This window comes from Gimesia sp. (genome assembly GCF_048262075.1).
GTDB lineage: Bacteria > Planctomycetota > Planctomycetia > Planctomycetales > Planctomycetaceae > Gimesia.
In genome coordinates this window covers 403700-461370 of record NZ_JBLXFK010000002.1, presented here as the reverse complement: position 1 = coordinate 461370, position 57671 = coordinate 403700, and the positions used below count along the sequence as shown (strand labels likewise).

Here is a 57671-nt window from a genome sequence, read left to right as displayed (position 1 = left end):
GGGATGAAAAGATGCGTAGCAACATGGTCTGGTTCCGATTTTCTGTTAAGTGAGGAAGAATTGAAATTAACCTGAAGGTTGAGAAGCAGATAGCTGTTTCCAGGTAAAATCAGATATCAGGTTTATAAATCGATTCCGATTATTTAGTGGTGAGCTCTATGATTCCCAGATCCACTGGTTTACCCGGCTCAACGGTGAATGTGATTTCGGATTTTTCAGGTTTGCTATAGCGATTTTTCAGCTTGTCAGGGCCACCATAACTTCGCGACATGATGTCCAGTTTTCCCCATAAGAACGTCAGGGCGTATTTTCCTTCAGGCATTCCATCACCAGAAGTGTAGGTTGAGATTTCGAAAGAACCATCATCGACTGTCTGGCATCCGGAAATCGTCGGGTGCTCGGTATCGATTTCATCCTGTTTGTGGCACATGACTTTAATGGGGGAGCCGGGCTCTTTTCCATCAACGGTGACTTTACCCGTCACAGGAAAAGTCTCTTTGGTATAAGGTTCTTCAGCACTACCACAGCTATAGAATGCGAGGGGAAGCAGAGTGCAGCATAGGAGATTCAGTAGTTTCATGGGGTAATCTCAAGAAAATAGAGGGTGAAAAGCAAGTCGAATTCGATCTTCCACCTGGCGCATTTGTGCCTGCTCCAGGTGGAAGAATCTTTTATAAGCACAGAAAAACGGTACTGATACTTAGAATTCACCAAGTGTTTCGCCACCTGCCCTGGTAGTCAGGCTGGCCAAGGTGTAAGCGCCAATGTTTGCACTAATGAAACGAACTGCTCCATCACCCAGCAGAAAATGAGCGCCACCAACGTGGAAGCTCAGGAATCCAGCACTGCGTCCATTTGTGCAGTTGATAGCACAAGGTCCTCCGCCACCGCCATCAGTTCCGTCGCGGAGTGAGCCTTGATACCAGTGTTCGCCGTTCAAGAGATCTCCCCAGCCTCCACCATTTGTCGGGCCATAGGCTGTTGATAATGCTGAGTTTTTAGTGGTGCCGCTATAAATGTTCGTTCCACCAACTCTTTCACCTAATAGAATTGTGTTGGAAGATCCATCCAGGATATCGCGCATTCTGGTAATCGCATTACCTGGTACATTAGTCAGCATGCCGGACCGACTGCTGGCAGCGGGATGACCGGTGTAAGCGATTGTTGAATAGTTGCCACGTACACCGAGGGCCGGGCAATAATCGGAGCGGGCTGCTGTGTAAGTCAATGGGAAACCCGCGGCTGCAAGGTCATAGTCATGTTTCGTAGCTTCAGGTGTCGAGGGGCACATAAAAACTGGTAGTGGGGTTGCGATCACGGTCAGGTTCTGTGCGACTGCGGGGATGGCTGCCAGTTCATTAAATGCAGGGTAGGATGAATTCCATTGGTTGTAGAGATTTGCCTGATCAAGGTTAGGCAGCAGCATGGTGCCGTAAACACCCGCCTTGGGGTTGCTGGGGTTTGAGGAGTCGACAAACCACGAAAATGGAAAGCAGTTATGTGTGTCGTGGTAATTATGAAATGCCAGCCCAAGCTGTTTCAGGTTGTTTTTGCAGGTAGAGCGGCGGGCTGCTTCCCTGGCCTGTTGCACTGCGGGTAGCAGCAGAGCAATTAAAATAGCAATGATGGCGATGACCACAAGTAGTTCGATAAGAGTGAAGCCCTTTTTGAGGCGCGAGTTCAGTTTCATCTTCTCTCTCCTTTGACACATCGGAATAAGTTGGCTGAGATGGGGATAATTAGCGTAAGAATACTTCTCCGTTTGACAGGTAAAGCGAATTAACTCCTCAATTAGAGTCCCGAATTATTAGCAAGAATTTGCTGTTATGAAATTTATAAACTATCAGCCATTCAGGCTGCAGGTTCTCTTCACTCAGGGCGTTTTTGAGATGAATGGGTAACGACTGAGTTATTATCAAGATACCCAGACAGATTTTCGGAATCCATAGCATTGTGTATTAAATAGGTAAAAATACCAATTTTAAATTTAGAATAAGATGACATGAAAAACGTTGATTTTAACGTGTTTTTTCAGTTGGTGGGCTGCAGGGGCTTATTGGAATGCAGTCAAAGGCCAGCGTATTCCGCCAGGAGAGCGATTCCAGGCTGGCTGGTTCTGGCATGCCGAAGCGGTTCAAATCGCCTGGCTTGTGTAATAATTACAAGTCGGGTGATGTGGATCTGTTTTTTTGAATTTCCTGGGTTGACCTGAATCGAAGAATTACGAGAATGCTCCCCACTTTAAGACATTGCAGAATCTGAATAAATCCATTTCACATACCTTTGCCTGTTCGGGCTTCCCGGATTTATTTACCACGCTATCACGTCACTGAAGTTTCCTGTCGTCATCAATTCTTTAACCTAATGGTTTTCCTGGAATGCATGGTTCTTACCTCACATCCATGTCATCTTCTTCATCAATCAGCTTGTCACCCGGGACAATTGCCGTCAGTATCCGATCACTGATTCCCTCAGCAAGCTTTGTTGATTGCGCTGATATTTTTGTGACTTCGATACACTCAGACAGTCGCTGTTGTCAGCCAGGTGATCTGTTTGCCGTCGTGAACGGTACAAAAGAATGTGCGGAACGATATGTTCCCGATGCGATTCAAAAAGGTGCGAAAGCAATTTTAACAGAACGCCCATTGACCGGGCTGCAGGTACCGCAATGTATTGTTCCGGATGTGCGTAAGGTATATGCCCTGCTCTGTTCTGAGTTAGCGGGGCGTCCTGCACGACAACTGGAAACAGTGGGAGTCACGGGAACCAATGGCAAAACCACTGTCAGCTGGCTGATACGATCTATCCTGCAGAACTCCGGCAGGAGAACGGGACTCTCCGGTACGGTCGAATATCACGACAGTATCACCTCCCGCTCTGCTTCGCTCACTACGCCAGATGCAAATGAGCTCTCTCAATTGCTGGCTGAAATGGTCTGCAGAAAAGCCACACATGCGGTGATGGAAGTTTCCAGTCACGCGCTGGATCAGAGTCGACTGGCTGGAACCGACCTGCAGGTGGGGGTGATCACGAACGTGACGCAAGATCACTTTGACTACCATCAGAATTTTGAAAACTATGCAGCCTGTAAAGCCCGTTTGATTCAGCACGTAAAACAGAATGGTACCGTGATCCTGAACTGGGATGATCCAACATGTCGTGCATTTGCAGACAAGGTGAAGGCATCCCAGACACTTTTAACCTATGCCATTGATGGCCAGGCGGATGTGCTTGCTCAAAATCGACAGGAATCAACGGCAGGTGCGGAGTTCGAACTTCTGTATAACGGAGATTCTGTCCCGGTGCGGACTTCATTGATCGGCACGCATAATATTTCCAACTGTCTGGCGGCTGCCGCTGCCTGTCTCAGCCTGGGAGTCTCATTATCTGAGATTGCTGTGGGAATCGAAAAACTGGCAGCGGTGCCTGGCAGAATGGAACGAGTGGCCTGTGGGCAGTCTTTTACAATTCTGATAGATTATGCTCACACTGATGATGCATTGATCCATGTCATTCGTTCTGCGAAACGGCTCTGTTCTGAGCGTGTGTTTTGTGTGTTTGGTGCCGGCGGAGATCGGGATACAGCAAAACGCAGTCTGCTGGGGCTGGCTGGATGTGAAGCAGATCGGGTCATTATTACCAGTGACAATCCCCGCAGTGAAGATCCGGCACAAATTATCAGAGCGATTGCCGAGGGATGCCGGATCAGAGGCATTTCCCCAGAGCAGATTATTGATCGACGGGAAGCCATTCATCATGCTTTGGCTGAAGCCCGTGCTGGTGATCTGGTACTCATCGCCGGCAAAGGGCATGAAAACGAACAGATTATCGGCGATCAGATCATTCCTTTCAGTGATCGACTGGTTGTGGAGAATTTCTTCCGTAATCGAAATCAACGTATCGACAACTCACAGAAGGTTCCGGCTTAACTGAGTCGTTGTCTTCAGAAATCATTTTCAGTAATAGGAAAAATAGAGCAGTCTAATGGATCGTATCTCAATCAACAAAATCAGCCAGGTGATTCAGAGGGGGGCAACAAACCCGCTTCAGGAACTGGCTGAGGTTGCCGGGATTTCGATTGATTCGCGCACCACTCAAGCGGGTGATCTGTTCTTTGCCATACAGGGGCAACGGTTAGATGGACATCAGTTTGTCAGCCAGGCTTTGTCGCGAGGGGCAGCAGCCTGCGTTGTGAAACGAGGGGCCGTTACTGATTCTAGTTCTCAGGTACTGCTTGAGGTCGAAGATGTTAATCAGGCTCTAATGCAGTTCGCTGGCTGGTATCGGGAGCAGCAGGCGGCGCAGGTAATCGGTGTCACAGGCAGTGTCGGAAAAACAACAACCCGGTCGATGATTTATACCGCATTATCGTCCTGCCTGTCAGGGATTCAAAGCCCTGCAAATTTCAATAACGAATTCGGCGTGCCTTTAAGTATCGCCGGGATGGAATCATCTCATCAGTTTGCGGTTCTGGAACTGGCCGCATCGCATGTGGGAGAAATTCGAGAATTGGCTGAGGTTGTTCGACCTCAGGTCGGGGTGATTACAGGCATTGGTCACTCTCATCTGGAGCATTTTGGGACTCTGCAACAGACTGCGGAAACAAAAGGAGCATTGTTCGAACAGTTGCCGACGTCAGGGCTGGCTGTGATCTGTGGTGATGACCCGTTTGCAGACTTTCTGACATCTCGAACCACCGCCAGAATTGTGCGGGTGGGGCTGGGAGAAAACAATGATTTACAGGCGGTCTCAATAGAGCAGGATCAGCAGGGAATTTCATTTCGGGTGAATGATCAGCAGTATCTGATACCGGTTGTGGGGCAACATTTCGTCAATGCTGCTTTGGCGGCGATCGCTGTGTCCCGGGAGTTGGGGATCTCTGAATACGATGTTTCGGAGAGTCTGCGGAACTATTCCACTGTTCCGGGACGCTGTCATCAAATGCAGATTGGCGAGTGGGCTGTGATTGATGATACCTATAATGCCAGTCCTGATTCCATGCGAGCGGCATGCCAGGTGTTACGCGACTTTGCCGGTACAGGTAAACGGATTATGGTGATGGGGGACATGCTGGAACTGGGGCCGGAAACAAAACGCTATCATCGGGAGATGGGGGCGCTGGTTACGGAATCTGGTGTTAATCATCTATTTATCTGTGGAAAGCTGGCTGAGTCCGTGTCGCAGGGGGCCCGGTCTGCCGGGATGTCTCAAAATCAAATTACTATTGCTGCTGATGTGGAACTGCTGGCTCAAGATGTGATTGATCATCTTGAGCCGGGAGACGTTGTGTTAGTGAAAGGGTCTCGCGGGATGCGGATGGAGCGTCTGCTGCAGCATCTCCAACAGACTGTTTCAGTCAGGGAAACAACAGGAGCGAAGAAAATATCATGTGTCTAAAGTTGTGATTTCACCATATGCTTCGGGTTTGCGGGAATCCAGAGCGCGTCCGTTTCGGCGGACAAACCAGCGTCGGAAATTGTGATTACTTGGGTCGATCACTCCACTGCTGTATTATGGTGAAATCATTTCCGGGCGTCGGGATTGGGGTCTCGGCGCCCGGACCTCTCTATTGTCGTTTTGAAAGAGAGTCCGGAGTTCTCTCAAAGGCTCTAATTCAATGTAGCTTCGCAGGAAAACTGATCTGGTTCAGATTGTTAGTGTCGAGTAAATTACTGCATGATTATCTGGCTGGTGAAGACATTTTCTCCTCTCCTGGAGCAACTTGAAGTACTTTCAACTGGTGACTCCCGCGTGTTTCTGACCGCGCGGATGGCATTGGCCAGTCTGTCCTCCTTCCTGATCGCGATTCTGCTGGGACCGCTGGCAATCCGTTGGCTGGAGAAACGCTTTCGTGAGCGGGTCGACAGTGATTCCGAGAAACTGAATGAAATTCACGCCTCCAAGAATGCGACTCCCACGATGGGAGGCATCTTTATTGTGGGTTCCATTCTGATCTCCGGTCTGCTCTGGGCTGATCTCTCTAATCGTTATGTCCAGTTGGGCTTACTGACTGCTGCCGGCTTTGCGCTACTGGGCGCCTATGACGACTGGATCAAGCTCAGTACCACCCGGAACGGATTAAAGCCCCGGCAGAAACTTGTCATTCAACTGATTCTTTCGGCTGTGATTGGCACCGCTTTGTATTTCAATCATAACAGCGTGCCTGCCGGGCTGGATTTGATCATGCCTGTGACCCGCATGGTCTGTTACCTGGGTGTGTTTTTCATTCCCTGGTCAATGTTTGTGATGACGGGCAGTTCGAATGCGGTAAATTTGACAGATGGTCTGGATGGTCTGGCCAGTGGTTGTATGGTGTTTGCCGGTTCTGCCTTCGCCGGATTGACCTATCTGGCGGGACATAAAGTGATGGCGGAATATCTGCAGGTGCCCTTCATCCCGGGGGCGGGTGAGTTGAGTATTCTGCTGGGAGCCACCGTCGGTGCAGTGCTGGGTTTTTTATGGTTCAACTGTTATCCCGCCCAGGTTTTTATGGGGGATACGGGCTCGTTGCCTCTGGGGGCGCTGCTTGGGTTTTCCGCGCTGGTGATTCGCCAGGAAGCTTTGCTGGTGATTGCCGGTGGTGTCTTCGTGGCAGAAACTTTAAGTGTGATCATTCAGGTGTTCTGGTATCGTCGAACCGGGGTGCGTGTGCTTGCCTGCAGTCCGCTGCATAATCATTTTCTGTTTAAAGGGGAGCATGAGATGAAGATTGTGGTCCGCTTCTGGATCTGCTCTGCATTACTGGCCATCATCGCGATCTCCAGCCTGAAGATTGCGACGTGAGTTTCTGGGTTACAGGCGGTTTGCCGGTCATGCCGTTTCTGTGGATCAACTGAAAGAGTTGAGCTGGGAAAAGGCCTGTTAGCGCGGTTTTGTCAGCTGGTTCGTATCATCACTGATTGTTTCTAAATCGTGATTTCTCAAAGGACTTACCGTTCAGGGCATATTGTTTTTGAAGTCGATTTCATTGATATGTATTCTTCATTATCAATGAGAGATTTCCGATGAAGTCATCACTGCCAATTGATTCTCGGTCGGAGCATGATCGCAGCCTGTTCATTTCGATGGCCTGCGCGCTGCTGGGGATCGGCGTGTTGATGGTGCACAGCGCCAGCATCACCTCCTGGCCGACGGAATTCGAGCAGGTTTATTTATCAAAGCACCTGATCTTTCTGGCGATTGCGGCCTGTGTGGCATCGACTGCTTCGTATCTCCCGGCCCGGTTCTGGTATGACCGTGCACCCCTGCTTTTCTGGGGAACCGTTGTATTACTGATTCTGGTGTTGATTCCGGGAATCGGTACGCGGGTGAATGGCGCCCAGCGCTGGTTGCGGTTTGGTTCCGTTTCCCTGCAGCCCTCTGAACTGGCAAAAATTGCACTCCCTCTGCTGACAGTACGGTTGATGGTACAGCGTCGCAGTTCGGTCAAACACTGGTTCAAGGGAACGGTCCCCCTATTGATTCCGCTGGCGATTATTATTCCCCTGGTGATCAAGCAACCCGATTTGGGGACAACCCTGTTTCTGGCAGGGGCTGTCATGATTGCCCTGTTTCTGGGCGGGTGGCCGATCCGAAACTTTATCGTCGGTCTGCTGTGTGCCTTGCCTGCGGTGGGGATGCTGGTTGCTTTACGTCCTTATCAGTTGAAACGGATCAGCGGGTTTCTGGATACCTGGACCAACTGGGAATCGGCTCCCTATCAATTAAAACAGTCACTGATGGCATTAGGGACTGGTGGTATTTCCGGATCCGGGCTGGGAAAAGGGGCGCAAAAATTAAGCTTTCTCCCGGAAGCGAACACCGATTTTGTGTTTTCCGTCGCCGGCGAAGAGCTGGGGTTGATCGGTACTCTTGCCATTGTCGGGTTATGGCTGGGACTGTTTCTGGCAGGATTGAACATCATTCGTTCCCAGAAACAGAATTCCTATGCCTATGTGGTCAGCCTGACATTACTACTGCAACTGGTATTTCAGGCCATTCTCAATGTGGCTGTTGTGACTGCCATGGTACCGCCCAAAGGGATTTCGCATCCCTTAATCAGTTATGGCGGTACAAATCTGATGGTGAGCCTGCTTTCACTGGGAATTATCATCAGCCTGACACGCTCAGCGGCCGATGAGGATCTCGTGATTGATCCGGAGCTTGATCAGCATGATGAGTCGCTCTTGAATGAAGCGGTCGCTCTGGCTGAGGAAAAGACACCGTTAGAGGTGGATTCTTCCGAAGAGTGCGAAGATGAAGAGTGCGAAGATGAAGAGTGCGAAGATGAAGAGTGCGAAGATGAAGAGTGCGAAGATGAAGAGTGCGAAGACGAAGAGTACGAGGATGAAGAGGATCTCGAATCAGAAAAACAGGCTTAGCTGGGATTTTGGGAACGATGTTCCTATGCTGGTAGGACTTGTATTCGTTTGATTCGTCTACTCCAGGCAGGTAGCTCTCTTTCACAATGTCCCATTCAATTCTCGACGGCAACACGATTGTATTCGCAGGTGGTGGCACTGGTGGCCATTTACTTCCGGGTATGGCAGTCGCGGCAGAACTGGTTTCGCGCGGGGACTGTAAAATCAGTTTTGTGGGGACAAATCGATCTATCGAAAAACAGATCATTGCCCGGTCGGGATACGAGCATATCGATCTGCCTACCTATCCATTGAAAGCGATGTTTCGTAACCCGATCCGATTTTTCCTGAATAATTTTCGGGCATACTGGAAAGGACGGACTCATCTCAGGGAGTCTAAGCCGGCACTGGTGATTGGCCTGGGAGGTATGGCGAGTGTGCCTGTGATTGTGGAAGCTTCGCTCTTAAAGCTGCCCATCGTGTTGCTGGAACAGAATATTGTCTGTGGCAAAGCCAATCACTTTCTACTTGGTCGGGCCGATGTGATCTGCAGTTCCTTTCCTGATACGATCTGGAACAGTTCCCAGGTCGAAAAAAATCAAAAGCCACGTGTCGTGGTGACAGGTAACCCCGTGCGGACGGAGATCAGACAGCTGGCTGAAATGGGGCAGAAGTCGACTTCTTGCAGTGAGGGTGACGAATTTGTGATTCTGGTGCTGGGAGGCAGTCAGGGGGCCGTCTCGGTGAATTCTGCTGTGACAGAAATGCTGGAACGGTCTGTGGATCAGCTACCGAAAACGATTCGGGTCGTACATCAGGCAGGCGAAAAAGACTTCACACGTATGGAAAAAACTTATGAACGGCTCCTGGGTTCTATTCCCGGTCTGAAAGTCACAGTTCAACCCTTTTTCGAGGAGTTATCGGAATGGTACGCACGCGCCCACCTTGTGATTTCCCGGTCGGGGGCGACGACGCTCGCCGAACTGGCCTGTGTGGGGTGCCCTACAATTTTAATTCCCTATCCGGGCTCGGTGAATGATCATCAGCTACTGAATGCCCGGTATTTTGCACAGCATGGTGCTGCTGCGATTGTCGAGCAGAGCCCCGACGCCAGGCAAACGGCAAGCCTGTTGAAGGAAGCGGTTTTCAAGTTGATCTTTGATGAAGCGCAGCGAATTCAAATGGCGACCAGTATGCGACGGCTGGCCTTTCCTCACGCGGCCAGTCTGGTTGCTGATGAAATCGTGGCTTTGATTCAAGGTTGAGTCAGATTGGCATGTGTACGTGTGGTTACTGTTGATTTCCGTCGAAATGCGAATTGCCGGTGCAGATGATGGGGATGTGCCTTTTTTCCGGCTGCTTTTTCTGGTTTTAACGAAACCTCAAAGTCTGATGATTCACGAACAAGGGCCGATTTGTTACCTTTTCTCATTCTCTGATTCACTGACAATGCAGGTTTCGATTTGTCAGCCGTGGTCGAATGATCCGACTGACGGTCAGTGAGATCAGTACCTTGTTCATTCATTTGCAGAGAAACGGAGAGAAGAAGTGTCGCTCATTGTCCAGAAGTTTGGTGGAACGAGTGTAGCAGATACCAGCAAGATCGTCGCAGCTGCCCGTCGGGCAACTGAAACGCAGCAGGCAGGACATCAGGTAGTGATGGTCGTCAGTGCGCGAGGCAAAAAAACAGACGAACTGGTCGGGCTGGCTGCTGAAATTACGGACCATCCTACTCCGCGCGAGATGGACATGCTGCTGTCGACGGGCGAACAGGAATCAGTGGCCTTGATGGCGATGGCATTGCATAAGCTGGGAGTGGAAGCGATCAGTCTGACAGGGTCTCAGATCGGGGTCGTGACCGATTCTTCTCATACCAAAGCCCGGATTATTTCGATTTCCACCGAGCGGATGCGGTCTGCTTTGAATGAAGGCAAAATTGTGATCGCCGCCGGATTTCAGGGGCGGGATAAGGATTGGAATATCACAACGCTGGGACGTGGAGGGAGTGATACGACGGCGACCGCGCTGGCTGCCGTACTGGAGGCAGACATGTGTGAAATTTATACCGATGTGGAAGGTGTATTTACTACCGATCCCCGTATTGTCCCGGAAGCACACAAAATTGACAGTATCTCTTACGATGAAATGCTCGAACTGGCGAGCCTGGGGGCGGGCGTCATGCATTCCCGGTCCATTGAATTTGCGAAAAAGTACAAGGTCCCTTTGAAAGTACGTCCTTCTTTTTCCGATGGAGAGGGAACTCTGATTGCAGTGCAACCTCTGGATGATGCCCCTGTCGTTACCGGTGTCGCTTTTGTACGCGATGAAGTGCGTGTGAGTCTGACTGATATCCCTGACGAACCGGGGATCATGGGGAGTATTTTCGCGCGGATGGCCGAACGAAAAATCTGCCTGGACATGATCGTGCAGGATGTGGGAACAGCGGGCCTGGCACGCGTTTCCTTTACTGTTCCCCAGTCTGATCTGGCAGAAACATTGACGGCTGCTACCGAAGCTATCGACGCAATCGGGGCCGGAAAAATCCAACATGGAACGAATCTATCCAAGGTTTCGATCGTGGGCTGCGGAATGCGGAACCATTACGGAGTGGCCAGTCGTATGTTTGCCATTCTGGCTGAAGCGGATATCAATGTGGGCATGATTACGACGAGTGAGATTAAGCTGACTGTGCTTGTGAACCGCGATCAGTGTGAAAAAGCAGTCCAGGTGATTCATAATGGCTTCGAACTGAATCAGCTCTCCAGTTATTCGTTTGCGACCAATGAGATGCTGGCAGACGGTCAGCAGACAGGCGAGTCTGCTCAGAAACTGACCTCGCTGGAGCAGGATATTATTAATCAGCTGTCTCATATGGAAGACATTGTGGTCAGCGAAGTATTGCTGGATCAGAGCCAGTCCCGCGTTACGGTCAGAAATCTCCCTGACAACCCCGGCATCTGTTCGCGACTGTTCTCGGTTGTTGCCGAAGGTGGGGTCTCGGTCGACATGATTGTTCAGAACATGGGAGAAGACGAGCAGGCGCATCTGTCATTCACGGTGCCGCGGACTTCTCTGGAAAAAAGCCTGGAACTGGTGACACCCCTGTTGAAAGAATGGGGCGAAGCCGAGCTGAGTCACGAAGCGGAAATCGCCAAGCTGTCCGTCGTCGGGATTGGTTTACGCAGCCATACGGGAGTGGGACAGTCCATGTTTAGTACCCTGGCCGATCTGGACATTAACATTCAGATGATCAACACCAGCGAAACCCGTATCAGTGCCGTCGTGGAGCATGAACAGGGAGAAGCGGCTTACCGGGGACTCTTGCAGAAATTCCACCTGGGATAAAGCAACTCATGCTTCCTCAGTGAGTGCAGACTCCAGGATCTGAGGAAGCTGTGCAGAGAATCTGCTGCGCGGCATCACTTCAGTGCAGCCTGCCGCCCGCGCTGCTGCGAGTTTTTCGACATCGACATGCGGACCAAAGGCGATACTGATCAGTCCGGGATGCTCCTGGTGGATGGTTGTCAGCTGTTCCCAGTTTAATGAGGGCTGGTTGAGGTCAACCAACAGAACCTGGCGGAGTGAGTCATCCACTTGCGCCAGTGCCTGTCGCGTGCTGAGAACCGTACAGAAGGAGTACTCCAACTGTCTGGCGGCTCCGGTAATCTGACTCGAAAACATGATGTCCGAGCAGAGGACGAGTACCTGGGGAGCTGGGTTGGTCATATTGGATTACCGGGAATTTTTAGATTATGGAACGATGGAAATGCACGTGCTGCCATTCCCCATCCTGTTTCTGCCAGATGCGGGTTTCTTCACAGGCGGCACTGGAATCATGGCCATGTTCATCGATTGCCTGCACGACGCGGACATAAGTGATGAGGGCAACTTCTCCCATAATGGAGACCATGGGGGAAGTGATTGTTGACTGTCGAGGTCTGCCTGTGGGATTCATGTTAAAGTAAAAGCGATGGAAATCCATCCCCGAAATCAGATGGCCTCTGGCTTCGGGTTCAAAGGCGGTCAGTTCTTCGTCACAGAGACTGGTATAGGTATTCCAGTCTTTATGGTCGATCGAATCAAGCAGTTGCTTACTGAGTTTTAACAACTCTTGTACGTCGTTATCAGACATGATTGAGTCTTTCAGGAATGGATCAAGGTAATTCAGTTCTGATCCATTTTATCCGTTAGTTCAATCTCTGGAAATTGTATGGTCTTTTTATTTTCTGAAGTTTTCTGATCTGGCACATACTCATCGATTGTTGCCGTTTCGCTTGATTTCGTCTGATTCTCCGGCAACGGAATGTCCAGTGATTGAATATCATCGGAGACTGCAGTCAGGGTATTCTCCGGTAAAATCCCCTCCAGGGTTTTGAGGTTGATTGTCGAGCCGACATCGACGAACTGCTGTGGATCGTAGTCGACACGAAAATTAACGTCTGCAATCGACAGCAGGCAGCCTGGGATTAGCTTGGTATCCCGTTTTGGAGTCAGTTTCTGGCCATCAATGAAGGTGCCATTGGAACTACCCAGATCATGAACGAGAGCCACTGACCCCGTCAGGACTATTTTGCAGTGATGGCGGCTGACCAGATCCGATTTCAGCTTGATATCGCAGTCGGAAGCTCTGCCGATCAAAGTCGTTTTTGTGAGAGTCATGATTTTAGTTTTGGATGACGTATTTTGCACACTCAAACGAATTTTCATGTCTCTACCACACACATAAGAAATCCCGCCGAAGTAAGGCTCCGGCGGGAGATTTGTTGATCATTCAAGAAATTATAGGTCACCTGCTGACGCAAGTCTATGCGGCTGCAGAGTCATCCTTCGAGAAAAGTTGTTCAGTACCCTGAATGATTTCCGGAGTGACTACATATTTCTTGCCGGCTTCCTGTTCGGGAAGTTCGTACATGATATCAAACATGGCCTGTTCGATGACACTGCGTAACCCACGCGCTCCCGTATTTTTCTTCTGAGCGATACGGGCGATTTCGTGCAGGGCACCATCTGTGAATTCGAGTTCGGCTTTTTCCATTTCGAAGAACTTCTGAAACTGTCTGACCAGAGAATTCTTAGGTTCGGTCAGAACACGTACCAAGTCTCCCTCGCCGAGCTGGGAGAGGGAAGAGAGTACGGGCAGTCGTCCCAGGAGTTCCGGAATCAGACCAAATTCCAGCACGTCATCGACAGATGCCTGTGCCAGCAGGTCATTTTTAGACCGTTCCTGTACCTTCTGCTGCTGGTTATTCTGTCCGAAACCGATCGTTTTTCGTCCCAGTCGTTTTCCGACAATATCTTCCAGTCCCACAAAGGTACCGCCACAGATAAAGAGGATGTTACTGGTATCGAGTTGAATATACTGCTGTTCGGGATGTTTGCGGCCACCTTGCGGAGGCACATTGGCAACGGTCCCTTCCAGCATTTTCAGCAAGGCCTGCTGAACGCCTTCACCGGAAACATCCCGGGTAATGGATACGTTCTGGCTGGTTTTGCCAATCTTGTCAATTTCGTCGATGAATAAGATGCCGCGTTGGGCTGCTTCGACATCGAAATCGGCTGCATGTAACAGTTTGAGCAACAGGTTTTCCACGTCTTCACCCACATAACCGGCTTCGGTTAACGTGGTGGCATCCCCGATGGCAAAAGGAACCTGCAGGTAGCGGGCCAGGCTTTTTGCCAGTAATGTCTTACCAGATCCGGTAGGACCAATCAGCATGATGTTGGATTTATCGAGTTCAACGTCCGAGCCTTCTTCTTCCGAGTGCATCAGGCGTTTGTAGTGATTGTGCACAGCTACCGCCATGACTTTCTTGGCTCGTTCCTGGCCAATCACATACTCATTCAGATGAGTCACAATTTCCCGCGGGGTGGGAACATTTTTAAACAGTTTTTTGGTGGTTCCTCTGCGTCGATGCTCCTGATCCAGAATGGATTGACAAACTTCAATACATTCTCCACAGATATACGCGTTGTCGGGTCCCTCTACCAGGGGCCCCACTTCACGATAGCTTTTTCTACAAAAAGAACAGTTCGCGTTTTTCTTCCCAGAAGAATTACGTTTTCCAGAGGTGATATCTCGTCCGGTGGGCATAGCTTCCCTTCAACGGTGTCAACTAAATTATTGCGATCAACGTCCAGTGAGTTTTGATTCTGCCTCCGTGCAAATCACTCGATAGGTAAAAATAACTTTTGAAATGGATCCCTGATAAGAATCGATATTGTAAGAATCGATTTTGATAACCCAGAGGCAGTTATCGGATAAATATGTGATCTATTTCTTTTTGCATTAAGAAGAACCGCTGACAATTATACCTGATCAGACTGATTGTTAATTTCAGTCTGATTTGCATCTGTGTCAATGGCGTCCTTTTCCAGGCCCTGTTTGGCTGGAGCAACGAGTCGCTTTTTGATGGATCGGAATTCGTCGTCGGTAAGGTCACCTTCTCGCTGCATTTCTGCGAATTGCATAAGTAATTCACGGGCATCCACATGACGATCCTCATTTTCCCGAAAACGTCCTACGACCCATACGATCAACCAAATCAAAAAACTGACAACAAAGACCGCCAGGATCCATTCAACGACATGATCCCCCAGAAGTTCCTTGAACAGCTTTTGCTTATCGGCTTGTTTTCCCAGAGTTAAAAAATTCAAAATCACTGTAAATCAGGCAGAGAGCAAAGTCATCCTGCCTTTCCTAAATACTAACTGCAATGTGCCATGCAGGATCAATGGCCTGAAACTCCAGACCTCCTGCTTTAAGGGACGGACTGTCGTTTATTATTAGGGACAAGTCTGAACGAGGCAAGCCTTCTCGAGTCTCAGGTCAGTATCAGTATATGCGAGAACAAGCATTTCACGCGCCAAAAATGGTCAATTTACGACAAGAAACAGAAATAGGATTGCTGGGAATACGGGAGTGTCTGATGACTGATTTGCAGTTCTTTGACAAAATCCCCTGCTTTTTCAGTGCAAATCGTGTGGTTGAACCAGGGGTAGGCAAATCAGTCAGATTTTCCCAGCCCGGATAGGGATTCAGCCCGGTTTTCTGTCAGTCACCGAGGAATTCAGGCTGAAACGTAAGAATTACATTGTCGAACTTACCGTAAGTATAATGTGAATTCTGATTTGACTGATTTCAATTCTCTTGGGAGAATAGAATTCTGACCGTTATTTAATCGGAATGGAATCAGAGGGCAAGCTGCCTGCGATGTCAGCGTACCGCTTGCATTGCATCCTGAACGGTTCACTTTTATGATCGACTTTTTAAATCAGTCATCAATTGCAATTTCAGACTCGGCTGACGGTACGTCAAGCTGGTGTATTTATACAGATCGATAGAATTTGAGGATTTTGAATGGACTTTGAGAAACGTCTTCAGCATGCCATAAATAAAGGGCGTGCCGCCAAAGATGAAGAATTACGGCAGGAAGTCGGTAAAAAAATGTCTGAGGAGGAGTTTCGGAATCTTCATTTGAAATATCGCCTGGAACTGACAGATCACATCGACAGCTGCCTGAAAAAACTGGCAGATCATTTCCCCGGATTTCAGTTTAATACCCTGATGGGGGAAGAGGGCTGGGGTTCGAAAATTACGCGTGATGATGTCAGCCTGAATTCCGGGAAGCAGGCACGGACACTCTATAGCCGCCTGGAAATGATCGTCCGACCTTTTACGGAAACTCATATCGTCGAACTGGTAGCCAAGGCCACGATTCGAAACAAGGAGATCTACAATCGATCTCATTATCAGTTTATCGCGGAAGCTGATATGCAGTCTTTTCAGGAAGTGATGGACCTCTGGATCCTGGAATTTGCCGAGCAGTTTTCATTTCAAGGCTGATCAATACTTTCCCCTTTAGAATCCCCCCTAGTTAAGGTAAACAGCAGATGAGTCGTCATTCGGATTTAACGCAGGTTCTTGATCGTGGTGCTGTTGCTATCATTCGTGCCCCGTCGGGAGAGTTACTGGTTGATGTCTCGAAAGCGATTTATGCAGGCGGACTGGATGTGATCGAAGTCACGTTTACCGTGCCTGGTGTACTCGACATTCTGACCCAGGTAAAACGGGAGCTGGGGGATAAGATTCTGTTAGGAGCTGGGACCGTTCTGGATACGGAAACTGCGAGAGCGGCAATTCTTGCCGGTGCAGAATTCATTGTGACTCCCACAGTGAATACGGATGTCATTGAATTGTGCAACCGGTATGACAAACTGATCATGACGGGGGCCTTTACTCCGACAGAAGTATTAACGGCCTGGGAAGCTGGTGCGGATATTATCAAAGTCTTTCCTGCCTTTGTTGGAGGTCCCGCCTATCTGAAAGCGCTACACGGTCCCCTGCCCCAGATTCCTCTGATGCCGACCGGTGGTGTAGATCTGGAAACCCTGCCCGCTTATCTGAAAGCGGGCGCCTGTGCTGTGGGACTGGGAAGTTCACTGGTCACAAAGCAAATGGTTGAATCAGGTGATCTGGAAGGTATTCAGAAGTTGACCGCTGAGTATATGGGTAAGATTGCCGATCTGCGCAAAGGGTAAATGTCGCATCTTTTGCCGAGGGCTTTCTCTTCACAACAGGAAGAATTTCTCACGTTTTCTCCTGTTGCGCTTCTGTTTTAACCCGAAAGATCGTCTCAAGTCATACGAACTGAATTGACGATATGGCTAGATAGTCAATCTTCGGTTTACCAGTGCGCGTATTCCCTTGTGTTGCGTCTCATACAATTTGACTTCGCTTCAATTTGTTGTGAGATGCTGCAGGAATCTTAATACATGCTTTGTGCCCGATGAATTGACTGTTAGTTAAATTCACACCATCTCAGGAGGGACTCCAGGCCGGGATCACGAGAGAAAGTGTTCTACAGGCAGGGAGGTGCATTGGCATGAGACTATTTACATTACTGGTAGTCAGTTGCTTGTTTGGGGGCTTTCAATCGAACTCCGCCTCGGCTGCTGCTCCTTCGGCTCCCGTATATACCAGTAAAACCCAGTTTCGCATTCCCTACCATTACGATCAGGCTGAAATTGATCGACTTGGTGCGCGGGAGATCAGGCTTTATGTTTCTACCGACCGTGGTGTGACCTGGAATCATCAGCAGTCCGTTTCTCCATCGACTCGCAAATTTCCCTTTGAAGCAACTCGGGATGGAGAATACTGGTTCTCTGTTCGGACTCTGGATTCCCAAAACCAGCTGCATCCTTCCGGACGGGTATTTGAGCCCGGCTTACGGGTCGTGATTGATACGACGCCTCCGAAACTGGATCTGGATCTGCGGCAGATTTCCCCAGGCAAAATTCAACTGATCTGGAATGCAGAAGATCAGAATCTGGATCCGACCAAACTGGTTCTGGAATATGCTCAGAATGGGAGCCAGAACTGGCAGCGTGTGATTGTTGCTCCCCACGGGAAAGGTCAGACAACCTGGTCAATTTCGCAAGGGGGCGTGGTTGCTGTGCGGGGCGTGATTAAAGACCGGGCTGATAATACAGGCAGCAGCCAGAAACAACTGCGGGTCGTTGCCGCCGCCAGTCGCACGGTTCCCAAACCCAAACAGGATCTTCCCGACTTTAATCAGCCCATTGCTCAGGGAACGCTGCCTGACAACAATTTAACCCAAACCACGCCGGGGACTATGGCACCTTTCTCTGGTGACAATACAACTTCCCCAGCCGCACAACCCCACAGTTTTGACTCACAGACACCGCTCGCAAATCGCCAGTTGCCCAGTGTCTTCCCGCAACAAAAGCGATTTGAACAGGACCAGCCGGGAATGCCATCCGGTCAGGGGCAGGTCAAGAATCAGTTTGTTGCCGATGATCCGGAGAAACGCCCGAATTACGCTAAAAACCGTTATCCAGAGACATCCACACAAAACTGGGCTACTGAACGCAAGCAGGTATTGAATGGGAGTCAATTCCAGATTGGGTTCGAAGTTGATGAAGTCGGTCCTTCAGGTATTGGGGCCGTTGAACTCTATATCACTGAGGACAATGGACAGAAGTGGTACAAATACGGGGAAGACCCGGACAAAAAGAGTCCCTTCCATGTCGAAGTGCCCCATGATGGTATTTATGGATTTTCCTTACGGGTCCGAAGTGGTGTCGGCCTGGCTGATGCATTGCCTAAGACCGGTGAGAAGCCTGATGTGGTCATTGTGGTAGACCGGACGGCACCTGCGCTTAAACTAAATCCCGTTGTTCAGGGACTGGGTGGAGAAGCGAATAAGGTGACAATCTCCTGGGCCATGAGTGATCAGAATCCGGCTGAGAAACCGATTGCCATCAATTTCTCAACGCAACCGGGGGGGCCCTGGGAGCCCATCGTGGGCTGGCAGGAAGATGGGGGACGGTTTACCTGGTCTGTACGACCAGGCAATCCCTCGAAGTTTTATCTCCAGGTGATTGCCCGTGATGCCGCAGGCAATGTTTCACAGGAGGTCACACCAGAGCCGATCATCCTGGATTTGACCAAGCCATCCGGGCGAATCGTTGACGTGGAAGTGTTGAGCAAGGCTGCTCCCTATTAAGTCTGCTCTGACAGATTTGCTGCCGACAGTCGGTTCAGGCCTGTTCTGATTTTTCTTCCGTCTTGGGTTCAGAGCTGGGGACTTCAAACTTGGGAGCCGTGAATTCATCAGATCGTTCTGAGGGTGTGGGACGCGGTGTTTCAGGCTGTGAATGTGAGTAGGATGCCTGGTTCACTTCGTCTTCGATGCCACTGACGCCTTTTTTGAATTCGACAATGCCTTTACCAAGGCTGCGTGCGACTTCCGGTAAACGCTTACCAAACAGCAGCAGAGCGATGATGCCGACGATGATCATTTCATAGCCGCCGGGCATTCCCAGAAAAGCAGGGACAGGTGTGATGTGTGTGATTGTCTGAAACATTTTCTTACCTCTTTTTATAACGAAGGTAGTGAGGGGGAAACATCAGTTTGTTCCCCCTGATCCTGGGATCTTGTGATTGAGAGTAAAACGATTCCATCCGATGACGTTTTAGGCAGGTGGGTTATCCTGTTTCGAGTCTTGCGACGGAATCCGGGAAGAATCCTCTTCGTCATCAGCTCCCTCTTGTGAGCCCTTCTTAAATTCGACGATACTTCTACCCAGTGAATTCATCACTCCGGGTAAACGCTTACCAAACAGGAGCAAAATGATTACTAAAATGATGGTAATTTCAATCCAGCCTGGAAAGCCAAACATACTGTGAGTCCCGTTAACTTCTATGAATCAGTCGAGTAGACGATTACATTACAATGGAGTAATCAGGTTCGTTCGGTGAAATGGTAACAGAAGAAGACTTCACCGAAAATGAACACCAGCGTAAATGGGATGTTTCAATCAGGTATGCACTGCCAGGTATGCTCTGCTGGTGTAAAGGAAAAGACCAGTCGGTAGGCTATCATTCCTGTATGATGGTACCTGCGAAAACAGTTCTCGGAGGAGATCCCATGGATGGATATCCACTCGGTTTGCCCGCAGGAGTCGCAGGAGGATTGAGCGGTAAGTAATTAAATCATAACCTCGCAAACGCGGCTGTCAACAGAATTTAACGTCCCAATTCGGGTGAATTCCGATTCTGCCTGGCAATCAAGCCTGTAATAGTGCTTTGTAACGGATTCTCAACCTGCGAGAGCGCCGAAAATTTGAATTCGACTTAAATGCTTACGGCATCAAGGGATGTTTTCTGCAATAACAACAGCATTTCCCGCCATTGGACCTGCCGGGCGAAGGCATTCAGTTCTGGATCTCCCGTGTTTTCACACTCCTGGCAGCAGTCGACAAAGGCATTCAGCAGCCAGCGTTTGTTCTGGACTAATTGTGGTTTCCAGGAGGCGACCTGCGGGATGCTCTCATACTGTTCAAACAGAGGTTCTACTGCAGTCGGCAGCTCATCATGTAACGGGTGATAGCCGACTGCCCTGCTCCAGTACTTGGCATTCGAATAGTCGGGTTCGCGGCGGTGCATGATATGATGCCAGTAGTCGCCTGCTCGATGTCTTCCCTGACTTTGAACGGACTGTGAGTATTCATGGCTTTCGTCAAGATAATCATGCAGGCAGAGTAAGCCGGCTTTGAGTGCAGCCGCATCCGCAGTCGATCCGATCGAGGGCAAGTCTTGCTGGGGGTCGTAACTGCGTAACTGGTCCAATAGCCATTTTCTCTCAGGTCCCGGTGCAGTCGGTGCTAATGCGGGGAGATTGCAGAGTGGAGAACTTTTCAGAGTAAGAGGATTCCTGGTTTTAATCAGTTGAAAGAGAACTTTCTGTTTTGCAAGAAGAATCAATGCCTGCCAGATCAGTTCCGGGGAGTCAGGCAGATTGTTCAGGCTGAGAAAGTCTGTTTTACGAATCAGGATCACCGCATGCGAAAGTGGATTCATCGATAAAGCGGCCGCCAGCGGAGGCAGTGTCTGATATGACTGGATCAGTGGCTCTGCATCGGAGAACGGCAGCAGACAGACGCCTGCCTGCAACTGGCTCAAGTCGAAATCTTGTAACTGGTCGAGATTTGCTTGACTCAACTGAGGGACGTCGATAAAGCCGATGTAATCTTCTGTCGCACTTTCGAAGAGGGAAACCAGTTCTGCACGTGACAGGGAGGCAGGGGAAGTCTGTTCCAGTTGCCCCAGACTGATCGGCATATCGCTGGTTGGACTGTTAAGTTGATCCAGGTGCTGGCTGGGCAGAACTAATTTTATAATCGCAGACATGACAATCTATCTTATGAGAATGAAGTAAAACAGCTTCGCCTGGGTAATCAGGAAGGCTTCGCAATGCCCTTGCTGTGTGATGATATGAGAATTTGCAGAATTATCTGAGTTTCAGGCTAAAATAACGGATTTCCCATGAGACGGAAAGTCACGCTCCCCGCTTGAAACGATTCTATGTTTAATCTGCCTGAACTGGATCTCAGTGAGAGGAATGAGAAATCGGAGCATCCATTTGAGTGACAGGTTTACTGTACGGAATGTGTACAGGAATGGTTTTTAACGCGTGAAATCGGGATGATCTTGAGAAAAATTCGATTATCGGCTGGTTAAAATTAAAAATGTGTGAACAATGGGTAGAGTTTGATCGACCCCGCGCATGGACCGTGTCTTCAGGATTGAGTTCGGAACACGTGCTGGTACTTAGTTTGAGTGATGACAAGGGGACCTGTTTGAAGCTCAGACTCAATGATTCGACTGGTGATAAATTCTCATCACTGGCGGTATTCTTGTATGAACCATATCTTACCTGATTATTATGTAAGTGAGGCAACATGGTTTTATCTTTCCCTGTTGCTCTCTGTTGCGGTCTTTTTCCGATTTGACCGGATACTATCGCTGCGCAATCTGGATCTGGTGCTGTTGCTTTCCATCTCACCGGGATTGCTGTTTTTAAGTGACCGACCGGTACTGGGGAATATCTGGCTGTTCGTCGGCACGGGGTTGTTCGTCATTCGCATGTGTGTCGACTGTTTCTTCCAGAGACGTCCCCGGGGTGAGCAGAATCTCAACAGTTTTGGAATGGCGTTCCTCTGTATCTCGATCTTTGCCTTTTTTATCGTGCGCGTGTTTACGGAAAATCCTGCCCCGGAAACGATCCAGACTGTCAAACAGGCCGACAGACTGCTGAGCATGCAGGATGTGAGCGCGGCTCAACAAAAAATACCCCCCGAGGCTGGTCCCACAGCGCGACTGCTGGCTGCGCCAGTCGTGCCACTCTCAAATGCGGTTGTTCAGGGATCTACTCCCGTGACGAGCGCCAGCCCTCCCCTGGATCATTCCACGCTGGCAGCGCGGATCATGGCGATCCTGGCGCATGCCTTTGTGATCGTGGGGCTGATCATCATGGGGAAAGTTCATTTTGGTGATACTCAGGTCGGGCTGGCGATGGCGCTGTTGTATCTCCTGCTGCCTTGTACCGCCTATGATGTGAGTAAAGCGAATCACGTGTTGCCGGCGGCTTTACTGGTCTGGGCGTTTGTCACTTATAAGCAACCCATTCTTTCCGGCATCTTCATGGGGCTGGCCTGTGGTGCGATGTTTTTTCCGGTTTTTCTTTTGCCTTTGTGGGCCAGTTATTACCGGAAGAATGGCCTGAAACGTTTTGTGCTCTCAGGCAGTGTGGTCGGTGTTGTACTCCTGGGAAGCCTGATTTTGACTTCAGTCGATCGGTTTTCATTTACCCAGCAGACCATTGGTTCCATCGACTGGTCCGTAATTAAATTTCAGGGCGGACAGCAGATTCCAGGTTTCTGGAGTGCGTATGATTCCGCCTATCGAATCCCCGTGTTTGTGGTATTTGTGCTCCTGATCGTCTGTCTGACAATCTGGCCTCGCAGAAAAAATCTAGGCCACTTGATGTCTCATACCACGGCGATCATCATCGCTACCTTACTCTGGTATCCGCAACAGGGAAGCGTCTATCTGCTCTGGTACCTGCCGATGCTGTTAATGGTGGTCTTCAGGCCGCGGCTGCTGCATACGACACAAAGTACAGACGTGGATCGCAATCAGCAGGCGAATGAAAAACCGGTTTCCCGTTTCAAGGATTCCGGTAGTATTGTCAGGCATACTTCACAATAGAAGAACCGGACGATTTCAGATCTGTTGTGAGAGTTCCTGGTCCTGATTGTCTTCCGCTGCCAGATTTCCCTCTTTGCTACTCGAAAAGAGTGGCGTTTCGTTGTCCGGAAAATCAAAATTGGTTTTCGTGTTGACAATAAACATCGGACGGGCTCTAACCTGGTCATATATACGTGTGACATATTCCCCCAGAATCCCAATTCCCAAGGCGTTGAGTGCACCGAAAAATGAAGCGGTAATCGTGACTGATGCCCAGCCGGGGATAGCCAGCCCCGTTAACAATTTATGGTACAGGACGAAGCTGACAACGCCGACACACACAACAGCAGAGAGGGCGGCAATCAGGTAAAATATCGTTAATGGTAAGAACGAGAAGGAAAAGATTGCCGTTTTGGCCAGCCGACAAAGATGGATGAACGAAACACGTGGCGTATCGTCATAGCGTGCCAACCGTTCTACGGCGACACCGGTCTGCCGATATCCGACCCAGGAACGTAAGCCTGGAAAATAGCGATCACGGTCGATCAGTCGGGCAATCTGGATGGCGACTTTACGGTCGATTAAACCGAAATTTCCGGCATCTCTGGGGATGGGCGAATTGGAGATCAGATTCAACGTTTTGTGAAAGGTGTGAAAGGCCCAGCGTTTGACAAGATTTTCTTTGCGCTCCGTGCGAATGGCATAAACTACATCAAATCCGGTCTGCCAGGCTTCTACAAAATTAATAATGGCCGATGGACTGTCCTGCATATCCGAATCCATAATGACGATCGCATCACCGGTCGAATGTAATAAACCAGCCTGAACGGCGGCCTGGTGCCCGAAATTCTTGGCAAAATGCAGGACCTTGATTCGGGAGTTCAGTTCTGCCAGATCGTCCAGAATCTGACCACTCTGGTCAGTGGAGCCATCGTTGATAAAGATAATCTCATAGCAACAGCCGATCTGCTGGAGTGATTCTTCTACAGACTGTAGCAATTGGGGCAACACATTCTGCTCGTTAAAAACAGGTAGAACGACCGAGATCAGCAGCTCGTTCATTGCTTTTCTTGTAGTGGAGTCATCTTGTGGAATTGATTGACTCATTTGACCAACACCTCTGCCCAGTGGGCTCCCCTGCTTGGTATCTCGGCGACCAGATTGCATCTGGCGATCGGTGACCAATTCCTGTATTCAACTTCGATTCGTTCTAAGAGATTTCCTGGATTCACGTTATCGCATTTTATTTTTAGAAGACAGAAGTCGTTAAATAGAAAAAATCGGAGATAGAACGGTTATGCGATCCTGAAACAATCAGGATATCAGTGCAACCGGGATAACTCCGCAGGTTTCCTCATGAAATCATTGAAAATATCTCAATTCGAAAGTATGCATTTTACCTGTACTGCTTATTCTGTCTATAGTGTTGGTTTGGGATAGTTCAGTTTAAGTTGGTTAAGTGTATATACGTGGAGTTAATGTGGTGGGGGATCAGTCATTCAATCGGGGCACCATCTTTACGGGAGTGTCTGCGCTGTCCTTTCTCGCTTTGTTGATATTGTGTATACCATTGTTTATCAGGATGCCGCTTGCCACTGATGTCGTATTTTACGATTTGCAGGCTGAGACAGTCCTCAATGGCGGAACGATGTATCAAGACATATTCGAGACGAATATGCCTGGCATTATCTGGGTGCACATGTTGATCCGTCCGCTCATTGGAATGAGTTCCGATGCGATTCGTATTGTCGACTTACTGGTCTTCAGTAGCAGTGTGCTACTGCTTATGTTCTGGAATCGCCGGAATCAGATCTCCGTTTCCGCCATGCTCTGGATCGGAATCACTCTGTTTGCGTTCTATTTTTCGCTTTCGGAGTGGTGTCACTTCCAGCGGGATACACTCATTCTTTTCCCGGCTTTGGCTGCTCTCTGGTTGCGGCGGAAGCAGGTCGATCGACTGCTGGAAAGTCAACAGCATGAATCCGGGATTTCCTTGTCTGCAGTCTGGGGGTGGGCCTTTCTGGAAGGTTTGTGCTGGGCGACCGCATTCTGGATTAAGCCGTTCGTGGCGGTACCGGCTCTGTGCGTCTGGTTCGGTTCCCTCTTCTTAATCAGGCAGCCTCGAAAACTACTGGTTGATTTTTCTGGTTTACTGCTGGGGGGATTATTTCTGGGAGCAGTCGGCATCATCTGGTTGTGGCAGACAGGCGCCTGGATTTGGTTTTACGATACATTTACCGAATGGAATCCGGAGTATGTGAAAGCACGCACAGCAGGCTGGAGTACGTTGCGCTTTGCCCAGTTTCTGTTCCGGTTTTATCCCTGGTTTCTGCTACAGTTGATTGCGGTTCCGTTGGCTTTATCAACTGTCTGGCGGTCCGGCAAAACAGGGAAACAAAATAAAACAACGCTTGAATCAGGGGAACGCGACTCACTGTTACTATCATTGATGTACCTGGGATGGCTTTTTCAGTCTTATGCTTTTCAGCATCTGTTTGACTACGTGCACCCCCCTACTCATCTAATGGCAATTGTGCTGATTGGTGCCTATCTGGCAAAGCGAATACAAAAACAGTCTCTGAATCTGGCCTGGAAAACAGGGATTGCCTTGTTTGCCATCATGGCCGTTCTCTCGTTTCCCAATTTCAAGCCTGATCGAGTTCGGCTCTGGCAGACTTGTGTCTTCAATTCCAGTGATTTGCATCTCAAGGCAAAACTGGCTTTGATGGTTCAGGTTGACTGGGAAGATCTGATTGCTGTACGCGATTTTTTAGAAACTCAAAATTTGAAAGATCACGAGCTGCATTGCTACAACACGACTCTGGTTTACCTGTATCCGGAGCTTTCTGTTGCTCCTGCGACCCGGTACGTCTTTTTCGATTCGACCCTGATATTTTGCCCCAGTCATCGCGGAGAAATTCTGGAGTCGATCCATGCCAGCCCGCAGAAATTTATTGTCACCGATCTGCTGGAGAGCGGGTTTGACCGTAAAACTGCCTTGGAAAAATCCCAGGATTCAAAGGCGTTAACGCCCCCGGCGTATCCGGTCAGCCTGAAAGGCGCTTATCCCTGGTCTCAACCGGTTGTCTTTCGAGCAGGACGCTATCTGGTTCATCAGGCAAAACGTCCCCTGGGTGATTTTTTCGGGAGAGGGTTTATTCCTACAGAAGAGCAGGTTCAGGCAATTGCCCGACGGCAGAAATTACAGAGAGAAAAAAGAGAATCTGCATCCGCTCCTGGAAATTGAAAGTTTGGTTCAAGGATCAGCAACAGTGAAAAGATGGTGTCCCATTTTACCGTAGCGTCTTCAAGGCTGTCTGGATCGTGTCTCTTCGTGTCGAGAGAAACGGTTTTTGATTGTGATGCGCTTACGCTATCTGTTTGCGGTCTGACTTGCGAAATGCACCCAGCAGTTGAATCAGTAATAGTACAAGCGTCGTTACGGAGATGATTCGTCCAATCTGAAAGCCGGGCGGCAGGTAAGACAGTTTAACCTGATGTTCGCCTGCGGGGAGAGGAACTGCACGCAATGAGTAATCAGCGGGCAGGACAGGTAATTCCTGATTGTCGATACGTGCGGTCCAACCGGGATAATGGATGTCAGATAGAATCAGGTATCCAGGAGAAGTCAGACTGGCTTCGATCGTCAACTGATTGGGAGTTGCATGGCTGATAGTTGCTGCAGAAAAAGGCTGGCGTTCTCCCCGAGGCAGGACATCCTGTTGCAACAACACCTCATTACGTGGCTGGAGCTTTGCGATCGTTGCTACAATTTTCTGACTCGGTTGATTCGAGTTGAACAGTTCAGCGTTTCCTGTGACATACGCTCTGGGCAGAGGGGCCAGGTTTTCCAGAATCAGGTAGGGCAACTGCTGAGGTACTGTGTTCTGTAAGTGAAATTCTTCAGGGATTTTACCCTGTCCGATGATTTTCCAGCCTTCGATTTCCTGCTTCTCGTCTGTCTGTAGAATTGCATATTTGATGCTCATCAGATCCAGCAGCGGCTTTCTGGCAGTTAAGAGATCGGGTGATTTGAAGCCCGCCATCATTGCGGCGGCATCCGGTTGTGGAAACGCAGCAGCTGCCAGCAGTCCGGTTCGTACAAGCGGAACCGGCTCGTATCCCTGGACTTTCATGATTTGATGCTGCCAGGCTTCGCGGTCGCTGAGCAGTTTCTGGTTTACCAGCACACGATGTTCACCCAGATTGGCCTTGAGAAACGTCAGCAGTGGTGTTTCACCCCGGAATGAGTTTTGAGGAACAGTCCGCAGGATCTGATGTGAATGGGTGCCAAGTTCCCAGCTACAAACCAGGCAGAGGAGTAATGTCCCCCCGATCGCAGTTTTTCGAGAAAAACTGGCCAGTAAAAGCGCAATCGCACCTGTTGTGAGGGCCGCAAATAACCAGATCAGTTGCAATTGAAAAGTCTGTTCTGTTCCCATGTTGAACGCGATGACGCCTTGGGACCTGAGCAACTGGTAGGCCATTCCCGCGAGAGCAGCGACAAAGATGACTCCCAGTATGAGTCGATATGTTTTCTTGCGTTGACTCTCAGACAACTGGATTAGAGACTCGCATCCAAAGCCGGCCAGGATGGAGATTGCCAGCGTACACAGCCAGAGCAGACGTACGGGCAGTCGAAACATGGAAAACCCGGGGATCAGTTTATAGCACAGTGTATAGAACGGGAGATGCGGCCCAAAGGCGAGCAGTAATGCAGCCAGGCCGATCAGCGTGAGACGGATTACATTACGATTTCGGCAGAACACTCCCGTTCCCAGCAGCGCCAGCAGTAACGGCAGGCAGCCAAACGAACAGACGGCTTCCCAGTAAAACAACCCGGGGCCCTGGTACTGATCGGGGCGGCCCCAGACAAAGGGATCGATCAACTGCAGAAGGCTGTATGTGTTCAGGCTTCCCTTGTATAAGGCAGCCATATCAATGCCACTGGAGCGAACCGCCTGCTTGGTATAGATAAAAACGGGGATCAGATCAATCGCAACCAGTCCTGCCACCAACAGGCTGACTAAAATCCAGCCTTTGAATCTGCTGCCGGGACTACTCGTCGTGAGTTGATTTTCAGAGCCGCTTTCTACCTGCTCCTGGGGACTGGGCTGACGTTTCTGCAGGAAGTGATCCAGCAGGCATTCAATCGTCAGTGAAACACTCAGGAACAACAACAGATAATACAGTTCCTGCACATGGCCACAGAAAAAGGAGAGTGAGATCAGAATCGCCAGGAGAGGAACCGCTTTTCTGCTACCTTCCCGCAGGAGTTCATAGCCGTACAGGATCCAGGGGAACCAGGCGATTTGTGTGACCGAGGTGAAATGCCCTTCTCCTGTTTTTGCTACAAAATAGGGAGCCGCGAGAAAGACGATTCCGGACAGGAGTGCGCTGAAAAAGCTCAGCTTATATTTCCGCGCCAGTAGATAGGCACCCAGGCCGGCCCACCAGTGATGCAGCACCAGTGACCAGCTGATGGCATTCACGGCATTTATAAAAAAGAACAGCCAGTTACCCGGGTAAAACAGTGATGACTGCGGCGTTCCCAGCCAGGGCATGCCGAGGAGCGAATACGGGTTCCAGTAAGGTAGCTGCTGAAACTGCTCCCAACAGTTTTTCTGATAGCTTTTGAAGGCAATAAACTGACTGGTGGTGTCGTTATACCCCTGGTTCTGGATCCCGACCAGCACGTTATCTGGATGGCTAAGGAGGGTTTGAAAACAGACTCCCGTAACCACCAGCAGGACCAATGCAGCGATCAGATTTTGAAACAGTCTGGATTTCATGCGTTACGTTTCATTTCAGCCAGCTGCGTAGAAACCAGCAGAAAGATAATGGTGTTGTAAAGAATCCGATACATTGCAGGGCAAAACGATTGCGAACAGAAACAGTTTCCTCAACGGGAAGGTCGTTTCTGGAATTAAGTTCGTTAATTGAGTACCTGTCGCTGGTAAGCATCAGCAGCATATTTAAGAGCATAGATTGTGCCAACCGAAACAAGGCATGGGATAATTCAGCCAGTTTCAGTCCCGCTGCCAGTCAACCAATGCCAGTCTGCCAGTTGCATCCGGGGCAGGCTCAGTCACGATTCGGTGGTTGCAGCCCATGCGGCTCTGTGATTTTTCCGTACAGTTCGGGACGTCGATCTGCCAGGCGGTGAATCACATGTTTATCGGGGACACGGTCGACCCGTTTATTGCGAGCCCGGGCTGGTTCAATGGTTGCGTAGAGAATTTCCGCATCCGTTCCCTGTGAACAGGCTAACGTCTCTCCAGCCGTGCCTGTGATGCGGCTCTTGCCGATAAACTCAAACCCACGTTCCTCCCCGATACGGTTGATGGCACAGTAATAGATTCCGTTTTCCATCGATCGTGTATTGATGGCATGCTCGGCAACGTGTTCCGCGCCAGTGGGCCAGTTCGTGGGCAGGACGATCAGGTCGGCACCCTCGATCGTCATGATACGCGAGGATTCGGGGAACGCACTGTCGTAACAGATGTTGAGGCCTATGTTCGCTTCGGGATGTGCATGAACTGCGAATGCGCGGTCACCGGGTATCGCGAAGCGGTCGACTCCCAGGTAGGGCAAATGGATTTTGCGATAGCTGCCCAGCACCCCCTGTGGTGTAATCAGAACTGCCGCGTTATAGACGCCCTGCTCTGCCCGCTCCAGCATCCCGATGACGACAGAGTGATTCCATTCGCGACAGACTTTCTGCAGTCTGTCGGTGGTGGGGCCCGGAATGGATTCCGCGTATGGCAGGGCTTCTTCGAGGCTGGCAAAACAATATCCGGTCAGCGCACATTCGGGAAATACGGTGAGGCTGGCACCTGCAGCAGCGGTCTCTTTGATTTTCTCGATGATATGGCTGAGATTTCCCTCTTTGTCCATCAGAGAAACATCCATTTGAACGCCGGCGATTTTCATTGAGTGCAGTCCTCAGTATTCTGAATGATTGAAGATTCCATTCCAGGATAGAATACTGATTATAGGGGCCTGCGATGCATGTTTCCATTGTGACTGTTCAAAGAACAGTTGGATCAGAGGCGTTCTGTTGTTCTGAAGGGAGAGGCCTGCTGGACCGGTGCATCGATATTTTCTATCGGGGCAGCCTGCTGAGGTGGAATCAGGACACCTGAATCTACAAGGGAGATATAGGTCATGGTCAGCAGAATCGCATAGGCGACTGCATTGCCGAACAGACCTTTCCCGAACCATTTGAGGGCGCTGCCTGAGGACTTCTTCAGTCGAATGGTCACCCCCCTGCGTTCCACGCTGTAGACTTCATCCAGAACCAGGTGTGATAGAAAACCGAGTGAAATCCCGCCGGCCATCAGAAATTTGACGGAATACGAATCGCTGAAATAGGCCAGAAAGACGGTTTCCCCTGTGATGATCAGTGCCGGGATGCTGTGGAACATGCCGCGATGTACGGCAAATTTACTGAGGATAGAAGCAGCACCGTAACGCACAGCGGCATAAGTGACGACTGCCATCAGAATTGCGTTGTCCGGATCGGCTCCTTTGTGAATCATACAGCGCATGGCGACAAAGGAAGCGACGGCCGCGGTGAGGGAGAACAGCTCTTTGATGGGACGGCCAGTCTCGGAATCCAGGTCAGGCAGCATGCCACCAACCCAGGTCAGTACGCCGGCCAGGATGCCTTGTGTGGGAGTGAAGCCCATGAACAGACTGGCGATGGTACCGTAGCCGATCCCCAGTAAGCCGCTGACGCTGATATGTTCCTTGTAACCGGCCATCGTATTCTTCCCTGAATGTTGCGGTATTATTCCGGAATGTTTGAAGCTAAGTCCTTGCAGAGACAATCGTAGCAAACTTGGTGGGAATCGATCAATGGGAGTTCAAATCACTGGTTTTGAGGGGGAGATCCGCTCCCGGAACCTCGTCTGGTGCGGGTTATTCATCTGGGTGGGTTCTGATGAGATCGAGTAAAATCAAGAGGGTAGAGCTTCGGTAGGCAGTCAGACTGGTTGCTGACGGGGGGAGCCTGCGCAGCGTATCCACAGGGGGACAGAAGCATGACTGTAAGAACTCATTTCAAGTATTTCAGGATGAATTTTAATGACAGTATTTTCAACTTACGTGATGAGGGACTATTTTGGGGAGTGGCACGAGTGAGTCAAGAGGATGTGAACAACATCGGGTGGCGATATTTGTCGACAAAGGGACGATCTGGTGCGAATCCGGGGCGGTTCTGTAGTGAAGGCCTGCGATGTGCGGCGACCCGCAGGCATACATTGGTAACTGGTTCGGTTTCAGGCAGTGCAAATCTGGAAAAAACTGGGTCAATTGTAGTGAAGAGTCGGAACAAGTGTCGCGTGTTTCAGTGCACTGTAAACTGGCCACGCGCGCGACTCACTTTGGCGCTTATCATGTTTCGCGGCGCAGCGGTGTCAAGTCGAATTTTTTCAGTCTGTCTTGCTGAATTCTGTAGGGACATTCAGCGCAGGTTGATACGTTCCGAAACTGCAGAAAGCATGGAATTCACACTCGTTTATATACAGAACAGCGACGAAGCGGGCCGTTTACTGAGCGATGATCTGCAGAACTTCGTCTTTCAGCGCTGCATTCACTGCCATGCCATTTCCCGTATAGATAGAGGGGTTGCCGTCGAAATCGATCCAGTGTCCGCCTGCTTCTTCCAGGATAGGCAGCAAGGCAGCTGCATCCCAGGGGCTGAGGACCGGATCGACCATGACTTCCGCGCGACCCGTGGCGACCAGCATGTGACCGTAACAGTCTCCCCAGCCGCGAGCGAGGTAGGAGTTACGGCAGAGGTATTCGTACGACTTCTGTTTGCCAATGGTTTCCCAGCGGGTCATGGTGGTGGTACAGAAGACCGCTTCGGAGAGTTGAGATTTATCAGAGACGTAAGCTCGTCGTGGTTCCTGGTCACGAATTTTCCACCAGGCGCCTTCGCCTTTGATGGCATAGACGACTTCGTTCAGCGCGGGGAATCGACAGACTCCCAGAACCAGCTTCCCATTTTCTTCCAGTCCCATGAGGGTTCCAAACAGGGGGACTCCCTGTGTGAACGGTTTGGTGCCATCAATGGGATCGAGAATCCATTTGAACTCATTTGTCCCTTCAACGGGAGGCAGTTCTTCACCCATAATACTGTCTTCGGGAAACGCCATGGTGATTTCTTCCCGCAGGATTTCTTCTGCGCCGCGATCGGCGATCGTCACGGGAGAGTCATCGGATTTTCGATCGACCTTCAGGTCGGGAGACTGGTAATATTGCATAATAAGCTCGCTGGCTTTTTCAGACGCCGCCAAGGCCAGTTCCAGTCGTGCTTTTAACTCAAATTTCTCAGAATGTGTATTCATGGTTTTGTTTCGAATATTTCTTGAGTGTTTATGGTTGTCGATCGATTGAAAAATTAGTGCCGCTAGTTTCTGGTCTATTCCTCTTCGAGGCGGTAGAGGTGCTCCCCTGCTTTTCTGACAAGCAGAATGCCTTCCTCTTCCCGGTTCGCGAATGCTTCGATATCGATAGTGTCAGGATCTCTGTAGCCGAGATTGATTTTCTCACACAATTCGGGAGGAATCTGTGATGCCAGCGTGACACGAACCCGCGGACGTTCCACACCGTTTTCGAATGTGCCCGTCCCACGAACATGTGTCGAGTGTGCCAGGATACCCCAGGGGAAATCTTTAAACTGTTCCCATTGATTTGTGAAATAGTCCCGGACATGATAGCCGACCTCTTCAATCAGCTTGCCATGTGTGATTGAGATTTCTTTCATATGGGGAGCATAAATGATGAGTTCGCCATCGTCTGCCACCACTGGTTCCAGTTTATACATACATTTTCCAGCGACCCAGAGTTCGTCGTACATCAATGGTGCACAGGACAAAACCTGTTTGAACGGCTTCGGCATGCGTTTAATATGAATCTGGCCAGACAGATCAGCCGCGGATTCCCAGGCGGATTCCGGGGAACCGTAAAACAGGCCATATAATGAGCTGTCTGGGGCCACGACAAAGGTGATGCAGCGTTTTTCGTTGGGAATCATCGCTGCAGACTGGTTGACCACTTCGCGTACGGGGGTCTGTTTAACGCCGATAATCCCGACATTGGTGATTAAGGCACCCAGCCAATGGAAGAAGTTCAAAAGGTCCGGTCCGGAGATTCCAGGGAAAAAGTACTTGCTGCCTCCAGAAAAGCCCACGACTTCATGAGGAAAGACGGGCCCCATGACCTGCAGGATATCATAGTCTTTAATGCGTGCATTTATGGTGACCGGGACATCCATTTCCAGGAGCCCTGCAGAGATTAAAGAAGTCTGCTCTTTCGTGAGTGTCCCGATTTGTGTAAGCTTGTCAGGTTGGTCCCATTCATGGTTGTAAAGTCCTACATCCTTGTATTCCGACTGCCTGGCTGACTCGGAGATACCCAACAGGCGGCAGATATCTATTTCCGGCATGGGAGGATGCGTGCCGAGCGCAACGAGGACGTCGATCCGTTTTGCTACCGGACTGAGAATTCGATGGAATGTCGAAAACAACAGGGGTAACGGCGCTGTGCGGGTCGCATCGGGAACGATCAGCAGGATACTCTTGTTTCGATAGTCTTCAACCGGAAGATTGGATTCAAACCACTGAATGACTTCCTGGTCTGTAAGAGTTTGATGGAGATTTTCCATAGTCGCAAATTGCTTTCAGGTAAGCTTAGACTTCATGCTTGCAGTTCTGAGCCGGACTGGTGGTGAAAACAGATACTATAAATTATTTTTCAAAAAAGTGAATCGACTCAGCAGGCTGTGGGAGTCGTATATCACACTTTTTAGAGCTGGACCAGTCTCAAGGGACCGAAGTTAGCAGACTCTTTGAGATAACGGAATGTTCACATTGTTTTTTCGCGGAAGTCAAAAATTCAGAAGAAAACCCGCTATAATGACTGGTCAAAAGCAACGGTGATCTAGTAACCTCGTAAGATGCGCTCTGAATGGGGTTTGAGGGTTATAAGGCCCGGTTCTTCAACAGACTTTTTTGAGAGCCGCGCGATTAAAAATGTATGTGTTCCGACCGATACTAGCGTTGGTCCAGGTTCAATTCAGGACTGACTTATGAAAATAACTGGGAGTGTCTCAAGAATGCGAAACGCGTTTTGGGATCAGGCAGGAGGCCGTCCATGACGTTGGCAGAATTGCTGGAAAATCAATTTCGTGCCGATATTCGATTTCGTGGTGCAGCGTATATTGAAGCGGAACGGGTGGAATTGACCCGGATTACCGCCGATCATATTTTTGCTGTGGTACGGGATGGTGTCGAGTACCAGACCCAACTCACACGCGATGATGGCAATCTGAAGACGTATTGCACTTGTGACCAGTTTCAGAAGTTCAACGTCTGCAAACATCTTTGGGCCGCCATTCTGGCTGTGGATGACGCGGGCTATCTGGCCGGTGCGGTCAAACCGGGTTACATTCCGCCGTTTATCATTGAGAATGCGCCACTTTCCTTTGATGACGAGATGGATGATTTTGAATTTTCGATGCCCGATGACTTTGAAATGGGTGGCGGACGTTCCCGAAAAACCAAATCAGGTGCCAGCACGAGCCCCTCGACAGCAGTCTCTTCCAAACCGCGTCTGCGTGACTGGGAAGCCCGACTGGTCGAACTCAAGAATGAGTTTGCCCTCACGCCAGTGCTTTCGAAAACCACGCAGCAGGAACGAGAGATCTTCTATGAAATCGACATTGAAGAAAGCCTCGAATCGGGGCAACTGGTAGTTCAGACTTCACAGCGCCAGCGACGTGCCAACGGGCAATGGGGCAAACTGAAACCGCTGAAACTGAAAGCGGGGCAACTGCAGGAAGTCGAACATGAGGATGATCGACGGATTCTGGCCTATCTGTCAGGGGGAACACCTGAACGGACAAACTGGCGGGCACAACAGACGGAAACTCAGGTCGCTGCGTTTCGTTATCGTATTCCCTATGAATTGTGTGAACTGATCCTGCCATTAATGTGTGGTACGGGACATGTACGCTATTTGAACCGTCAGCCCGACGATGTTGATTCCCTGAAATGGGATGGGGAACATACCTGGGAATTCTGCATGGGTGTGGAACGGGACCGAAAAAATTCCAACTGGAAACTACACGGTCATCTGAAACGGGACGATGAAGTTCTACAGATCTCCTCTGCGCGACTGATCGTTGCGGGCGGGCTCGTATTGACCCATGATAAAATTACCCCCCTGGAAGACTATGACGCGTTTCCCTGGATCAAAATGATTCAGCTGAATGAAACGATCGAAGTGGAAGACGGCGAGCAGCAGGAACTGGTAGATCGCCTGTTGGATATGCCGGTACTGCCTCGACTGGAACTTCCTGAAGAACTGCATCTGGAAGAGGTTACTTGTGATCCCCAGCCGGAACTGCTGATTCATTCGCCGCAGAAAAAACGCTGGCAGCAGGATCGCCTGTATGGTGAAATTCACTTCAACTATCTGGATCACCTGGTATCCGGCTCAAGCACCCAATGGGCGATTGTAGACCGGGGAGAAAAACGCTGTATTCTCCGCAATCGGGAGAAGGAATCGAAAGCCTGGACACTGCTGCAGGACAGCGGGTTTCGGAGACTGCTTGACCGGAGGATCCAGGGACGGGATGTTGAGATCTCTGCCCGTGACCTGGGAGGAGCGGTTCGTGAACTGATTAAAGAGGGTTGGGCCGTTCGCGCCGATGGCAAACAGGTACATCAACCAGCGAATATGATGTTCAAAGTGGAGTCCGGTATTGACTGGTTCGAACTGCACGCGGATATTGACTTTGAAGGTCAAACAGTGCGTTTCCCCGAGTTACTGTCTGCGTTAGCGCGGGGTGATTCTTCGATTCGACTTGATGATGGATCTCTGGGGATTCTGCCGGAAGAGTGGATCGAACAATATGGGATTCTGGCCGGGATTGCTGTGACTGATGAAGATCATTTGCGGTTTGCACCCAACCAGGTGGCACTGCTGGATGCCCTGCTCAATTCTCAGGAATATGTCGAGACCGATACCAAGTTTGATGAAATTCGCGAAAAGCTTCGTTCGTTTTCGGGAATTGCCATTGATAAAGAGCCAGATGGATTTAAGGGAGATTTGCGTAAATATCAGCTGGAAGGCCTGGGCTGGTTGCAGTTCCTGCAGGACTTCCATTTTGGTGGCTGTCTGGCTGATGACATGGGGTTAGGGAAAACCGTTCAACTCCTGGCACTGTTGCTGCGACGGAAAAGGGCGCGGGACGAGCATCTTCCCTCGCTGGCTGTCGTACCGAAATCACTCATGTTCAACTGGATGCAGGAAGCATCCAAGTTCACGCCTGAGCTCAAAGTGATCGAGTACGCAGGCGGCGATCGCAGTAAGCTGATTGAGCAGTTAACCGATTATGATCTGGTGCTGACGACTTATGGTACGATGCGGCGTGACATTACCCAGTTTAAAGATATTCAGTTTGATTACGCCGTGCTGGATGAAGCCCAGATGATTAAGAACTCTGGTTCACAGGTAGCCAAGGCTTCACGGCTGATTCAGGCTCGACATCGTCTTGCACTCAGTGGTACTCCTGTCGAAAACCACCTGGGAGATCTCTGGTCGATCTTTGAGTTCCTGAATCCCGGAATGCTGGGACGCAGCTCTGTCTTTAAAACCTATACAAACGACATTGAAGATAAAAATGCCCGTGTTCTGCTGGGCAATGCATTACGCCCCTTCATTCTGAGAAGGACGAAAGAACAGGTTGCCAACGAACTGCCTGAAAAAGTCGAGCAAACCTTGTATTGTGATATGGGTAAAGAACAGACCAACCTGTATGACGAACTGAGACAGCACTATCGAGATTCCATCCTGGGAATGGTCGAAACCAAAGGACTGGGCAAGACGAAAATCCACGTACTCGAAGCCCTTCTGCGTCTGCGACAGGCTGCCTGTCACCCTGCCCTGCTGGATCGCGGGCGGGCTCTGGATGCCTCAGCAAAAATGGATGTACTGATACCGCATCTGGAAGAGCTGATCGAAGAAGGTCATAAAGCACTCGTCTTCTCACAATTTACCAGTATGCTGTCAATTGTGCAGGAACATCTGGATCAGAAGAATATTGTCTATGAATATCTGGATGGACAGACGCGTGACCGCAAGGAGCGTGTGGAACGGTTCCAGGCTGACAAAGACTGTGGCGTGTTCCTGATCAGTTTGAAAGCGGGAGGCTTGGGGTTGAACCTGACTGCCGCCGACTATGTGTTCATTCTGGATCCGTGGTGGAACCCCGCTGTGGAAACACAGGCGATCGACCGGGCGCATCGGGTCGGCCAGACCAAACGCGTGTTTGCCTACAAGCTGATCTGCCGCAATACGGTCGAAGAGAAAATTACCGAGTTGCAGCAGCAGAAGCGGGAACTGGCAGATGCGATCCTGGAAGAAAACCAGAGTGTCCTCAAGAACCTTTCCAGCGACGATTTGGAATTACTGCTCTCATAAACGGGAGACCGTTTATACAGTCGGTTGTGGTTTACTTGTCTGAGGCTTTCTTCTCAGCTAAACCACGCGTAAAGGCTTCGTAGGCTTCCCGATATTCTTCGGGGACTGGCAGGCGTCGAGGGCCAATACTGTCGGTGTTCTGTTTTCTGGTACTGGTGCGTTCGCGCTGTGCGGCTCGTTTCGCAGGTTTGAGTGATTTTAACATCTCCTCGAACTGACGTTTGCGGGCCAGTGATTCAGGAGACTGTAATTCCTGTTCGGGAGTCTGCAACTGCTTCTGTAATCGCTCAGAAAACTGCTGCATCTCTTCTTTGGTCCAACCCAGTTCCTTGAGCAGTTCCTGATTAACCTCTTTTCGTTTCAGTTCATCTTTTATTCGTTTCAGGACCAGATTGGCTGCTTCTTTTCCGTATTCCAGGTTGGCATCTTCCTCCTCAGGCAAGCCGGGAGGGGAGCTGTTTCCGGAATCCTGATCATCGGTTGCTGCAGACTGACCTCCCTTGGTAGAGCCACTGCCTTGCGGGTCACCCCCACGCTGACCGGAACTGGAACCCGCACTCTGGCCTCCTTTTGACTTGGACTGTCCTTTCCCTGCTGAACCACTTTCTTTCCCGCCGGGCTGACTACCACCTTTTTTACCAGACTTACTTTCTCCCGATTTGTTCTGACCGGATTTGTTTTGGCTCGGTTGGTTCTGGCCTGAAGATTTCTCATCAGATTTGCTATCCGAATCCGGCTTATTCATCGACTGTTTAGAATCAGCCGGTTGTTTCTGAGAGCTCTGTTCCTGATTCCCTTTCTGTCCGGTGGAATCACCTTTGCCCGGTTGCTGGCTCCCCTTCTGTCCCTGGTCATTTTGTGAGCTATTGCCTTTTTCGCCATTCTGTGGTTGTTTTGATTTCTGATCTGTGGGACGGCCTTTATCTTGTGGAGGTTCATTGGAACCATCGGGTTGATCTGGTTTCTGTTTGGAATCAGGATTGGTTGAAGGTTGCTGTTTATCGGAAGGAGATGGGTTCTGGTCTGATTTTTCCGGTTTTCTCATTCCCTGCTGTGGATTTGATTCTGAAGGATTGCCAGGTTTTTCGGTTTTTGAATCAGGGGTGTCCGAAGCCGACTTTTTAGAGGAATTGCTGGCGGGACTATCTTTTTGTCCCGGACGAGTGGCAGGTTTTTGATTTGGATCTCGTTCTACAGCTTGATCGGTTTTACGGGGATCCGCGTCAGGATCGTGGTTTGGAGTTGCTTTTCCTTTGGGATCTCCATTCGATTTCGTCTTCATCGCATCGTCTGAGGGGGCCGCCTGTTCTTTTTTGCCATTGGGAGCAGGACCGGATTGGGATGGTTTCTGTTTACTGCTGGGATCATTGTCCGGTTTATCTGCCTTGTCCGAAGACTGCGGATTGGAACTCTTTTCAGGTGAATCCTGAGGAGTGCCTTCTGATCCTTTCCCTGCATCAGAGGAGGGATTGTTTTTTTCACTGGAGGAGCCGGCTGATTTCTGGTCCTGCATCTGAGGATCATTTTCCGATTTTCCAGGCTCTTGCTTTTGAGAGTCAGATGGTTTCTGTTCGGAACCGGGGTCTGGTTTCTGGCCCTCTTTTTTCAGTTGTTCCAGAATGCGTTTCATCGCTTCCTGATCGTCAGCGCCATCGCTGTCCAGTTCCTGTTTCTCGCCTGGTTTCTTCGGATTCTGACCAGCGCCCGGATCATCTGAATTTTGAGGATCATTTGATTCGGACTGGGGGGAATTCTTTTTGCCTGACTTTTGACCGTTTTTCTCCTGCTGATTTTCGTCACCGGGTTTAGTTTCATCACCAGGCATCCCGTCTTCTTTTTTGTCTGGATCTGGCTGGTCGGGTGATTTCTGATCGGTTTTGTCCGATTTGTTCTCCATCGGCTCCGATTTGTTTTTCTGAATGGAGTCAGAGTTTGGATTCTGTGGAGCTTCCTTCTGTTTTTGCTCTTCGAGCTGTTTCTGAGCCTCTTCTTTTGAGACAGGCTCTGTGATTTCAATCTTGATTTTCGGTGTGTTCTGGCGATTACCAGACGGGTGTTTGTTATCACGGGCTTCGACCCAGAAATAAATCGTTTCGCCAGGGGATAATCGCAGTGGTCCCAGTTCGAAATCGTGATTGAGTCCGACACTCTTTTCAGCGCCTTCAAAGAGGGTTTTGTCCAGAATCCGGATCTGCTGTTTATCGACTCTCAGATTCAGATAACGGATCTTGAAATCCGGATCTTCTGCAATCACGGAGATGGGAACGATGCCGTTGGCGGGCATCTTCAGGTCCTGTTTTGGTGTCAGTAAGCTGATTTCAGGGGACTGATCCGCGCGGATCATCAAGGGATTGACAGTAGGCGAAAGCGTGGTCTGTCCTGCTTCATTACGGCATTTGATCTGATAAAACCTGGGAAATGATCCATCTGCACGCAGTTTCAGTTTCCAGGAAGCAGTAATCGAATTCTTGTTGATCTTTTCTTCGACTCTGAATTCTTCCAGCAATGAATTGGAATCTTCTTCGTCAGAAAAGAGAACTTCAAATGAAGAAATCGGCATATTCGTCGTGGCATCGACGGTGATTTTCGTTCCTTCCCAGGCATCAATGGCTCCGCCTGGCTGTTCGACGTCTGCCAGCTCCATGTATTTGGGATAATCATATCGGACCGAGTGTACTGTCGCAGAAGGTGGCTGTATGACTTTGACCCGAAATTCTTCAGAAGTCGCGTCTCCCGCCTGGACATGGTAGGTTAATTCCTGGCGAATGCCCCGGCCGTTGATCCCGACAATCATGCCTTGGTACCGTTTCAGAGTTTCATCCATTGCGCGAAGTTTGACAGGCTCGTCCACGCGGCCTTCATCGCTGGATGAGTAATAAAGTGTTACGGTTTCCGGAACTTCTCCCCGCAGGTCAACAATGACTTCCAGCTGGCTTCCCGACAGGACTTCGGTATTACCCGGTGTGACGGAGTTGATCTGGGTCTGGGTAGCGAACTCTCGTTGAGGCGAAAAGGAAATGGCAGCTGAAATGGATGGCCAGATTTCTTTTGGTGAGAAGAGTGCATAAAAACACAACAGCGCCACGACGAACAGCAGAATATAAGAGAGTCTCATGAGCGGACGCCGATCAACGGCCTGCTCGGTATCGGTTTGAGAAAGGGTCAGTGCAGCGCGTTTTTCCAGGGAGTTGATGATTTCCGGATTGACGTCACGGTGGGAGTTTTTCAGATCAATCAGGTTGAGCAGAGAGCCTTCCATCTCAGCAGACGTCTGTTCCAGGGCATGCGCAGAATAGAGGTGCGTGACTTTTTTGAAATAGGGTAAAACTAGCTTCCAGACTGCCCAGCCCAGGCAGGCTATAAAAACTCCTGCCAGCATCAACAGTCGAGCGGTATGGCCAAATCCTCCTTTAATGATCCAGTGATCAAACAGGACAAACACTAGCAGGTAGCCCAGAAAGATGGCGGAGATTCCTACAGTGGTTGTCAGCAGATCATTGGCTTTGATATTGGATCCGGTTTTCGAGACCTGATAATCCACATATTCATCAAACTTGGCATACTGGCCAGATCGCTGTTCGGTCGTCTGCTTCGGATTGGATGCCGTTGACATGGAAAGCCTGTGCCTGAATCAGATTTGAATTAGTAATGAATTCGCTTATACCTATTATAGAATGATCGACGTCGGTGATGGTATGAATGTTCCTGAAATTTTAGTCAGAATCTATTTTCCCTGATTTTTTGCCTGCTGATTGGACATTGTCTGTAAAGGCCGTCAAACCAGACCTTTATGCTTCCGAAAGAACCATTCGGTGGTGAGCAGGAATATAAAACACAGCAGGAAATACCAGTTGTCCCACAGGGACACGCGGCGGTATCGTGTCAGGTCATTATTCCACAAATTCTCTTTGTTCATGAGCATCAGGAAGCTTTCCAGTTCCTCAGGTGGCAAGGATCTGCCCCCAGAGAGTGACGCGATGGATTCCAGTAGAGAGTAGTCAGCGGCAGGGTTGTCCAGTTCCAGATCACGCGGATCGACGATAAATCGGGTTGTCGCGTCGAAGCCGAGTGAGTTTCCGTTTTTCTCGGCACGGACAGTGACCCAGTAGTCACCGGGTTCCTGGGTTTGTGAAAATGTGGTTGTTGATGTTCCAGCGGCCCCCTGCAGTTCCGTTTTACTGGTTTTTCCGGAAGGGCCTGTGACCTGCACCGTGAATTGAACATCTGAAACAGGTTTTCCTTTGTCGTCCCGGGCTCCAAACTGAATGGGGACCTGGCTGCCTGGAGGGACATTCCGGGGTTCAACACGTGCCCAGATGCTCTGGTCGGAATCATTTTCCTTGTGGGCTAGCCAGAGAATGATTTGTCTCCAGAACCGTTCATGTTCCCTGCGATTCCCGGTTAGAAACCATTGAAAAGTCGTATCGCCGGCGAATGCCATGACACGTGCATTTCCCACATCAGACGCAAACAGCAGCGGGATGGATTCATTTCCAGCAGATTCTGCCAGGACCTGGACGGTTTCAAACTTTTTCTTGAGACGATTGGCTCCCTTGAGTGGGGCCAGTGAGTTCCATTTTTGCTGATTTCCGGCACGTGAACTATCCAACTGCATCACAAACTGTTGCAGTCCCAGTGAAGTCGGTACCATTTTCAAATCTTCAAGATAGTGTAGATCTTTCGCGATGCCATTTCCGGCCTGTTTTTCGCTGGCACGCATGACAACAGGGATCAAGTTTTCCAGGGGGGTGTCTGCGTATCCACCAGGGCCAAAACTATGGTATCCACCTGTCATCAGCAGACCTGCGCCCTGATCAACGCGATCTGCAATTTTTCGGAGGATGGTAGGCCCGAGAATGTCGGCAGGAACATCTCCGATTATAAATACATCGTAGCGGGAGAGATCTTTGAGATCCGCATTGAGTGGTTTCCTGCTGCCGGAAAATCCTTTGCCAACTGGAATATAATCCAGCTGTATTTTGGGGTCGTTCATGGAACGGATAAATTTCTGCTCAGGTCGCAGAGAGTCAAAATAAACGACCTGCAGCCCCCCTTTCTGGACAGTGACAATTGTTTCCAACCGATTGTTTGTCTGTTTGATTTCACCATCCAAAGGAACGGCTTCTACCGCGATTTTATATTCGCCGGGAATTTCCGGAGTCCAGAAGAGCTCAACCGTGCTCAGTTCATTGTTCTGGGTCGGATGGATCTGGGTCACAACGCGGGAGTTACTGTAAGCTGTTGCTGGCACCATTTTCCCCGCCTCTCCTTTTTTGATGCCGGTACGGTCTTCGACCAAGAGACGTACGGTGATGTCGCGATTCGCTGCTCCCAGGCTGCGGACTTTGACACTGATGGGGGTGTTTTTTTTCTCAAATACCAGCGGGTCAATGACCAGGCTCTCCATAACCAGATCCAGTGTCGTATCCTCTAGACTGGAAGAGCCAAATCCAATTGTATAGATGGGAATGCCCGTGTCACCGAAGTAGCTTGCCTGTGTTTTGGCGTCGACGTCGTAGGGAGGCAGCGCCCGTTCGGCTCCATCGGAAAGCAGCAGGATTCCCACCAGTCGATCCTGCTGTAATTGACTGGATATCATTTCCAATGCATAGCCGATCGCCGTCTGCTCTCCAGCAGCTTCCTCTGAAAAAGTCTCAACGGGAACCAGTTCGCTGGAGAAATCAAAACGTCGGATACCGATATTTTCGTCAAGATTATCGAGTGATGGTTTGACGGTTTGAAGCGTTTTCAATAATTCATTGCGGCGAGTCGTGCTGCCAGGACTATCTTCTGTCTGCATGCTGCGGCTGGCATCTGCGACGATGTATAGCCACGACTGCTGCTTCGTCTGATCACTGAATTCAATGGAGGGACGCAGCAGCATCAATACCAGCAGCAACACTGTTGTCAGCCGTAATCCAATCAGCAGTCGACGGATTCCTGGTGAGAAATGCCTGACACGTTTCGGATATGTTGTTAGAACCAGTGTGATCAACCCGATGATCAGCAGGATCAACGTTGGCCAGGACCAGATTGGTTCAAATATCGGTTGCATGATATGTTTGTAAAATCAATAGAGTAGAACAGAGTCAGGCTCAAATTCAGGAAGTCGCCTCGGCTGCCTGGTCGATTTCATAGAAAAAGTTTGCAGTAAAATGTTCGAGACAGAACAGCAGCAGCAACAGGGTTGCCAGTAAGGGGAATACTTCCACACCAAGTCTTCCGGTTCGAATTATGCGTTGCAGGCCTTCCATGTCGTGGGTAATGCTGTAGCGATCGGCTCCCAGAAACTGATCAAGCTCGTTCTCAGAAATGGGAGTAAAGTTACTTTCTGCGGAATTGACATTCACACTGAATCCGCTGGTAGAACGGGTGCTGTTACTGGAATTGTCGATCAGCTGGTAATGGCCGACGGCGGTCGTTTCGGGGATCGTTACCTGTTGTGCTCCTGGTTTTACCTTGATCAACAGTTGCTTTAAATCAGGTGTCCTCAACAGAAATGTTTCGGGGGCTGTGGCAGACGCAGGCCATTGATAACGGGCAGTTTCACCAGCAAGATAATTCGCGCGATTCGATTGAGTGTGGATCAGGTAACGGGTTAACTGATCCGCGAAGGCCAGGTAAGACCAGCGCGCGTACAGAAGTTGACTCCAGCCTGCCGAATCGATGCCGGTTGTGAGTACAACGACTTTCCCCTGCCCCAGATTGCGTTCTACGAGTGCGGGGGAGTTTCTGGAGTCTGTATATGCGGCAATTACCTGTCCTCTGTCAGTCGGTTCTACTCGCCAGAAGCGAGAGACTTCCATTGTCGAAAGTTCTCCCGTCCCACCCAGTTCCTGAAAATATGTAAACAGAGAATGGGGATTATTTTCGAGATCCAGGAATTCCGGAGGGATAAATTTGAGAGATCCCAGTAATTCCAGGGGGAGTAATTTTTGTGCTGCCAGTGAATTGAAAGAGACGATCATCGATTCCGGAGCGTCTCCATCACTGCCTAAAATAAAACAGATTCCACCACCATTTTCCGCATACTCAGCACACAGTCGCCATGCTGTTGACGGGAGAGCGGTGACATTAATCAGATAGACGGCCGCAAATTGTTCCAGTGGCGTTGATTCCAGTTCATTAAGCGAAACCACTTTGCACTGGTAGCGATGTTTCTTTAATGCGACGAGTTTCTCCGGTGCCAATGCAGCATTCCAGAGTTGGGCTGAAGCGGGGTCCGGGCTGACAATGAGTATTTCGGGAGGTGGTTCCGCCAGAATTGTGAAATAGCGGACATCGTCTGGAAGGTAAGGGTCTGAAGAGGTCAGCCGGAGCTCGCCTTGGGTAATCTTCTGGCTTACATTGGCCAGACTCATTTCGAGTTGTGTTTCCTGATTTGATTTTGTTTCAGGCGCGGAACCTGGATTTGTCTCAGAGGTACCTGTGGTCGACAGGAGACGCTGATCTCGTTTGATTAACTGACCTTTTTCATTTTGAGTATAGAGTTCCAGCGTGGTATTCTCTGTGGTAATTCCAGAGGTCACGATTTCTGCTTTGACCGTCACTGAATTGCCCAGGGTGATCGCTTCGCGCGAGAGGTTGATGTGGGAGATCCCAATGTTTTTCGGGTTGGTAACCCCGACGTCGATCACATAAATCCCCAGCCATTTCAATCTTTCCAGCTGTTGCCTGATTGATTGTGATGGCTGACTTCTCCAGGCCGAACGAGCCAGGTCGGTATAAATATAAATTTCCCGGACAAATTGATCTGCGCCTGCTGACTGGGTTGCATCGGTTTGTTGCGTAGCTTGACCGCGTTTGAAATCTTCTTCCTGTCGATTGATGGCAGCGCGCAGACGGTCATCCAGAAACAGGGAGTAGGCAGATGTTTTAAGCGATTTGACTCTGGACTGGACTGCCGTCAAATCGGACTGAAAAGGGAAATTATCTTCACTGCTGCTATGCATGACAGAAACTCTGCTCTGTGCAGGCAGGTTACTTAAATGCTCGTCAGCAATATTTCTGGCCTGATCCAGTCGAGAGAGACTGTCCTGGCGATAATCCATGCTGAGGCTGGTGTCAAACAGGAAGATCGCAGTGACCGGAATGTTCTCGGCGACTGCAGGAAGGGGGTCCGAAATCTCTGCAAAGATGCGTCTCTGATAAGGCCACAAAACGAGTAGCGCCACCAGTAGAAAGGCCACTGCCCCGATCCCACCTCTTAAAAATGTGCGACGTGTATTCAGTGTCTGTTGAGAGATTCGTTGTTTCTGAAAGTGACGCATCAGACCCAGGTAGACGAGAATTGCGACTATGCTGATGATCATGAGCATGATCAGTTCATAGGTCGAAAAACCATAGTTGGCCGGTGGGAGTGAAGGTCTGGCCAGCGCGATGACAATCGCGGCAATTACCAGAATCCGCAGTAACAGCAGCCAGAAGTGACGAAGTTTGAGTCGTCGCGAATTCTGGATTTTTTTGCGTTGCAGGAGTGCCAGTGCGGGAAAGATCAGCTTCTTTGGTTTTGAACGGAGCAGAAAATGTAAAATCACCGGGATTATTGCCAGAACGATTCCAAGTAATAAACCGGGGTGAATGAGTGACATATATGAAAAATCTATTGGAGAGATTGAGTGGCGAATCAAACGGTGCTGTCGGGTATCCGCGATCTCGCATCTGATCTGCTGATTAGAAGTTTGCGCTTTCTGACGGGGCTTGAGATCGTGAATTAATGAAATCCACTGTTTCCAGGCTATAATCCATCTGTTCTTTGAGTTTTGATTCACGTGCAATATTCTGGGGGATCACCAGTAGGATCACAACCTGTCGTTTTCCTGATTCGGACAGGTAGATTTGAAACTGATACGGAACTCCGTCGATCGGCATCTCTGGTACAAATGTGCCCGCAGTAAAGGATTTGGGAGTTGAATATCCTTTTTCTTTGGGGAAACGCTCTGATTGAAAATCTTCGGTATTCAAAAACTGATCAAACGTGTTGGCGATTTGATTATTCACGTTGTTGAAAAAGTTGAGCGCCTCTTCAGTCTGTTTTTCCTTCAGCAGTGTATGATTACTGAGTACATACAGGTACGCGGGGCGCTCAACGCTTTCATTTTCGAGATCGACGGGAACTTCCACTCGCCAGGCACCTTCCAGTCCCGGCAACACCAGGTCTGCATAGTCGGGTTGCCGGGGATCAATCACTGGCGTAGGTTCCGGAGCCGGCGCTTCTGCTTCGTCAGATGCTGCAGCGACAGGAATTTTCGGGGCTTCCATCTGCTGAAACTCGAGGGGAACCCTCATCTTAATTGTTGGGGATGACCATACACCTGAGAGTGACTGATTTCGAGTATCCACGTAGGCAAAATATTGCGAAGTTTCATTCAGTCGTTTTTCATAGGTTTCTGTGCCACAACCATGAAACAGAGTTAACCCTGTCGACAGAAGTAGAAATTGGACAGTACCTCTGAAATACCTCAGATCAAACTTGAATAAAGTGTCCTGCATGATCAATTTCATGTCCCATCTTAAACTAATGGCTGTTAACTGTAGAAAACTGTCCTCAGCCTGAATGGCAGCGTGGCTCTCCCTGCTCTCCTGACAGGATTGTCCTATCCTGTAACGCCGGGTCCGTATCTGCTTTTCAACTTGAATACAGACACAGGGGTTCCAGAGCATGGTCGAATTGAAAGTCAAATGTCCCTTCTTGCCAATCAGTTACTGATATTGTTGATGATACGGGAGGGAACGTCAACTTCGATCATTTTGTGTACTGAAGTTTTTAATTTTCGGCCCGAAATCGGATTTCGCCGGAAACGATGACGACTTCTGCCCTGCCTTGCAGTTCTTTTCCGAGGAATGGGGTATTGTGACTGGATGATTTAAGCAGCGCGGGTTCCAGAATGTAACGAATATCCGGATTAATCAGGGTAATATCGGCGTCTACTCCCTCCGCCAGAGTTCCCTTCTCCAGCCCCAGTATTTGAGCAGGTCCCACAGTCAGTTTGCTGATCAATTCCGGCCAGGAAAGGTGTCCGGGGGTGATCAGGCTTTGCAGACAGACTGGCAGTAATGTCTCCAGGCCGATAATGCCGAAGTCGGCTCCCAGGATTTCATCGGTTTTCTTTTCCGCAGCGTGGGGGGTATGATCAGAGCAGATCGCGTCAATCGTGCCATCCTTCAAACCCTCGATTAAGGCGTCGATGTGTTCCTGAGAACGCAGTGGAGGCAGGACCTTGAAGTTCGGGTCATAATTCTCCAGCATCTGGTCGGTGAGTGTCAGATGGTGTGGTGTTACATCAGCAGTGACATGGATCCCGGTTGCTTTGGCGCGACGAATCTGGGAAACACTGTTCTGGGTGGAGATACACATCAGGTGAATCCGACCCTGGGTCAGTTCCGCCAGAGCGATGTCACGGTTGACCATGATTTCTTCAGCAGCGGCCGGGATGCCTTTGAGCCCCAGTACTGTCGAATGAAAGCCCTCATGCATTTGGCCCTTGTCAGTCAGTTCTGCGACTTGTGGGCGATTCAGAATCGGGCGGTCGAACATGCGTGTGTATTCCAGCGCACATCGCATGATTTGTGCATTATCAATCGGACGGTCCGCATCAGTAAAACCAACGGCTTTCCCTGCGACCAGCTGACCGATTTCCGCCAGTTCTTTCCCTTCCTGATTTTTGGTGATGGCGCCCAGAGGGTAGACATGACAGTTCGCTGCGCGTTCCGCCTGGAGCAGGATAAATTCAGCGGAAGAGCGATCGTCGACCACGGGCGATGTGTTAGGCAGGCATCCCAGTGAAGTCACACCGCCGGCTAATGCTGCAGCGGTTCCCGATTCAATCGTTTCGTCTTCTTCAAAGCCGGGTTCGCAGAGCGAGACATGAATGTCTATGAATCCCGGACTGACGATCAAGCCTGTGGCATCAATGATTTCGTCGGCAGTGACGGTGGCATCACACAGACCGGTAATCTTCCCGTTTTCAATTAACAGGTTTCCCAGCTGGTCCAGATCTTGTGAAGGGTCGATAATGCGACCATTTTTGATGAGAATCGATTTCATCCTGGTGTTCCCAAGGAGGCAGTTCGCTGTAGGTGAAGCAGGTAGAGACAGGCCATTCGAATGATCAGTCCATTGCTGACCTGACCCAGAATGATAGAGTGCGGACCATCGGCCACATCGGGGGTAATTTCCACACCCCGGTTGATGGGACCCGGAGCGAGGATCAGGACATTCTCTTTCGCTTTGTTAATACGCTGTTTATTCATTCCAAAGAGATGTGCATATTCCCGGATGGAGGGAAAGTAGTGTCCCCGCTGACGTTCGAACTGAATGCGCAACAGGTTCAGGCAGTCCGTTCGCGGGAGTACGTCATCCAGGTTACTGGAGACTTCCACCCCCAGTTTTGAGATTTCACTGGGAATCAAGGTGGTCGGACCACAGACAATCACGTGGGCCCCCAGTTTTTTCAGTCCCCAGATATTTGAACGAGCGACGCGGCTGTGCAGGATATCTCCGACCAGCGTGACTGTCAGCCCTTCAATTTTGCCGAAGTGTTCACGGATCGTAAAAATGTCGAGGAGAGCCTGGGTAGGGTGTTCGTGAGTCCCATCGCCTGCGTTGAGGATATTCGCATCCAGGTGTTGTGCCAGCAATTGCGGAGCACCGGGAGTTTTGTGCCTGACAACCACATAGGAAACGCCCATGGCTTCGATCGTTTTGGCAGTATCAACAAAGCTTTCGCCTTTGGAGAGACTGCTGCCGGAAGCCGAAAAATCGACGGTATCAGCACTGAGGCGTTTGGCTGCCAGTCCGAAGCTGATACGGGTTCGGGTTGATGGTTCAAAGAACAGATTGGCAACGACAGTCCCGGCCAGTGGTGTTAATTTGGTTTCTCCGATGGCAGCCAGTCGTTTAAATTCCGATGCCTGATTGAGAATGATATTCAGCTCATCCCGGGAGAGATCCTGCAGTCCTAAAATATGCTTGCGGTTCCATCCACTGGAGATGTCGGTTCGATACTCATGGTCGATATTCATAGTCGCATCAGATTAGATTAGGTGCGTATTCCAACCAAGATGACGTCAGATGCGTTCAGACCCCGATTGAAGGATGTTATCACAGGACTGGAAGAGATATTACCAATCCCCCCTGCTCCCTTCAAGGAGATCACGCGGAGAACTCTCACACAGCAGCTTACTTTTCGAGGGATTTCAGACTTGCGAGAAAGTCTGGAAACAATTCTGGCTGAATCCCCGGTGGTTGTGCAGATTTTCTCGGTACTTGAGCTTCGGTGACCAGAGAATCTGCAGGGTGTAGACTCAATTCAGCCGCGAATTGAAATTTTCCCGTGGAGAGCCCTTCGATTATCATATTCTCTGTACCGAGTTCTTCGAGTGGTTGTCCGGGGGACTCCTGCCAGCCGGCGATCAGGATATCGGAAGAAGCAACAGAACCTTCCCCCACCAGTCCGATTGATGACAGCCAGTTTTTTGGTGGTTTAAAGTCTTGGAACTGAATTAACGCAGCCTGGGCCAGTCCAAACACACAGTCCCGGGCTTCTATCTGAATGGCACCGGGAATCTGAATCTGTTCGGTCCATTTCAATAGCAGGAGTGGACCGGTCTCCCGCATGGTCAGGTGCTGCAGGTTGAGGTTTAACTGCTGGTCAATTTCCGGTGGGTGTTCCAGGTAGACCATGGAGTTAGAAGTGAGGTTCAGGCAATTGGCGAGCGAAACATTCTGAGGTGTTTGAGATAAATACACTGCGTTTCCGGGAATTGCAAAAATCGTATTCTGAATTGCCAGGTCTGTTCCATTTCGTTGTTGTGGATCCAACGGCTTCCAATACAGGGCACTACTGATCTGGTTCGAACCGGTTTTGGTCTCTGAGTCCAGTTGTGCGAAGTAACTGGAGCTGATTTTAACCGTTTGGGCTGTCACATTTAACAGGGCATGAGTGGTTTGTGCTGAAGTCTGTTTTGAACTGGCTCGATTGATAAAAATCACATTTTCCACGATCAACTGTTCCGCGACAACACGAAATGAATCTTCTTCTATTTCAATAATGGCAGGATGAGCCGGGTCTCCCTTGAGAGTGAGGGGACCGATGGTGGTGATACTGGTTGATTCGTACACAGTATCTGCTTCCAGGCGGATGACTCCCTGTTCGTCGGGTACAGGGATCAAAGCGCGAACGGCCTGGTCTGTTGCGGATGGTGCAGTTTGAGGGCCGGAGATCGATGCGCGACTGTCGTCAGTCTGTTTGAAAGAGACTTTGGAAGTAATTTCCAATAGCTGGTTTCGAGCTCCTTCGTCCAGAAGCGTGAATGATAGTCCGGAGAGTACAAAAATCAGTGCAGCGATCAGTGGCAATCGGCCAGATTTTTCTGATTTCAGGTCTGGCTCTGCCCGGGATGTCTGGTGCTGAAAGGAGTCATGGAACCTGGCCAGAACATTTCGTGCTGTGGTTCCAGGCCAGAGTTTTTTGGCAGCCTGTATATCCAAGGGACGCTGCCGGGGATCAGATGCGGTAAAGCGAATTAATGCTTCAGCCAGTCCTGCAGGTGTTTCGGGAGCCCAGCTGCGGATATCGGGCACGGATTTCGTCTGATGGCAGGCGAGTTTGGCCAGTGGATCACCTGTCGTAAAAGGAGGTCTTCCGGCAAGTAATTCCCAGAGTAAACATCCAAGGGCATACAGATCGCTCTGTGTATCAGGATGACGTCCGGTTCCGATCAGTTCCGGGGCAATACCATCATAGCAACGGGGAGGTAAGGCAGCGTGAATAGTCAGTTCTGGAGAAAGGACAGATGCCAGACCCGGATCGACGAGAGCAGCATTTCCTTTATCAGTCAGACGGACATTCCAGGGACGGATGTCGCCGTGAATCACTTTACGCTGCTCAAGCATTCCCAGTGCCTCCAGCAATTGGGAGCCAATGGCCAGCACAACGTGAACAGGAAATCGTCCGCGGCGAATCAACAGTTCAGAAACAGGAATCGATGGCAGATAGTGGCTGATAATCACAAACTGTTGAGGCAGGTATTTGATGACACGTGGTAATACCAGCGAGGGATGATGCAGGCCTTGTAGCCGTTGCAGCAGACTTTGGAAATGCTTTTGTAGCTGCTGGGGCTGTTCAGACTTCGGAGTCGTGACTTTCAACGCGCATTTTTCATTGCTCTCGGGTACCCTGGCGATATAGGTCTGGGAATTTGGTGAATGTCCCAGTTCTGAAATCAGAAGATAAGGGCCGACAGCCAGATGTTCGGGGTGACCTGATTCCAGCACGCGCGCCTGGAACGGAGTGATTTTCTGTGCTTGAACCAGCGCGTCAATCCAGACGGAGTCGAAGGCGGGAATGCCACGCGTCAGTTTACGCACGCGACCTCGACAGCGTCTCACATCCGCTGTGGTACAAAGCTTAAGCTTTGTTAATCGATGCATTAATTCGGGAGACGGTGGTTCGAGCAACGTGACGAAATCCTTTTCCACAACGTTACAACAAGGCAGCTAACCTCGAGCAATATTTGTATGTTTGTTTTGAGTCCGATCAGCCTGATAGAAAATGAGTTATGGCAAAAATTACAATATTTCGCAATAGTGATTTGCTGCTTAATGCCTGATTGAAAGTCGTTAGAGAGGTATTTCAGAAACGAAAAAGATCAGGTATAAATGCTGTTGTCTTAATCTGAATATCTGGACAAAAGTGTAATGGGAATGAGGCCCTCGTCTGATGCATGTGTTGATTATTGGTAATCTGACTCCGGAAATGGACTCGATTTCCAGGTCCGTCAGAGAAATCTGCAGTGAGGCTCAAATCCTGGAAGTTTCCAAAATGGATATGATTACGACTGTTACAGTCAATCCTGATCTGATCGTTGTTTATCAGAACTGGCCTGATGAATATGAAACTCACATATTAGATGATCTTGTCAGTCGCTTTCCATTGAGTCGCTTTGTCTGCTGTTATGGAGTCTGGTGTGAATCTGATGGCAGGACACGGGCGACCTGGCCGTTCAGTATTCGCGTACCCGCACGTAGTGCTGCTTCTCGTATACAAAGGGAATGGGAAATCATTCAATCGGATGCTCCAGTCTTTCCTCTCACCGCCGGGCGCGATGAAATATTTTTGTGGGAATCGTCGACCTTGCCATTGCGGCTGGATGAACAGGGGGTTGCACTACGCATCTGTGTGTTTTCTGGTGACAGGCAGTATCGGAGGATGCTGGAAGAACTGATCAGAGGCTGGGGAGGAGAAATTGTAGCATTCTCTCTCCAGAATACGGCTGACGTCATTGTGTATGATCTGGATCCCTGGGAAACAGTTCTGGATCAACTGATTACCCGGGCGGAACCTGTCCCCATCATTGGGATGATGGGGTTGGCCCACCCCGAAATGATCACTGCTGCAAACTTATGGGGAGTACGCAAAGTGGTGACGAAACTTGCTCCCGAGGCAGACCTGTTTCGCGCAATTCACTGTGTCTGCGAATTCAAGGAGAATCTGACGGGAGATCGCTGATTTTCAGATTCTTGAAGTTGAGGTCTGTAGTCGGATCATGTCCCTGCAGGCTGATATGCCCTGCTTTTAACCTCAAGCCTTTACGAGGATTCTCATCTGGTTTTCTGGTGTCCGTCCAGTCAGTCACCTGATAGCCGTCAATCCAGACTGCAATATGTGGTCCATTAGCGGAGAGTGTGGTCGTGAACCATTCATGATCATTGGAAACCACACGCCTGGCTTCTGTTCGACGAAAAATGGCACCTGTGCCTGCGTTTTCAGGTTTGGTCCGGTCTCCGTCTTTGATTCCGTTATGGATCTGAACTTCGTATCCATTAGCCATCCCTTTTTCCGAACCCTTGATTGCACGGAAAAAGTAGCCGCTGTTGAGGGCGTCTCCATTTGATTTTGCAGTCGCCTGAAACAGAAAATCTCCCCAGGTTTCTTCTGTTTCCAGGTAGCCCTGTTTTTCAGCTGTAACATGAATGGTGTTATCAACAACCTCAAAAGTACTCTGCGAACCGGGGACAACATTCCAGCCCGCCAGATCAACACCATTAAAAATTGTCGACATCCGGAGCGGTTTCAGATAAATCTTTCGAAATTCAATGGCCCCTTCGTTTTTCTGCAGACCTATGAAACCAATTTTCCGCAGATTCTTTGAAGTGTCTTTAAAATTCAAAATCTCTTTGCCATTGATGGATGCTTTGATCTCTGGACCTTCCAGGCGTACATCGCAAGTTTGCCATTCGGAGCTTACGGGAAGAGGGTTTTCAATCTTGCTGCGGGCGACGAGGCTCCCAGTGGGGAATTCAGTTTTCTGATCACACAGATTCAGCTCATAGCAGTCCTTACTGGGATCTTTAGGATCAAAAGTGGTTCTCAGAAACATGCCACTATTTGTTTCAGGAGTCAGCTTGAACTCGAATTTGAGCTCATAATCTGCAAAAGGAGTTGTGGTGAGCAGTAGTCCTGGTTCCCCCTTGTCCGCTTTGATGACTCCTTCTTCGGTATGCCAGTTGACATCATTGTTGGGCTTCCAGCCGAATAGACTGTGACCATCAAAAAGTGCGATCCAGCCGGCGGCTATTTCTTCATCAGTCAAGCCTGTCACGGGAATCACATCACCAGCTGGTTCCTTTATTTGGGGGGGAGCCTTGGGAACTTCACCTGCTACCGGTTCCGCATGGGACTTCGCATCCGGGGAAGGATGTTCCACTTTCAGGCAGCCTGCCAGGGCAAATGAAAAAAACGCGATTAAAACCAGACAGACACATGTATTTCGAAACATTAATTCTTTCCCCAAAAATGAGACGATCCTGCAGCCGATCATCTGTTTTGACTCTTAGTTTTCTGTCATACCCCAGCGCAGAAATGCTTCCAGGAAACCATCGAGGTCACCATCCAGAATGGGGCTCGGGTTGCCTGCTTTATACCCCGTACGAGCATCTTTGACATACTGTTCAGGATGTAGAACGTAATTTCGAACCGTCTGACCTCCAAAACCAATCTTGGACTTACCACCTCGTTTCGCAGCCAGTTCTGCATCACGTTTTTCCTGCGCGATCTGGAACAGCTTTGCTTTCAGCATTTTCCGGGCTTCAGCACGGTTTTTATGCTGACTGCGATTGTTCTGGCATTGCACGACGACCCCTGATTCGAGGTGTGTCAGGCGGATCGCAGAATCTGTTTTATTAATGTGCTGCCCCCCTGCTCCACTGGCACGATACGTATCTTCACGGACATCCTGATCCCAGCTGATTTCAATTTCCGCAATTTCACCCATATCCGGTGAAACATCAATTGCGGCAAAGGATGTATGTCGGCGTCCGGCAGAGTCAAACGGACTGATCCGAATTAAACGATGGTTTCCGGTTTCTCCTTTCAGATAACCATAAGCGTAGTCACCTTCAATCCGAATGGTCGCACTGCGGATGCCTGCTTCTTCCGCATCGGAACGATCGAGGAGTTCTACTTTGAACCCCCTCCGTTCACACCAGCGCAAATACATGCGCAGCAGCATTTCAGCCCAGTCTGAAGAGTCGGTGCCTCCTTCTCCTGCCTGGATACTCAGGTAGGCAGCAGAACCATCTTCCGGAGCGGACATCATCGCCTGAAGCTCCAGGTGTTCCAGTGTGGATTCGAGTCGCTCGGCGGTAGCAGAGAGCTCCGGGATACTGTCTTCGCTGCCTTCTTCCTCAATGAACTCCATCAGGACTTCGAGGTCTTCAGCGCCTTCGACGAGTTCGGTTAGCGGTTTGACAACCAGTTGGATCTGCTGCATTTCGTTGACAAGGCCTTGCGCCTTCTCCTGGTTATCCCAGAAGCCGGCTGCTCCCATGAGTTCATTGATTTCAGCAGCGCGTTCTTTTTTTTCAGCGTAGTCAAAGAGAGTCTCGTAGTTTGACAATGCGATCCATAATTCCAATGCATTTATCTTTAAGTTCGTGATCCATTTTCGTACTTTCTTGATGTTATCGAGAACTGATCTCTCAGAACTGTTATTCTTTTTGATTCAGGTTTTAGAGCATGCGACAGGGGGTAACTATTATTTTAAAGAGCTGAGTCCGATGCCGATATATTCAAATCCTTTTTGTTTCATTTTTTCAGGCTCATACAGGTTCCGTCCGTCAAAGATGAGGGGGTTCGATAGTTTATGCTGAATATAATCAAAGTCAGCATGCCGGAATTCATTCCATTCCGTGACAATGATCAGGGCATCGGCCCCCTGCAGAGTATCATAGTGGTGATCAAAATAGGCAAGCTGATCGCCATATATGTCTTTGACATTATTCATGGCAACCGGGTCGTGGACTTTCAGTTGCGCGCCGGCCTCTAAAAGTTGATCGATCAGAACCAAGGCAGGAGCTTCACGAATATCATCGGTTTTTGGTTTGAAGGCCAGTCCCCAGATGGCAAAAGTCTTTCCCTGCAGATCGCTTTTGAAATAGTTGTTTACTTTTTCAAATAAGACTCTTTTCTGAGCGGTGTTAACCTGGTCGACCGCATTCAGAATAGAAGGTTCCATCTGACGGCTTTTGGCAACGGAAATCAGTGCAGAAACATCCTTGGGAAAACAGGAGCCCCCATAGCCCACTCCGGGAAACAGAAAGGAAAAGCCAATCCGTTGATCGTGGCCGATGCCTCGTCGCACCTGGTTGATATCGGCACCCACCCGTTCACAGAGGTTTGCCATTTCGTTAATGAAACTGATTTTTGTCGCCAGCATGCAGTTTGCGACATATTTTGTCATTTCCGCGCTCTCCAGTTCCATGGAAAGGAATGGATGTTCGGTACGTAAAAACGGTTTATAGAGCTCGTGCAGTGTGTCAGAAATTTCAGGTCGGGACACTCCTACGACAACCCGGTCGGGCTTGGAGAAGTCATCAATGGCTGCCCCTTCCTTCAGGAATTCCGGATTGGAGGCGACATCAACGACCCTGCCAGTCAGTTCCTGAAGCATTTCAGCGAGTTTGCGGTTCGTTCCGACCGGGACCGTACTTTTGATAATGACAATGGAATCCTCTGCCAGAAGGGGTGCGAGTGACTCGGCGACCTTCCAGATACTATCAAGATTGGCTGAGCCATCTTCTTTTTGGGGAGTTCCCACTGCGATGAAGATGCACTTGGCGTCAGGGATGGTCTCATCATAACTGGTCGTGAATAAAAGTCGCCGGGCTTTCGTATTGCGTTTCACCATTTCTTCGAGCCCTGGCTCAAATATGGGAATCTCACCAGCTTTCAGTTTCTGGACTTTCTGTTCATCGATGTCGATGCAGGTAACATGATTCCCGCTTTCGGCAAAACAAGTGCCTGTCACCAGTCCCACGTAGCCAGTGCCAATTACTGCAATTTTCATATGATTCTCTTTTAACTGAATGAAGTGCGGAGAGCTGAGTGTCAGGCAAGCAGCTCTAATTGGTTAGTGATTAGTGTTATTTGTGATTATGTATTTAAGCGGTTGCCGTACTGCTGATCGTAATATTTCATATATTGTCCCGAGCGAATTCGGCTGACCCACTCCGGATTATCAAGGTACCACTGAACCGTATCTCTTAAGCCAGTATCAAATTCGGTCTCTGGCTTCCAACCTAATTCTGCTTCTGCTTTGCTGCAGTCAATCGCGTAACGCAAATCATGTCCTGGCCTGTCCGTGACATATTTGATTAATGATTCTGGTTTCTCAAGTATATTCAATAAAAGTTTGGTGATCTCAATATTCTGCATCTCTGCATTGCCACCAAAATTGTAGATTTGGCCGGGCTTCCCTTTTCGCAAAGCTGCATCAATCCCGCGACAATGGTCAATGACATGAATCCAGTCTCTAACATTTGTTCCTTCACCGTAAATGGGTAGTGATTTATCTTCCAGGGCATTGGAGATGAATAACGGAATCAGCTTTTCAGGAAACTGGTAGGGACCATAGTTGTTGGAGCAGCGGGTAATAATGGCGGGGAAGTCAAAAGTCTTAATATAACTTCGTACTAACAGATCGGCAGAGGCTTTCGAAGCAGAATAGGGGCTGTTAGGAGCAATGGGAGTTGTTTCAGTGAATAATCCCTCGGCACCCAGACTGCCATAGACCTCATCTGTGGAAACTTGGACGTAGCGCTCTATATTCCTGCTGCGCGCTGCGTCCAGCAGGACTTGAGTTCCCACGATATTAGTATGAATAAAGGGGCCGGAATCAAGAATGCTGCGATCCACATGCGATTCAGCAGCGAAATTAATTACAGCGTCGAAATTTGTGGTGTTTAATAGTGAGTTTACAAAATCGGCGTCTGTAATGTCCCC

General features: G+C 49.7%; 43 protein-coding genes (2 of these 43 running past the window's edge). 15 read left to right on the top strand and 28 right to left on the bottom strand.

Annotated elements, in window-relative coordinates; all coding sequences use genetic code 11:
• The 3 genes from ACN0YH_RS05495 to ACN0YH_RS05485 form a co-directional block, all read right to left on the bottom strand.
• On the bottom strand, nucleotides 1-25 hold the start of the coding sequence (locus ACN0YH_RS05495) for a PhoPQ-activated pathogenicity-related family protein (protein ID WP_417378556.1). The gene continues 1304 nt to the left of window position 1, outside the view; the window shows 25 of its 1329 coding nt (coding positions 1-25); it begins with the start codon at nucleotides 23-25; the stop codon falls past the left edge of the window.
• A 114-nt stretch (nucleotides 26-139) separates the two neighbouring features.
• Nucleotides 140-580: a hypothetical protein gene (locus ACN0YH_RS05490; protein ID WP_417378555.1), complete on the bottom strand. Its 441-nt coding sequence runs from the start codon at nucleotides 578-580 to the stop codon at nucleotides 140-142.
• Nucleotides 581-700: 120 nt separating this feature from the next.
• A complete protein-coding gene (locus tag ACN0YH_RS05485) occupies nucleotides 701-1690 on the bottom strand; it encodes a DUF1559 domain-containing protein (protein ID WP_417378554.1) in 990 nt (329 codons plus the stop codon).
• A 371-nt stretch (nucleotides 1691-2061) separates the two neighbouring features.
• Here ACN0YH_RS05485 and ACN0YH_RS05480 point away from each other — a divergent pair, with 371 nt between their 5' ends.
• The 7 genes from ACN0YH_RS05480 (at nucleotide 2062) to ACN0YH_RS05450 (ending at nucleotide 11684) form a co-directional block, all read left to right on the top strand.
• Entirely contained in the window at nucleotides 2062-2193 is a 132-nt protein-coding gene (locus ACN0YH_RS05480) for a hypothetical protein (RefSeq protein WP_417378553.1), read from the top strand.
• A gap of 311 nt (nucleotides 2194-2504) precedes the next feature.
• Complete coding sequence (locus ACN0YH_RS05475; protein ID WP_417378552.1) at nucleotides 2505-3929, top strand: UDP-N-acetylmuramoyl-L-alanyl-D-glutamate--2,6-diaminopimelate ligase; 1425 nt, start codon at nucleotides 2505-2507, stop codon at nucleotides 3927-3929.
• Between the two features lie 55 nt (nucleotides 3930-3984).
• Nucleotides 3985-5397, top strand: coding sequence for a UDP-N-acetylmuramoyl-tripeptide--D-alanyl-D-alanine ligase (locus tag ACN0YH_RS05470; RefSeq protein WP_417378551.1), 1413 nt, complete (start codon nucleotides 3985-3987; stop codon nucleotides 5395-5397).
• A gap of 294 nt (nucleotides 5398-5691) precedes the next feature.
• The gene (gene mraY, locus ACN0YH_RS05465) at nucleotides 5692-6783 is read left to right on the top strand and encodes a phospho-N-acetylmuramoyl-pentapeptide-transferase (protein ID WP_417378550.1); all 1092 of its coding nucleotides are present in this window, start codon (nucleotides 5692-5694) and stop codon (nucleotides 6781-6783) included.
• Between the two features lie 221 nt (nucleotides 6784-7004).
• Nucleotides 7005-8360, top strand: a complete 1356-nt coding sequence (gene ftsW, locus ACN0YH_RS05460) for a putative lipid II flippase FtsW (RefSeq protein WP_417378549.1) — start codon at nucleotides 7005-7007, stop codon at nucleotides 8358-8360.
• A gap of 86 nt (nucleotides 8361-8446) precedes the next feature.
• Nucleotides 8447-9604: an undecaprenyldiphospho-muramoylpentapeptide beta-N-acetylglucosaminyltransferase gene (murG, locus tag ACN0YH_RS05455; RefSeq protein ID WP_417378548.1), complete on the top strand. Its 1158-nt coding sequence runs from the start codon at nucleotides 8447-8449 to the stop codon at nucleotides 9602-9604.
• Nucleotides 9605-9887: 283 nt separating this feature from the next.
• Nucleotides 9888-11684, top strand: a complete 1797-nt coding sequence (locus tag ACN0YH_RS05450) for an aspartate kinase (protein WP_417378547.1) — start codon at nucleotides 9888-9890, stop codon at nucleotides 11682-11684.
• A gap of 6 nt (nucleotides 11685-11690) precedes the next feature.
• On the opposite strand, the gene ACN0YH_RS05445 is transcribed toward ACN0YH_RS05450, so the two are convergent.
• The 5 genes from ACN0YH_RS05445 to ACN0YH_RS05425 all read right to left on the bottom strand — a co-directional run bounded on the left by ACN0YH_RS05445 (nucleotide 11691) and on the right by ACN0YH_RS05425 (nucleotide 14993).
• Nucleotides 11691-12065, bottom strand: a complete 375-nt coding sequence (locus ACN0YH_RS05445; protein ID WP_417378546.1) for a hypothetical protein — start codon at nucleotides 12063-12065, stop codon at nucleotides 11691-11693.
• A gap of 19 nt (nucleotides 12066-12084) precedes the next feature.
• Entirely contained in the window at nucleotides 12085-12471 is a 387-nt protein-coding gene (locus ACN0YH_RS05440; protein WP_417378545.1) for a DUF4440 domain-containing protein, read from the bottom strand.
• Between the two features lie 32 nt (nucleotides 12472-12503).
• On the bottom strand, nucleotides 12504-13046 hold the full coding sequence (locus tag ACN0YH_RS05435) for an FHA domain-containing protein (protein WP_417378544.1): 543 nt from the start codon (nucleotides 13044-13046) through the stop codon (nucleotides 12504-12506).
• Between the two features lie 97 nt (nucleotides 13047-13143).
• Entirely contained in the window at nucleotides 13144-14430 is a 1287-nt protein-coding gene (gene clpX, locus ACN0YH_RS05430; RefSeq protein ID WP_417378543.1) for an ATP-dependent Clp protease ATP-binding subunit ClpX, read from the bottom strand.
• A 215-nt stretch (nucleotides 14431-14645) separates the two neighbouring features.
• A complete protein-coding gene (locus ACN0YH_RS05425; protein ID WP_417378542.1) occupies nucleotides 14646-14993 on the bottom strand; it encodes a hypothetical protein in 348 nt (115 codons plus the stop codon).
• Nucleotides 14994-15696: 703 nt separating this feature from the next.
• Here ACN0YH_RS05425 and ACN0YH_RS05420 point away from each other — a divergent pair.
• The 3 genes from ACN0YH_RS05420 (at nucleotide 15697) to ACN0YH_RS05410 (ending at nucleotide 18865) form a co-directional block, all read left to right on the top strand.
• Nucleotides 15697-16182 carry a hypothetical protein gene (locus tag ACN0YH_RS05420; RefSeq protein ID WP_417378541.1) on the top strand — a complete coding sequence of 162 codons (486 nt, stop codon included), beginning with the start codon at nucleotides 15697-15699 and terminating at the stop codon, nucleotides 16180-16182.
• A gap of 47 nt (nucleotides 16183-16229) precedes the next feature.
• Nucleotides 16230-16877: a bifunctional 4-hydroxy-2-oxoglutarate aldolase/2-dehydro-3-deoxy-phosphogluconate aldolase gene (locus tag ACN0YH_RS05415; RefSeq protein WP_417378540.1), complete on the top strand. Its 648-nt coding sequence runs from the start codon at nucleotides 16230-16232 to the stop codon at nucleotides 16875-16877.
• 344 nt (nucleotides 16878-17221) lie between these two features.
• On the top strand, nucleotides 17222-18865 hold the full coding sequence (locus ACN0YH_RS05410) for a hypothetical protein (protein ID WP_417378539.1): 1644 nt from the start codon (nucleotides 17222-17224) through the stop codon (nucleotides 18863-18865).
• A 34-nt stretch (nucleotides 18866-18899) separates the two neighbouring features.
• On the opposite strand, the gene ACN0YH_RS05405 is transcribed toward ACN0YH_RS05410, so the two are convergent.
• Together ACN0YH_RS05405 and ACN0YH_RS05400 are read right to left on the bottom strand one after the other, a co-directional pair.
• A complete protein-coding gene (locus ACN0YH_RS05405) occupies nucleotides 18900-19226 on the bottom strand; it encodes a Sec-independent protein translocase subunit TatA/TatB (protein WP_417378538.1) in 327 nt (108 codons plus the stop codon).
• A 108-nt stretch (nucleotides 19227-19334) separates the two neighbouring features.
• Nucleotides 19335-19541, bottom strand: a complete 207-nt coding sequence (locus ACN0YH_RS05400; protein ID WP_417378537.1) for a Sec-independent protein translocase subunit TatA/TatB — start codon at nucleotides 19539-19541, stop codon at nucleotides 19335-19337.
• Nucleotides 19542-19621: 80 nt separating this feature from the next.
• Here ACN0YH_RS05400 and ACN0YH_RS05395 point away from each other — a divergent pair, with 80 nt between their 5' ends.
• Nucleotides 19622-19849 carry a hypothetical protein gene (locus tag ACN0YH_RS05395; protein ID WP_417378536.1) on the top strand — a complete coding sequence of 76 codons (228 nt, stop codon included), beginning with the start codon at nucleotides 19622-19624 and terminating at the stop codon, nucleotides 19847-19849.
• A 146-nt stretch (nucleotides 19850-19995) separates the two neighbouring features.
• Here ACN0YH_RS05395 and ACN0YH_RS05390 read toward each other — a convergent pair whose 3' ends face one another.
• Nucleotides 19996-21051, bottom strand: a complete 1056-nt coding sequence (locus ACN0YH_RS05390; RefSeq protein WP_417378535.1) for a hypothetical protein — start codon at nucleotides 21049-21051, stop codon at nucleotides 19996-19998.
• Nucleotides 21052-21561: 510 nt separating this feature from the next.
• On the opposite strand from ACN0YH_RS05390, the gene ACN0YH_RS05385 reads away from it, so the two are divergent.
• Nucleotides 21562-22911, top strand: coding sequence for a hypothetical protein (locus tag ACN0YH_RS05385; protein WP_417378534.1), 1350 nt, complete (start codon nucleotides 21562-21564; stop codon nucleotides 22909-22911).
• Between the two features lie 15 nt (nucleotides 22912-22926).
• On the opposite strand, the gene ACN0YH_RS05380 is transcribed toward ACN0YH_RS05385, so the two are convergent.
• Nucleotides 22927-23997 carry a glycosyltransferase family 2 protein gene (locus tag ACN0YH_RS05380; protein ID WP_417378533.1) on the bottom strand — a complete coding sequence of 357 codons (1071 nt, stop codon included), beginning with the start codon at nucleotides 23995-23997 and terminating at the stop codon, nucleotides 22927-22929.
• 475 nt (nucleotides 23998-24472) lie between these two features.
• Between ACN0YH_RS05380 and ACN0YH_RS05375 the strand changes: the two genes are divergently transcribed.
• A complete protein-coding gene (locus tag ACN0YH_RS05375; protein ID WP_417378532.1) occupies nucleotides 24473-26137 on the top strand; it encodes a hypothetical protein in 1665 nt (554 codons plus the stop codon).
• 121 nt (nucleotides 26138-26258) lie between these two features.
• Here ACN0YH_RS05375 and ACN0YH_RS05370 read toward each other — a convergent pair whose 3' ends face one another.
• The 5 genes from ACN0YH_RS05370 to ACN0YH_RS05350 all read right to left on the bottom strand — a co-directional run bounded on the left by ACN0YH_RS05370 (nucleotide 26259) and on the right by ACN0YH_RS05350 (nucleotide 33565).
• Nucleotides 26259-28682 carry a YfhO family protein gene (locus tag ACN0YH_RS05370; protein WP_417378531.1) on the bottom strand — a complete coding sequence of 808 codons (2424 nt, stop codon included), beginning with the start codon at nucleotides 28680-28682 and terminating at the stop codon, nucleotides 26259-26261.
• 292 nt (nucleotides 28683-28974) lie between these two features.
• Nucleotides 28975-29823, bottom strand: a complete 849-nt coding sequence (locus ACN0YH_RS05365; protein ID WP_417378530.1) for a carbon-nitrogen hydrolase family protein — start codon at nucleotides 29821-29823, stop codon at nucleotides 28975-28977.
• 113 nt (nucleotides 29824-29936) lie between these two features.
• On the bottom strand, nucleotides 29937-30656 hold the full coding sequence (locus tag ACN0YH_RS05360) for a metal-dependent hydrolase (protein WP_417378529.1): 720 nt from the start codon (nucleotides 30654-30656) through the stop codon (nucleotides 29937-29939).
• A 786-nt stretch (nucleotides 30657-31442) separates the two neighbouring features.
• Nucleotides 31443-32246 carry an inositol monophosphatase family protein gene (locus ACN0YH_RS05355; protein ID WP_417378528.1) on the bottom strand — a complete coding sequence of 268 codons (804 nt, stop codon included), beginning with the start codon at nucleotides 32244-32246 and terminating at the stop codon, nucleotides 31443-31445.
• 74 nt (nucleotides 32247-32320) lie between these two features.
• Nucleotides 32321-33565: a lactate racemase domain-containing protein gene (locus tag ACN0YH_RS05350; RefSeq protein ID WP_417378527.1), complete on the bottom strand. Its 1245-nt coding sequence runs from the start codon at nucleotides 33563-33565 to the stop codon at nucleotides 32321-32323.
• A gap of 488 nt (nucleotides 33566-34053) precedes the next feature.
• Here ACN0YH_RS05350 and ACN0YH_RS05345 point away from each other — a divergent pair, with 488 nt between their 5' ends.
• Nucleotides 34054-37386 carry an SNF2-related protein gene (locus ACN0YH_RS05345; protein ID WP_417378526.1) on the top strand — a complete coding sequence of 1111 codons (3333 nt, stop codon included), beginning with the start codon at nucleotides 34054-34056 and terminating at the stop codon, nucleotides 37384-37386.
• 31 nt (nucleotides 37387-37417) lie between these two features.
• Here ACN0YH_RS05345 and ACN0YH_RS05340 read toward each other — a convergent pair whose 3' ends face one another.
• The 7 genes from ACN0YH_RS05340 to ACN0YH_RS05310 form a co-directional block, all read right to left on the bottom strand.
• Complete coding sequence (locus ACN0YH_RS05340; protein WP_417378525.1) at nucleotides 37418-40999, bottom strand: hypothetical protein; 3582 nt, start codon at nucleotides 40997-40999, stop codon at nucleotides 37418-37420.
• 162 nt (nucleotides 41000-41161) lie between these two features.
• Complete coding sequence (locus ACN0YH_RS05335; protein WP_417378524.1) at nucleotides 41162-43441, bottom strand: glutamine amidotransferase; 2280 nt, start codon at nucleotides 43439-43441, stop codon at nucleotides 41162-41164.
• Between the two features lie 46 nt (nucleotides 43442-43487).
• Nucleotides 43488-45977: a BatA domain-containing protein gene (locus ACN0YH_RS05330; RefSeq protein WP_417378523.1), complete on the bottom strand. Its 2490-nt coding sequence runs from the start codon at nucleotides 45975-45977 to the stop codon at nucleotides 43488-43490.
• Nucleotides 45978-46059: 82 nt separating this feature from the next.
• Nucleotides 46060-46647, bottom strand: a complete 588-nt coding sequence (locus ACN0YH_RS05325; RefSeq protein ID WP_417378522.1) for a hypothetical protein — start codon at nucleotides 46645-46647, stop codon at nucleotides 46060-46062.
• A gap of 505 nt (nucleotides 46648-47152) precedes the next feature.
• On the bottom strand, nucleotides 47153-48433 hold the full coding sequence (locus ACN0YH_RS05320) for a dihydroorotase (protein WP_417378521.1): 1281 nt from the start codon (nucleotides 48431-48433) through the stop codon (nucleotides 47153-47155).
• Nucleotides 48430-49410, bottom strand: coding sequence for an aspartate carbamoyltransferase catalytic subunit (locus ACN0YH_RS05315; protein ID WP_145224526.1), 981 nt, complete (start codon nucleotides 49408-49410; stop codon nucleotides 48430-48432). Before ACN0YH_RS05315 ends, ACN0YH_RS05320 begins: the two co-directional genes overlap by 4 nt.
• 157 nt (nucleotides 49411-49567) lie before the next feature.
• Complete coding sequence (locus tag ACN0YH_RS05310) at nucleotides 49568-51847, bottom strand: serine/threonine protein kinase (RefSeq protein ID WP_417378520.1); 2280 nt, start codon at nucleotides 51845-51847, stop codon at nucleotides 49568-49570.
• A gap of 262 nt (nucleotides 51848-52109) precedes the next feature.
• On the opposite strand from ACN0YH_RS05310, the gene ACN0YH_RS05305 reads away from it, so the two are divergent.
• The gene (locus tag ACN0YH_RS05305) at nucleotides 52110-52898 is read left to right on the top strand and encodes a hypothetical protein (RefSeq protein ID WP_417378519.1); all 789 of its coding nucleotides are present in this window, start codon (nucleotides 52110-52112) and stop codon (nucleotides 52896-52898) included.
• Here ACN0YH_RS05305 and ACN0YH_RS05300 read toward each other — a convergent pair.
• From ACN0YH_RS05300 to rfbB, 4 genes are all read right to left on the bottom strand, one after another.
• Nucleotides 52870-54168, bottom strand: coding sequence for a 3-keto-disaccharide hydrolase (locus ACN0YH_RS05300; RefSeq protein WP_417378518.1), 1299 nt, complete (start codon nucleotides 54166-54168; stop codon nucleotides 52870-52872). The genes ACN0YH_RS05305 and ACN0YH_RS05300 overlap by 29 nt on opposite strands.
• A gap of 54 nt (nucleotides 54169-54222) precedes the next feature.
• A protein-coding gene (prfB, locus tag ACN0YH_RS05295; protein WP_417378517.1) for a peptide chain release factor 2 occupies nucleotides 54223-55333 on the bottom strand; the annotation gives its coding sequence in 2 pieces (ribosomal slippage) (nucleotides 54223-55263 and nucleotides 55265-55333; 1110 coding nt in all).
• Between the two features lie 92 nt (nucleotides 55334-55425).
• The gene (locus ACN0YH_RS05290; RefSeq protein WP_417378516.1) at nucleotides 55426-56736 is read right to left on the bottom strand and encodes a UDP-glucose dehydrogenase family protein; all 1311 of its coding nucleotides are present in this window, start codon (nucleotides 56734-56736) and stop codon (nucleotides 55426-55428) included.
• An 86-nt stretch (nucleotides 56737-56822) separates the two neighbouring features.
• Nucleotides 56823-57671: the 3' portion of a dTDP-glucose 4,6-dehydratase gene (gene rfbB / locus ACN0YH_RS05285; protein ID WP_417378515.1), read on the bottom strand. Its footprint extends 174 nt past the window's final position; only the last 849 of its 1023 coding nucleotides appear in the window; its start codon lies off the right edge, out of view — the gene reads right to left on this strand; the stop codon is at nucleotides 56823-56825.

Bases quoted from the DNA above. Each gene is read 5' to 3' on its own strand.
- ACN0YH_RS05330 (WP_417378523.1), bottom strand. From the start codon at position 45,977: ATGTCACTCATTCACCCCGGTTTATTACTTGGAATCGTTCTGGCAATA.
- ACN0YH_RS05435 (WP_417378544.1), bottom strand. From the start codon at position 13,046: ATGAAAATTCGTTTGAGTGTGCAAAATACGTCATCCAAAACTAAAATC.
- ACN0YH_RS05405 (WP_417378538.1), bottom strand. From the start codon at position 19,226: ATGTTTCAGACAATCACACACATCACACCTGTCCCTGCTTTTCTGGGA.
- ACN0YH_RS05355 (WP_417378528.1), bottom strand. From the start codon at position 32,246: ATGAATACACATTCTGAGAAATTTGAGTTAAAAGCACGACTGGAACTG.
- ACN0YH_RS05440 (WP_417378545.1), bottom strand. From the start codon at position 12,471: ATGTCTGATAACGACGTACAAGAGTTGTTAAAACTCAGTAAGCAACTG.
- ACN0YH_RS05490 (WP_417378555.1), bottom strand. From the start codon at position 580: ATGAAACTACTGAATCTCCTATGCTGCACTCTGCTTCCCCTCGCATTC.
- ACN0YH_RS05370 (WP_417378531.1), bottom strand. From the start codon at position 28,682: ATGAAATCCAGACTGTTTCAAAATCTGATCGCTGCATTGGTCCTGCTG.
- ACN0YH_RS05420 (WP_417378541.1), top strand. From the start codon at position 15,697: ATGGACTTTGAGAAACGTCTTCAGCATGCCATAAATAAAGGGCGTGCC.
- ACN0YH_RS05340 (WP_417378525.1), bottom strand. From the start codon at position 40,999: ATGTCAACGGCATCCAATCCGAAGCAGACGACCGAACAGCGATCTGGC.
- ACN0YH_RS05300 (WP_417378518.1), bottom strand. From the start codon at position 54,168: ATGTTTCGAAATACATGTGTCTGTCTGGTTTTAATCGCGTTTTTTTCA.
- ACN0YH_RS05375 (WP_417378532.1), top strand. From the start codon at position 24,473: ATGCCGCTTGCCACTGATGTCGTATTTTACGATTTGCAGGCTGAGACA.
- ACN0YH_RS05305 (WP_417378519.1), top strand. From the start codon at position 52,110: ATGCATGTGTTGATTATTGGTAATCTGACTCCGGAAATGGACTCGATT.
- ACN0YH_RS05400 (WP_417378537.1), bottom strand. From the start codon at position 19,541: ATGTTTGGCTTTCCAGGCTGGATTGAAATTACCATCATTTTAGTAATC.
- ACN0YH_RS05335 (WP_417378524.1), bottom strand. From the start codon at position 43,441: ATGCAACCGATATTTGAACCAATCTGGTCCTGGCCAACGTTGATCCTG.
- ACN0YH_RS05470 (WP_417378551.1), top strand. From the start codon at position 3,985: ATGGATCGTATCTCAATCAACAAAATCAGCCAGGTGATTCAGAGGGGG.
- ftsW (WP_417378549.1), top strand. From the start codon at position 7,005: ATGAAGTCATCACTGCCAATTGATTCTCGGTCGGAGCATGATCGCAGC.
- ACN0YH_RS05360 (WP_417378529.1), bottom strand. From the start codon at position 30,656: ATGGCCGGTTACAAGGAACATATCAGCGTCAGCGGCTTACTGGGGATC.
- ACN0YH_RS05350 (WP_417378527.1), bottom strand. From the start codon at position 33,565: ATGGAAAATCTCCATCAAACTCTTACAGACCAGGAAGTCATTCAGTGG.
- ACN0YH_RS05410 (WP_417378539.1), top strand. From the start codon at position 17,222: ATGAGACTATTTACATTACTGGTAGTCAGTTGCTTGTTTGGGGGCTTT.
- ACN0YH_RS05345 (WP_417378526.1), top strand. From the start codon at position 34,054: ATGACGTTGGCAGAATTGCTGGAAAATCAATTTCGTGCCGATATTCGA.
- ACN0YH_RS05395 (WP_417378536.1), top strand. From the start codon at position 19,622: ATGGTAACAGAAGAAGACTTCACCGAAAATGAACACCAGCGTAAATGG.
- ACN0YH_RS05315 (WP_145224526.1), bottom strand. From the start codon at position 49,410: ATGAATATCGACCATGAGTATCGAACCGACATCTCCAGTGGATGGAAC.
- ACN0YH_RS05390 (WP_417378535.1), bottom strand. From the start codon at position 21,051: ATGTCTGCGATTATAAAATTAGTTCTGCCCAGCCAGCACCTGGATCAA.
- ACN0YH_RS05385 (WP_417378534.1), top strand. From the start codon at position 21,562: ATGAACCATATCTTACCTGATTATTATGTAAGTGAGGCAACATGGTTT.
- ACN0YH_RS05480 (WP_417378553.1), top strand. From the start codon at position 2,062: ATGCAGTCAAAGGCCAGCGTATTCCGCCAGGAGAGCGATTCCAGGCTG.
- ACN0YH_RS05445 (WP_417378546.1), bottom strand. From the start codon at position 12,065: ATGACCAACCCAGCTCCCCAGGTACTCGTCCTCTGCTCGGACATCATG.
- clpX (WP_417378543.1), bottom strand. From the start codon at position 14,430: ATGCCCACCGGACGAGATATCACCTCTGGAAAACGTAATTCTTCTGGG.
- ACN0YH_RS05325 (WP_417378522.1), bottom strand. From the start codon at position 46,647: ATGGAAGCCCCGAAAATTCCTGTCGCTGCAGCATCTGACGAAGCAGAA.
- ACN0YH_RS05290 (WP_417378516.1), bottom strand. From the start codon at position 56,736: ATGAAAATTGCAGTAATTGGCACTGGCTACGTGGGACTGGTGACAGGC.
- ACN0YH_RS05365 (WP_417378530.1), bottom strand. From the start codon at position 29,823: ATGAAAATCGCCGGCGTTCAAATGGATGTTTCTCTGATGGACAAAGAG.
- ACN0YH_RS05415 (WP_417378540.1), top strand. From the start codon at position 16,230: ATGAGTCGTCATTCGGATTTAACGCAGGTTCTTGATCGTGGTGCTGTT.
- murG (WP_417378548.1), top strand. From the start codon at position 8,447: ATGTCCCATTCAATTCTCGACGGCAACACGATTGTATTCGCAGGTGGT.
- ACN0YH_RS05485 (WP_417378554.1), bottom strand. From the start codon at position 1,690: ATGAAACTGAACTCGCGCCTCAAAAAGGGCTTCACTCTTATCGAACTA.
- ACN0YH_RS05320 (WP_417378521.1), bottom strand. From the start codon at position 48,433: ATGAAATCGATTCTCATCAAAAATGGTCGCATTATCGACCCTTCACAA.
- ACN0YH_RS05380 (WP_417378533.1), bottom strand. From the start codon at position 23,997: ATGAGTCAATCAATTCCACAAGATGACTCCACTACAAGAAAAGCAATG.